This is a genomic window from Mesorhizobium sp. P2_D1 (assembly GCF_056404455.1).
Map to the genome: position 1 here is coordinate 1 of NZ_JBFUDZ010000042.1, position 47,844 is coordinate 47,844.

34 protein-coding genes are annotated in these 47,844 nt (G+C 62.5%); 22 read left to right on the forward strand and 12 right to left on the reverse strand.

What is annotated here, in order from left to right:
- On the reverse strand, window positions 1–356 hold a 356-nt coding region (locus AC1D0I_RS24550), incomplete at its 3' end, for a lipocalin-like domain-containing protein (protein WP_477398340.1).
- Between the two features lie 404 nt (window positions 357–760).
- On the opposite strand from AC1D0I_RS24550, the gene AC1D0I_RS24555 reads away from it, so the two are divergent.
- The gene (locus AC1D0I_RS24555) at window positions 761–1,471 is read left to right on the forward strand and encodes a YjbE family putative metal transport protein (protein WP_477398342.1); all 711 of its coding nucleotides are present in this window, start codon (window positions 761–763) and stop codon (window positions 1,469–1,471) included.
- 49 nt (window positions 1,472–1,520) lie between these two features.
- On the opposite strand, the gene AC1D0I_RS24560 is transcribed toward AC1D0I_RS24555, so the two are convergent.
- From AC1D0I_RS24560 to uxuA, 4 genes are all read right to left on the reverse strand, one after another.
- Window positions 1,521–2,546 carry an NADP-dependent oxidoreductase gene (locus tag AC1D0I_RS24560; protein WP_477398344.1) on the reverse strand — a complete coding sequence of 342 codons (1,026 nt, stop codon included), beginning with the start codon at window positions 2,544–2,546 and terminating at the stop codon, window positions 1,521–1,523.
- Between the two features lie 29 nt (window positions 2,547–2,575).
- Entirely contained in the window at window positions 2,576–3,898 is a 1,323-nt protein-coding gene (locus AC1D0I_RS24565; RefSeq protein ID WP_477398346.1) for an LLM class flavin-dependent oxidoreductase, read from the reverse strand.
- A 399-nt stretch (window positions 3,899–4,297) separates the two neighbouring features.
- Window positions 4,298–5,317 (reverse strand): isopenicillin N synthase family dioxygenase, encoded by a 1,020-nt coding sequence (locus AC1D0I_RS24570; protein ID WP_477398348.1) that lies wholly within the window; start codon window positions 5,315–5,317, stop codon window positions 4,298–4,300.
- Between the two features lie 321 nt (window positions 5,318–5,638).
- Window positions 5,639–6,823 carry a mannonate dehydratase gene (gene uxuA, locus AC1D0I_RS24575; protein ID WP_477398350.1) on the reverse strand — a complete coding sequence of 395 codons (1,185 nt, stop codon included), beginning with the start codon at window positions 6,821–6,823 and terminating at the stop codon, window positions 5,639–5,641.
- A 200-nt stretch (window positions 6,824–7,023) separates the two neighbouring features.
- Between uxuA and AC1D0I_RS24580 the strand changes: the two genes are divergently transcribed.
- Complete coding sequence (locus AC1D0I_RS24580) at window positions 7,024–7,809, forward strand: SDR family NAD(P)-dependent oxidoreductase (RefSeq protein WP_477303238.1); 786 nt, start codon at window positions 7,024–7,026, stop codon at window positions 7,807–7,809.
- Window positions 7,810–8,373: 564 nt separating this feature from the next.
- Here the strand turns inward: AC1D0I_RS24580 and AC1D0I_RS24585 are convergent.
- The gene (locus tag AC1D0I_RS24585) at window positions 8,374–9,636 is read right to left on the reverse strand and encodes a DUF763 domain-containing protein (protein ID WP_477303236.1); all 1,263 of its coding nucleotides are present in this window, start codon (window positions 9,634–9,636) and stop codon (window positions 8,374–8,376) included.
- A gap of 195 nt (window positions 9,637–9,831) precedes the next feature.
- On the opposite strand from AC1D0I_RS24585, the gene ku reads away from it, so the two are divergent.
- The 12 genes from ku to AC1D0I_RS24645 all read left to right on the forward strand — a co-directional run bounded on the left by ku (window position 9,832) and on the right by AC1D0I_RS24645 (window position 34,397).
- On the forward strand, window positions 9,832–10,668 hold the full coding sequence (gene ku, locus AC1D0I_RS24590; protein WP_477398352.1) for a non-homologous end joining protein Ku: 837 nt from the start codon (window positions 9,832–9,834) through the stop codon (window positions 10,666–10,668).
- 707 nt (window positions 10,669–11,375) lie between these two features.
- Entirely contained in the window at window positions 11,376–11,645 is a 270-nt protein-coding gene (locus AC1D0I_RS24595) for a hypothetical protein (protein ID WP_477398354.1), read from the forward strand.
- Between the two features lie 569 nt (window positions 11,646–12,214).
- Window positions 12,215–22,441: a hypothetical protein gene (locus AC1D0I_RS24600; protein ID WP_477398356.1), complete on the forward strand. Its 10,227-nt coding sequence runs from the start codon at window positions 12,215–12,217 to the stop codon at window positions 22,439–22,441.
- A gap of 223 nt (window positions 22,442–22,664) precedes the next feature.
- Window positions 22,665–23,375: a hypothetical protein gene (locus AC1D0I_RS24605; RefSeq protein ID WP_477398358.1), complete on the forward strand. Its 711-nt coding sequence runs from the start codon at window positions 22,665–22,667 to the stop codon at window positions 23,373–23,375.
- A gap of 72 nt (window positions 23,376–23,447) precedes the next feature.
- The gene (locus AC1D0I_RS24610) at window positions 23,448–24,143 is read left to right on the forward strand and encodes a hypothetical protein (protein WP_477225510.1); all 696 of its coding nucleotides are present in this window, start codon (window positions 23,448–23,450) and stop codon (window positions 24,141–24,143) included.
- A gap of 55 nt (window positions 24,144–24,198) precedes the next feature.
- Window positions 24,199–24,936, forward strand: coding sequence for a hypothetical protein (locus AC1D0I_RS24615; protein WP_477398360.1), 738 nt, complete (start codon window positions 24,199–24,201; stop codon window positions 24,934–24,936).
- Window positions 24,937–25,161: 225 nt separating this feature from the next.
- Window positions 25,162–27,267 carry a multicopper oxidase family protein gene (locus tag AC1D0I_RS24620; protein WP_477398362.1) on the forward strand — a complete coding sequence of 702 codons (2,106 nt, stop codon included), beginning with the start codon at window positions 25,162–25,164 and terminating at the stop codon, window positions 27,265–27,267.
- Window positions 27,254–29,251 (forward strand): tyrosinase family protein, encoded by a 1,998-nt coding sequence (locus AC1D0I_RS24625; protein WP_477398364.1) that lies wholly within the window; start codon window positions 27,254–27,256, stop codon window positions 29,249–29,251. Before AC1D0I_RS24620 ends, AC1D0I_RS24625 begins: the two co-directional genes overlap by 14 nt.
- 42 nt (window positions 29,252–29,293) lie before the next feature.
- The gene (locus AC1D0I_RS24630) at window positions 29,294–31,939 is read left to right on the forward strand and encodes a LodA/GoxA family CTQ-dependent oxidase (RefSeq protein ID WP_477398366.1); all 2,646 of its coding nucleotides are present in this window, start codon (window positions 29,294–29,296) and stop codon (window positions 31,937–31,939) included.
- Window positions 31,936–32,358 carry a hypothetical protein gene (locus AC1D0I_RS24635; protein WP_477398368.1) on the forward strand — a complete coding sequence of 141 codons (423 nt, stop codon included), beginning with the start codon at window positions 31,936–31,938 and terminating at the stop codon, window positions 32,356–32,358. Before AC1D0I_RS24630 ends, AC1D0I_RS24635 begins: the two co-directional genes overlap by 4 nt.
- Window positions 32,324–33,448 carry an NAD(P)/FAD-dependent oxidoreductase gene (locus AC1D0I_RS24640; RefSeq protein ID WP_477398370.1) on the forward strand — a complete coding sequence of 375 codons (1,125 nt, stop codon included), beginning with the start codon at window positions 32,324–32,326 and terminating at the stop codon, window positions 33,446–33,448. Before AC1D0I_RS24635 ends, AC1D0I_RS24640 begins: the two co-directional genes overlap by 35 nt.
- Window positions 33,449–33,650: 202 nt before the next feature.
- Window positions 33,651–34,397 (forward strand): SDR family NAD(P)-dependent oxidoreductase, encoded by a 747-nt coding sequence (locus tag AC1D0I_RS24645; RefSeq protein ID WP_477398372.1) that lies wholly within the window; start codon window positions 33,651–33,653, stop codon window positions 34,395–34,397.
- Window positions 34,398–34,436: 39 nt separating this feature from the next.
- Here the strand turns inward: AC1D0I_RS24645 and derI are convergent, their stop codons facing one another.
- Window positions 34,437–34,877 carry a D-erythrulose-4-phosphate isomerase gene (derI, locus tag AC1D0I_RS24650; protein ID WP_477398392.1) on the reverse strand — a complete coding sequence of 147 codons (441 nt, stop codon included), beginning with the start codon at window positions 34,875–34,877 and terminating at the stop codon, window positions 34,437–34,439.
- Window positions 34,878–35,121: 244 nt separating this feature from the next.
- On the opposite strand from derI, the gene AC1D0I_RS24655 reads away from it, so the two are divergent.
- From AC1D0I_RS24655 to dhaL (AC1D0I_RS24690), 8 genes are all read left to right on the forward strand, one after another.
- Entirely contained in the window at window positions 35,122–36,600 is a 1,479-nt protein-coding gene (locus AC1D0I_RS24655; protein ID WP_477398374.1) for a sugar ABC transporter ATP-binding protein, read from the forward strand.
- 40 nt (window positions 36,601–36,640) lie between these two features.
- Window positions 36,641–37,645: an ABC transporter permease gene (locus AC1D0I_RS24660; RefSeq protein ID WP_477303208.1), complete on the forward strand. Its 1,005-nt coding sequence runs from the start codon at window positions 36,641–36,643 to the stop codon at window positions 37,643–37,645.
- A gap of 98 nt (window positions 37,646–37,743) precedes the next feature.
- Window positions 37,744–38,730, forward strand: coding sequence for a substrate-binding domain-containing protein (locus AC1D0I_RS24665; protein ID WP_457154235.1), 987 nt, complete (start codon window positions 37,744–37,746; stop codon window positions 38,728–38,730).
- A 60-nt stretch (window positions 38,731–38,790) separates the two neighbouring features.
- The gene (locus AC1D0I_RS24670) at window positions 38,791–39,561 is read left to right on the forward strand and encodes an SDR family oxidoreductase (RefSeq protein WP_477398376.1); all 771 of its coding nucleotides are present in this window, start codon (window positions 38,791–38,793) and stop codon (window positions 39,559–39,561) included.
- Window positions 39,562–39,583: 22 nt separating this feature from the next.
- Complete coding sequence (locus tag AC1D0I_RS24675) at window positions 39,584–40,576, forward strand: dihydroxyacetone kinase subunit DhaK (RefSeq protein ID WP_477398378.1); 993 nt, start codon at window positions 39,584–39,586, stop codon at window positions 40,574–40,576.
- Between the two features lie 11 nt (window positions 40,577–40,587).
- A complete protein-coding gene (dhaL, locus tag AC1D0I_RS24680) occupies window positions 40,588–41,250 on the forward strand; it encodes a dihydroxyacetone kinase subunit DhaL (protein WP_477303203.1) in 663 nt (220 codons plus the stop codon).
- 130 nt (window positions 41,251–41,380) lie between these two features.
- Window positions 41,381–43,477, forward strand: a complete 2,097-nt coding sequence (locus AC1D0I_RS24685) for a bifunctional sugar-binding transcriptional regulator/dihydroxyacetone kinase subunit DhaK (RefSeq protein WP_477398380.1) — start codon at window positions 41,381–41,383, stop codon at window positions 43,475–43,477.
- Between the two features lie 59 nt (window positions 43,478–43,536).
- Window positions 43,537–44,190, forward strand: a complete 654-nt coding sequence (dhaL, locus tag AC1D0I_RS24690) for a dihydroxyacetone kinase subunit DhaL (protein ID WP_477398382.1) — start codon at window positions 43,537–43,539, stop codon at window positions 44,188–44,190.
- A gap of 119 nt (window positions 44,191–44,309) precedes the next feature.
- Here dhaL (AC1D0I_RS24690) and AC1D0I_RS24695 read toward each other — a convergent pair whose 3' ends face one another.
- The 5 genes from AC1D0I_RS24695 to AC1D0I_RS24715 form a co-directional block, all read right to left on the reverse strand.
- On the reverse strand, window positions 44,310–44,618 hold the full coding sequence (locus AC1D0I_RS24695; RefSeq protein ID WP_477398384.1) for an exopolysaccharide production repressor protein: 309 nt from the start codon (window positions 44,616–44,618) through the stop codon (window positions 44,310–44,312).
- Between the two features lie 335 nt (window positions 44,619–44,953).
- Window positions 44,954–45,493 carry a prepilin peptidase gene (locus tag AC1D0I_RS24700; RefSeq protein WP_477398386.1) on the reverse strand — a complete coding sequence of 180 codons (540 nt, stop codon included), beginning with the start codon at window positions 45,491–45,493 and terminating at the stop codon, window positions 44,954–44,956.
- A 1-nt stretch (window position 45,494) separates the two neighbouring features.
- Window positions 45,495–46,034, reverse strand: a complete 540-nt coding sequence (locus AC1D0I_RS24705) for a tetratricopeptide repeat protein (protein WP_477398388.1) — start codon at window positions 46,032–46,034, stop codon at window positions 45,495–45,497.
- Between the two features lie 54 nt (window positions 46,035–46,088).
- On the reverse strand, window positions 46,089–47,039 hold the full coding sequence (locus AC1D0I_RS24710; RefSeq protein WP_477398394.1) for a type II secretion system F family protein: 951 nt from the start codon (window positions 47,037–47,039) through the stop codon (window positions 46,089–46,091).
- Window positions 47,040–47,055: 16 nt separating this feature from the next.
- The coding region (locus tag AC1D0I_RS24715; protein ID WP_477398390.1) for a type II secretion system F family protein at window positions 47,056–47,844 on the reverse strand (789 nt) is incomplete at its 5' end.

The following is a 47,844-nucleotide window of genomic DNA, read 5'->3' on the forward strand; positions in this document are numbered from 1 at the left end:
ACTTTGCAGAACCGCACCTGTTCCGTGCCACTCCATGCTTCATTCCAGCTCATGTCGACATGATGGACAACGCGATCTGACTCAACCGTATAGCTGCCCGAATAGGCGAACATCGAGTCGAACAACGCAATYTTCTCTTCGTCGGATGGCGGCAAACGCTGCGGCCGATTGCGATTGTTCCTGAGGATAAAGAAAATGACGCGCTCAGGCGTATAGATGACGATGCCATCAGGTTCCTGACCCAGAGCTGGCTGCCGCTCCCCGGTCGAAACGTCTCTCGTCATCCAAGACGTCATTCGCCAGCTTCCAAGCAGGAGTTCGCGGCGAATTGGTTGAACGGGCATATCTTCAGCCATTGCCCACACCTCCGTTATTTCTTGGCAAGCGCTCTCTATACCATCCGCGTAGTCCCGGCCTCGGCGCATCCGGGCAGTCTGGACGGCATATGGAATGAGATCTCCCCATGCTTTGCGGTAAGCATACAGGAGTTCGGCCCGGATCGCGACCAGCGAGCCTTCAAACCGAGACACGACCGGATCATGCGCATTGAGAACGGCGCAGCGAATGCCGCCGCTGCCTCCAAGCCGATAATGTGCTGGAGTTCATGCCGCCATTGACGCTGCCGCAGGACGAGATGCGGTGGCAACGGGCCACCCCTATCTTGCCGGAAGCGAAGCCCCATATGCATGGTAGGATCCACTCGTCTTGCTGAGTCTTGCCTAGGGCACGGAAAACTGCGAACGACGGGGAAGCTTACCGGATGTCCCTTGGGATCGATCAGGCGACGATCACAGCCTATCTGGAAGTCATCACCATCAACCTCGTTCTGTCGGGCGACAATGTCGTGGTGATCGGCATGGCGGCCGCGGGCCTGGCAAAGGCGCTGCGGCAGAAGGCGATCATCGCCGGCATCGCCGCAGCGGCTGTCATCCGCATCGTCTTTGCCGTGGTGGCCGTGCAGTTGCTGGCGATCCCGGGTATCATGCTGGTCGGCGGTCTGCTGTTGTTCTGGGTCTGCTGGAACATGTTCGGGGAATTTCGATCCGCCGGCGATGCCGATGACGGGGACGGTGCAGACGCCGATCCGACCGTGGCTTTCCTTGCGGCGACACGACCGGCCAAGGCGCTGCGCACAGCGATCGTGCAGATCGTCGTTGCCGACGTTTCGATGTCGTTGGACAATGTGCTCGCCGTGGCCGGTGCTGCCAGCGACGACATGGATGCGCTGGTCTTCGGCCTCATCCTGTCGGTGGTTCTGATGGCGGTCGCCTCGACGCTGGTGGCGGCGCTGCTGGCCAGGCATCGCTGGATCGGCTGGCTCGGCCTTGCGGTCATCGTCTATGTCGCAGGCAGCATGGTGCTGGATGGTGTCGAGCAGTTGAAAGCACTCGACTATTGGACGGTTCTTTCAAGAACGTCGAGCCCGATGGGAGCGTCAACAGTTAGAGTATCCATGCGGGCCAAGGATTGAGCGACCATTTCTGGATTCGAAATCCCGGAAATCCTCTTGGGCAAAGCCCTCAGGGACTTTCGGCGACCCGCACGATGAGCTTGCCGAAATTCTTACCCTCGAGAAGGCCAAGGAAGGCTCGCGGAGCGTTCTCTATGCCATCCACGATATCTTCCCGGTAGCGAACGCGGCCGGATGCTATCCAGTCGGCCATGTCGCGGTAGAAAGCCGGGCGCTGGTCGACGAATTCACGCTGAATGAACCCCCTGATCGTCAGGCTTCGGTGGAGTATCTGCTGCATCAGCGTCGGCAGCCGATCGATGCCGGACTCCGCGATGACATTGTATTGCGCGACCAACCCGCAGACCGGCACGCGGGCAAAATCGTTCAACAGGGGGAACACCGCATCCCAGACAGGGCCGCCGACATTCTCGAAATAGATGTCGATGCCATCAGGGCAGGCCGCCTTCAGCTGCGCGGCAAAATCATCGGCACGGTGATCGACGACCGCATCGAAGCCGAGCTCCTGCCGCACGAAAGCGCATTTGTCAGCGCCGCCGGCAATGCCAACGGCACGCGCGCCCTTGATGCGGGCGATCTGTCCAACGGCTGACCCGACCGCGCCGCTGGCCGCCGCCACGACGACCGTCTCGCCAGGCTTTGGCTGTCCAATCGTGAGCAGGCCGGCATAGGCGGTGAAACCCGGCATGCCGAGAACGCCGAGTGCCGTGGTGACGGGCGCCGCCGCGGGTTCGAGCTTGCGCAGCCCGACGCCGTCGGACAGTGCAAAGCTCTGCCATCCCGAGTGCGACAGGACGACATCGCCTTCAGCGAAGCCGGCATGGCGGGATCTGACGACACGCGCAACGGTGCCGCCTTCCATCACGCCGTCGATCTCGACCGGCTTGGCATAGGATTTGGCGTCGTTCATCCGCCCGCGCATATAGGGATCAAGCGACAGGTAGAGTATCTCCAGGAGGAGTTCGTTCTCCGCCGGCTCGACAATTTCAACCGTCTCGATACGAAAATCGCCTGGCTTCGGCCGGCCTTGCGGTCGCGCTGCAAGCACGATGCGGGTGTTTGTCTGGGCTGGCATTTGGGGACGACCTCGCTGTCAAGAACACTCTACTCGAAAAACCGGTTGGGCGGCCGCTTCAGGCCAAGATTCTCGCGCAATGTCGTCCCCTCGTACTGCCGCCTGAAGATCCCCCGTCGCTGCAGTTCGGGCACGACCTTCTCGACAAAGTCATCGAGCCCGGCGGGCAGATAGGGGAACATGATGTTGAACCCGTCGGAGCCCTCGGTGACCAGCCATTCCTCCATTTCGTCGGCGATTGTTTGAGGCGTACCGACGAAAGCAAGGCCGGAATAACCACCCAGCCTCTGGGCAAGCTGCCTGACGGTCAGGTTCTCGTTGCGCGCCAGTTCGATGACACGCTCGCGGCCGCTCTTGCTGGCATTGGTTTCGGGGATTTTGGGCAAGGCCGCGTCCGGATCAAAACCGGATGCGTCATGCCCGATCGCGATCGACAGCGAGGCAATGCCGCTCTCATAGTAGACGAGGCTGTCGAGCTTCGCCCGCTTGGACTGCGCATCCTCGACACTGTCACCGACGACGACAAAGGCGCCGGGCAGGATCTTGATGTCGTCGCGCGAGCGGCCGAGTTTCTCCGCACGACTTTTGACGTCGGCGAAGAAACGTTGGCCGGCGGCGAGGTCGGCATGCGCGGCGAAAATGACTTCCGCCGTCTCTGCCGCCAGTTGCCGCCCAGCCTCCGACGCGCCGGCCTGGACAATAACCGGCCAGCCCTGGATTGGCCGGGCGATGTTGAGCGGCCCGCGCACCGAGAGATGCTCGCCCGTGTGATCGAGCACATGCAATCTGGAAGGATCGAAATAGAGACCGCTTTCAGCGTCGCGGATGAAGGCATCGTCAGCGAAGCTGTCCCACAGGCCGGTCACGACATCATAGAATTCCCGCGCCCGCCGGTAGCGCTCGTCATGCTCGACATGTTCGTCGAGACCGAAGTTGAGCGCTGCATCGGGATTGGATGTGGTGACGATGTTCCAGCCGGCGCGGCCGCCGCTGATATGGTCCAGCGAAGCGAAGCGGCGGGCGATGTGGTAGGGCGCGTCGAACGTCGTCGATGCGGTTGCGACCAGCCCGATATGATCGGTGACGGCCGCCAGCGCCGACAGCAGCGTGAACGGCTCGAACGACGTAACCGTGTGGCTGCGCCGCAGCGCCTCGATCGGCATGTTGAGAACGGCCAGATGGTCGGCCATGAAGAAGGCGTCGAACTTCGCCGCCTCCAGGGTCTGGGCGAAGCGCTTCAGATGCGCGAAATTGAAATTGGCGTCGGGATAGGCGCCCGGATAGCGCCAGGCGCCGGTGTGCAGGCTGACGGGGCGCATGAAAGCGCCAAGCCGCAATTGTTTCTGTGTCATGAAAATCGTTCCGACCGATCAATATGGTCGAGCGCCATCGCTCGAATCCTGATCTTTAGGATCGGCCGGTCCGCCCAACCCGGGAAGGTATTCCGTTGCGCGGAGCCCGGCTTTTGCAGCAATTCCGTTTTACGATCCGGGACCGCAGCACAAAAAATGGCCGGGCTCGAATGCGGCCCGGCCAAAAGAAGGTTCAAACCTTCAGAGGGGAACACCGCTCAGCGGAATGGGAGGAGACCGCCGAACGATTTTGCCTTTCTGAGCTTATTTCCGCGACTTGGCGACGAATAACGTTCCAAAGAACACGCAAAACGGCGAAAATCTGTTCGGCATCGAGGCTTTGTTATGCATGTCGTCCGCCTAAAACCGGGGCCACTTTTGGGCGACATGCTTTGGGCTTCACGGGCGCTCCGCTCCCGTCTGGAGAAGATCGGCATAGTGGCGGCGCGCCACGTCGGGGTGCGAACGCAGACGGCTTTTCAGGACATTAGTGCCGACATCGCGGAACAACGGGTTGTCCGGGTCGCTTGCCGGTCCGCGTGCTTCGGCCGCCAGTTCCTCGGGCAAATTCAGCAGCGGTATCGTCGCATCCAGCCGCGCGCTGAAGAAGAAGGGAACGGAAATCCGCTCGACGCCGGCAGGCGGGGTCACAACGCGGTGAACGGTGGCGCGCAGATACCCATTCGACGCCAATTCGAGCAGTTCGCCAATGTTGACGACAAGCGTTCCGGGGAGCGGGTCCACATTCACCCAGCTGCCGTCATATTCAACCTGCAGCCCCTTGTTGTCGTCCTGCAGCAACAGCGTCAGGAAGCCGCCATCCTTGTGCGCGCCGACACCCTGGTCGCCATCCGTCGCGCTGCGTCCAGGGTAGCGCACGATCTTCATGCGATGATTGGGCGAGTCCCTGTAGATCGCGTCGAAGGCGTCCTCGGGCTGATCGAGCGACAGCGCGAAGGCTTTCAGCAGCCGGATCGCCACCGCCGTAGCCCTGGCCTGCCATGCCAGCAGCGCCGGCTTGAGATCGGGCAATGCCGAGGGCCATTGGTTCGGTCCTTGCAGCCGTGTCCAAGGCGCAATTCCCGGCCCTTGCGGGATGGGCTGGCGCTCGACGCCGATGTCGAGTTGTTCACGCCAGTCGGCAGCGCCCTTGGTCAGTTCACCGCCGGCGTGCGTGTAGCCGCGAAACTGCGAGGACTTGACCATTTCGATCGCCAGCTTGTCGGTCTCCGGCAAGGCGAAGAACCGGCGCGAGGCATCGAGCACTTCATCAGTCTCTGACGCCGAAATTCCGTGGCCGCTGAGATAGAAGAAGCCGACGTCGCGGGCCGCCGTGCGCAGATCCAGGAGAAAGGTGCGGTGCTCGGACGCTCCTTGTTCGAGACGGCTCAGATCGAGTACCGGCACAATTCTGGGCATGGGCAGGTTCCTTCTTTTCTCCGCCCTTGCCGAGGAGAAGTAGAAGCGACCATCGGCAAGCACTCGAGGCGTGGACGTGCATCCAAGGTGCCACGCAGGGGCAGCCGATCAAAGCAATGGGCACCCCAATCTCGACGCCAACGGAAGAAAGTCAGCGCTGCATAATGTTTCCCGAGGGCAAAATAATATCCCAACGGATGTTTCATGCATGTTGCGACGAGACATAGATCGGAGACGTTTATGCGGACTTCCGCATGAACTGAAGGCCCGGCAGGTTGGCCGTTGCGCCTGGATCCTCCTCACGCCGCCTGCCTGATGACTTCAAGCCAGCCCGAACGTCTCCACGGCGCGCATGATGCCGCGCAGTTCGGCGAGGCCTTTCAGCCGGCCGATCAGCGAGTAGCCGGGATTGATCCTGGTCTTGCCGATATCGTCGGCAAGCAGGTGGCCGTGATCGGGGCGCATCGGGATGCGCCAGTCGGCGCGGCCTTCCCTGCTGCGGCGCGCCTCTTCCTGCATCAGTGCGAGGATGACATGCGCCATGTCGGTGCCACCCTCTAGATGCTCGGCCTCATAGAACGAGCCATCCTCCTCGATGGTGATGTTGCGCAGATGGGCGAAATGGATGCGGTCGGCGAATTCCTTGACCATGGCGACGATGTCGTTGTCGGCGCGCGTCCCATAGGAGCCGGTGCAGAATGTCAGGCCATTGGCGGGGCTGTCGACGGCGTTGAGAATAAAACGCGCATCCGCGGCGGTCGAAACGATGCGCGGCAGGCCATAGAGCGAGAAGGGCGGATCGTCAGGATGGATGCACATGCGCACCCCCTCCTGCTCGGCCACCGGAATGATCTCGCGCAGGAACCAGGCAAGGTTGTCGCGCAATTCCTTCGGACCGATCGCATCGTAGTCCGCCAGGGCCTCGCGAAAACTGTCACGGTCGTAGCTGCGCTCTGTTGCCGGCAGGCCGGCGATCAAATTGCGCTCGATCCTGTCGATCTGCTCGTCGCTCAATTCCCTTAGTCGCGTTTCCGCCTCGGCAATGCGGGCGGCGCCGTAGCTGGCCTCGGCATTCCTGCGTTTCAGCACGAACAGGTCGTAGGCCGCGAAATCGATCGCATCGAAACGCAGGGCGTAGCCCGTCGTCGGAAGCCGATAGGCCAGATCGGTGCGGGTCCAATCGACCACGGGCATGAAATTGTAACAGACCGTTGTGATGCCGGCCTTGGCAAGGGCGCGGATCGTGTCGCGATAGTAGCCTGCGTAGCGCTCGCGCTCCGGCGCACCGATCTTGAAGGAATTGTGGACGGGAATGCTCTCGACGACCGACCAGGTCAGCCCTGCCGCCTCGATGATCTGCTTGCGCTCCAGAATGTTCTCGAGCGGCCAGGCGCGCCCGTCATAGATGTCGTGCAGGGCCGAAACGATGCCCGTCGCGCCCGCCTGCCTGACATGATCGAGCGTCACCGGGTCGTTCGGTCCATACCAGCGCCAGCATTGTTCCATTACGGCTTTCCTTCTGCGAGGACGGCAACCTATTGTTGGACCGCAATGAGTGTCAAACCAAAGCGCGTCGCGTTTGAGCGGATTCAGGCGACGCGCTTTAGGTCCCTGTTTTTATGGATGTCGTTGCCCCAAAACCGGGGCCACTTTTGGGCGACATGCATTAAGAGCCACCTTGGACAGCAAATAACGGAGTACCCGCAATGAAGGATTTCGACGGCAAGGTCGCTCTGGTGACGGGTACGACCGGGATTGGCCTCGCAAGCGCTATACGCCTGGCGGCAGGTGGTGCCGCGATCATCGCCTGTGGCATCGACCGCGCGGCCAACGCGGCGATGCAAGCGCAACTGGAAAGCTCCGGGCCAGGCGTGCTGGTCATAGACACCGACGTCTCTGTGCCGGATCAGGTTCGCGATGCGGTCGCGGCCGGCGTCGAGCGGTTCGGCGGCCTCGACATCATCGTCAATTCGGCGGCGGTCCATCCATACGGAACAGCTACCAGCACCGATTTCGAGACCTGGAACAAGGCAATGTCGGTCAATGTCGGCTCGATCTACCTGACCGCGCATTTCGGCATTCCGGAAATGATCCGGCGGGGCGGCGGCGCCATCATCAACGTGGCCTCGGTGCAGGGTCACGCTTGCCAGCAGAATGTCGCCGCCTATGCGACGACCAAGGGAGCGATCCATACGCTGACGCGCTCGCTGGCGCTCGACTACGCACGCCAGGGCATCCGCGTCAACTCCGTGAGCCCCGGCTCGATCCGCACCCCGATCTTGGAAAAAGCGGCACGCGGCGAAAACGGCACCGATGCCGATGTCGAGGCCGCCTACAAGCGCTTCGGCGAAGCGCATCCCATCGGGCGCATCGGCGAGCCGGAGGAAGTGGCGGAACTCATCGCCTTTCTGTGTTCGGCCAAAGCCGGGTTCTGCACCGGAGCGGACTACAAAATCGATGGCGGCCTGACTGCCGGCATCGGCGTGAAGTAGAGCCATGTAGATCGGTTTTGGCCTTTACCGGGAGTCGCCGACATCTGACGACCCCCGGCGCGACCGCTTTTGGCGGGCGCGGCGCTGAAGTCTTCATCGCCAAACTGGCAAGTTTCTTGCCACCGCGAACCTCGACCAACACCGACTTCGGGTTTTTAAACAGATTTAGCTCGGCATCTAGGCGCCTCGCGAGCGCTGCGGCCGTGGTCGCGGTAGCTCGCCCGGTTAGGGCGGTGGCTGGCACCCCGAGCACGGGGGAACGGCATTCTCGATGAGCTGGACAAGCCGGTAGACGACCTTGTGGAGCCGGGTCCTGATAGCCAGAATGACGTCGAACCCGTGCAGTACTATCGATGGAGGCGGCAGCGTGTATGGAGGCCGCGGCGTGGATGGCGCGTGGTTTGCCGTCGCTACTGGCGTCGAGGCCGCTGGCGCGCCGGAGATGTTTCCGCCAATCCTACTGGATCCGCTTCTATTGAAATCTCGTAAAACGCGAAGGCTCCGGCATTTGTTGGAGCCTTCGCAAAGAATTTCAGGGCCGAGGGATAGGGCCTTCGGCTGACGTCATTCCTCAGTGCCGGATCGAGCCGGCTGCGCTTGCGGCGGTGGCTCCCATCCAAAAACACTGCGTCCGCCCAGCATGTGCGACTGGTCGAACTCGCCTGCCACGATTTCCTTCAGGCTGGGACCGGTGACATAGCGCTCGACCTGGCGTGACTGGTCGTCCAGCCGTCTCAATGCATCGATCTCCTCGGTGCGGCCGAGCTTGGCCTTGTGAATGGCCGATTTCAGCACGCCGATCGTCTCGTCATAGACTTTCAGCGGCACGGGGAACGGGTGCCTGTCCTTACCGCCATGCGCCAGCGAGAACCGGCCGGGGTCCGAGAACCGGCATGGCGCTCCATGCACGACCTCGGCCACCATCGCCAGCGCACGCACGGTGCGGGCACCGACGCCTGGCACCAAGAGCAGCTCCGGGAAATCGGCAGGCCCGCGCTCGACGGCGGCAGCGATATTGCCGTGCAGGCGGCGCATGACGACGTCGCTTTCGCGGACGTCATGATGGGCCGGCATGATCAGATGCGGCAGCAGGGGCTGCGCGGGAGCGGGTGGCGAGCCGTGCTCCAGCAGGGCAAACTCTTTCACGATGCGATCGGGACCCAGATCCCGCAGCAGCTCCAGTTGGCCGTGACGCGAAGCATCGGCGCGCCGGTCGGTCAGATTGACGATCTCGCCCTGATTGGCGCCTTCGATCGCGGCATGCGGCTGCTCGACGAAGCTCGTCAGCCCCTCGGACAGCCAGTGGTAGCGACGCGCCACCTTGCTGTCGCCGTTCATGCCTTGTTGCACCACGACCCAGTCGCCATCGTCGGTAACGATGAAGCCATGAAGGTAGAGGTCGAAGCCGTCCTGAACGGCGGCGCTATCGACCTTGGCGACCAGCCGACTGGCCTTGGCCAGGCCCGCCCCGTCGAAACCGACGCGCTCGCCGATCAATGTCAGTTCGTGCGGAGTCTTGCGCGAATGGGCGCCACGTCCGCCACAGACATGGATACCGAGTTCGCCGGAGAGTGGAGACAGGCCGCGTTTCAGGGCGCCGACAACACTTGTCGTGATGCCGGAAGAATGCCAGTCCATCCCCATCACCGCGCCGAAAGACTGGAACCAAAAGGGGTGAGCCAGGCGGCGCAGCAATTCAGTGCGACCACAGTGATGGATGATCGCCTCGCACATCACCGCGCCAAGGCGCGTCATGCGATCACCGAGCCATTTGGGCACGCGACCGCCATGCAGTGGGAGATCAGCACTTCCAGATCGTTGCGCCAATTTCTGCCGCCCGCTTTGCTCGTTGATTAGAGATAGGTGTTGCGCACCTGTCAGGGAAGCCTGCCGTCGCCCTTGCCAACGGATCGCACTCCGCGGGTTCGTCGGATTTGCCGATCCCGAGCGTAGCGGAAACGGATGGCGGCAAACCGTAGGAACGATTTGCACGGAAACCCGTTTGCCCTGACTGGAAACAGGATGAGCAAAATGGTCGCCCCGCGTGCTGCCTGGAAGGGTTTTTTGAAGGTTGGTTCGGTGTCCTGCGGCGTGAAGATCGTCGGCGCCACCAGCGAGGCGTCGAAGGTTCATTTCAGAATATTGAACCGCAAGGACGGTCTTCCGGTCAAAAGCGTCTACGCCGACGAGGAGACTGGAAAGCCGGTCGACGCGGCAGACCAGGTGAAGGGCTTCGAGGTCGAAAAGGATGAGTTCCTCCAGATCGAGCCCGACGACATTAAGGCGCTCAAGCTGACGTCGAAGCATACGCTCGAGGTCGGCGAGTTCGTGTCGATTGACGAGATCGATACGCGCTATCTGGAGAAACCCTACTATCTGATTCCGGCCGATGGCGCCGCTGTGGAGGCCTATGGCGTGATCCGCGATGCCATGAAGAACAAGGGCGTCGCTGCACGATCCTGCGTCGTGCTGTATCAGCGCGGCCGCGAGGTTCTGATCCAGCCCTATGGCAAGGGCATGGTGATGACCGAACTGCGCAACCACAATGAAATGGTCTCGCAGGACAGCGTGTTCGATGGCTTGAAGAAGCAGAAATATGATCCCGGACTGCTCGAAATCGCCGGCATGCTCATCGACAAGAAGGTGACGACTTTCGATCCTTCGAAGTTCGAGGACACCTACGAAGATGCGCTGATCGCCATGATCGATGCCAAACGCAGGGGCAAGCAGCCGCCGAAGCCCGCGCCGAAGCCGAAAGAGAACGTCATCAACCTGGCCGAGGTGCTGAAAAAGAGCCTCAAACAGGAAGGGTTGGAGCCGCCTAAAGAGAGCGCCTCGCCGAAACGCAAGATTGCTTAGCACCTGTCGTCACTGGCACGCGCCAACACGCTAGAATTGATCGAAGTGGAGAACGGCAGCCACATGGTAGGCCGGCACGGTTGCAGCCTTCGGGGTGGCGCTGGGCCGTGCCGGCCAGTGCTGGGGCTTCGAGGGACCAGCAACGATCAAGCTATAGGCATATTAGCAATCTCGCAACTAAGCCAAATGGCCTATCCTGCGCGGATATCGCGAAGGATGCGCATGCGGTCAGCTCGCCATCGCGTTCGCAAACGATCTCATTCATAGCGGCACTACAGCAATTTTCCCCAAGCCCTGGACACCGCAACGCCGCAAGTTGTGGCGGCAATGTTCCGGCGCCGACATGGGCTTCCATCGCAAAATTCCACAAGTCGGCGTTCTTGCGGCAGGCGGGCGCGACAATGGCCGGCAGGGCTGCTCTGGCAGTTTGGTTCGTTTAGCTGGAAAGGCGTAGGACGATGACGATTTCTCCGTTTCTCACCGCTCTCGGATCCGAAGGTCCCCCAGCCGACCGGGCGAAGGACATGGCCTTGTATGGATGGCTGGTTGGAAGTTGGGAAATGGATACGGTGCACCACCTCGACGACGGCACAATGCAGAAATGGAATGGAGAATGYCATTTTGGCTGGGTGCTTGGAGGCCGCGCGCTCCAGGACGTCTGGATCAGGCCCAAGCGGCCTGCGCCGTCAACGATGTATGGCACGACATTGCGCATCTTCGATCCTGGGATCGATGGCTGGCACATCATATGGAACGACCCGCTCAACCAGGATCACTCGCGCCAGGTCGGGCGGGCCGAGGGTAAGGACATCGTCCAGCTCGGCAATGACTCGCGCGGCTTGAAAACCCGATGGCGTTTCACCGAGATCACCGCCGACAGCTTCCATTGGATCGGCGAGGAAAGAGATTCCGAGAGCGACCCCTGGCAAATCACCTATGAACATTTTGCGCGCCGACAAAACCCTGAAGCCAGGTAGCCGTCGAAAGGAAAAGGCCGTCGTTTTTCCGCGAACGACGGCCCCATGCTTGCCTGCCCGCCACCCCCAGGACAGCATGGAGCTCTATTAGAGCAGGCTAAAATTTGCCGTCTATAAACTTTGACATAGAGGGCGGAAAGATTTTGCCGCCCTGATTGCGGCGATGTTCCCCAGGGAGTTTTTCGGACTAGGACAAATTACTAGCCGCCCCCTGAAGCGCGTCGCGCCGGTCCCGGCATAGCTTTGGCGGCTACGCACGCGACCGCCATCGACATAAGATGATTCCACCCGTCATACTAAGTGATTGATTCTGTTGAGGTGCGTATTACTTCGATGCTCGATACCAAAACAGAACCCATTCAGGCCGATGAGTTAGCCGGGTCACCATATAGATAAAATTTATTTCATTTTGAAATCCACCCAAATATAGTCTTTTACAAATCACTTTCTTCGTCTTACAATTATACTTTATGTCTTGGTAATATAAGCGCTTCACCAAGTCCTTCCGCCCAGCTCAAAGCGGCGGCAGGAGATGGCCGGATAGCGCCGTAGAGTACATGGAGGTGGGGATGATCGCTTTCAAACGCGATGCGAGCGGTCTTTATCTGGCGGACCCATTAGCCGGCGCACGTGTCGCCTTTCTGTTCCAGGATAAGTCACGCGCCGACCCGACATTCGATCTGACCGCCCAGAGCTGGGTCGACCCCGGTCAGCTTGGTTACATCGCGTTCTTCGTCCCTTCGGCGACACGCGACTGGAACGCTTTCGAGATAGGCATCCGCAAAGCCTTCGCCGACAGTCCCGGAACCCAGATCGGCTGGTTTCCCGAGCCGCTCAGCATCGCGCCGATCCTGGTCTCGGTCACCGGGCAAGGCACCTCGTCGCCGACGGTGGGGGAGTCCTTCTCGCTGGCATTCCGGCAGAGCGTGACGTTCCAGGTTCAGCCCGACCTGTTCACGCTGTCCACGACGGTGCTGTTTGACGACGCCTCCAACAGCCTGCAGATCGCCAACAGCCAGCCGCCGGCGGCGCTGCTGTTGACGGCGACGCCGCCAGCCGGCGCCACGGTGACATTCCAGTCGGCCGCGCCATTCGCGAGCTTGGCGCTCAGCGGACCGCTCGCTGGTACGGCAAGCGCCGCGTTTGAACTGGCGACCACCGACCTCGTCCAGTTCGAGGCCGGCATGATGTATTTCGACCCGCCAACCGGCGGCGGGCTGGTCGGTGCCTTGAACTATCCGGTTTTCCGCGGCGTCGGTGGCTCGGCCACGCCGTTCGGCTTCAACGTCACGCTGGACGTGCTCGGCCCACTCGACGCGACGCGCAGCTTCTTCCAGTTCACCGACCCGCTGCTCGGCTCGACTTTCGTCACCACCAACGGCAAGCCCTTTGCCCTCAGCACCATCAACACCGGCGATATCAGCACGGTGAGCCGTCTCGTCTTCGCCGGCCGTCCGCAACAATCGCCGAGCGAGCAGCGCTATTACTACCTGACGCCGGCGGGACAGTTCGGCCTGGCGCTCGATGCCGGCGCCAACCTGGCCGCAGGCGCAAGCTCCGAAACGGTGCAGATGCTGTGCGGCGTCACCGGCACCGAATTCGTGACCGTCACCATCGGCTCGGCACCAGACAAGCTCGAATTCGTACCGGCGCAGCCGGCCTATCGCATTGCGCCAGCGCAGGATTCGCCGACCAGCCCGGCGTTTCTCGATGCCACCGCGACGACTTCGTGGGCACAGCTCATCGTCCAGGACGGCAGCTATGTCTCGCAACCCGAGCGCGCTCCGCTCTACAATCAGCGCACCAACACGGCCACAATGCTTGCCGGCGCTGAGCCCGCCTCCGGCCTCACCGTCTATGTCCTCGACGCTTTCAAGGTCGCCTCATGGAGCGCGAAAGCCGCAAGCACGCCCGCCATACCGCTGGTGCCCTATGCGGGGCTCGATTTCTCGACCGACCCGAACCTCAATGCCGCCGCCTATCTCGACATGGAATCGCGGGCGCTCAACCCGAGGCGCGCCAGCGGCTTCATTCCGGCACCGAAGCAAGGCGCGGCGGCAAACGCTGTCGCCGCCGGACCGACGACGCTGGCGATGACGCCGCAAGGCATGCTGGCCGAACTTGCCGGCACGCCATTGGCATGGACCGGGTTGCAGATGGCGACGAGCGCGGCCGGCATCCTCGAATTCGAAGCCATGGGTCCGTCGATCTGCAAGGCCGTGCAGCAGAACCAGATCTTCACGGTGGTCAGCGAAAACCCCGCCAACCCCGACCCGCTTGGCTCCGGGCAGGCCCTGTTCGACTTTTCAGGCGACAAACTGGAGATCGGCGACTGGACGTTCGACCTGTCGCCGGGCAAGCTCGCCGCGCCCGACGGCACGCCGCCGATCTTCATGATGAAATTCTATCCGGGCGAGACGATCGAAGCTCTGGTTGCCGACACAAGGCTGTGGTCGCAAGCCGACATCTTCAACAAGACGTTCACCGCCGCCGCCACCCAGGCCTATCTGCAAAAGCTGATCACCGAGGCGAAGGCCGCGGTGTTCCCGAATGGCGGCACGCAGCCCGACACCACCTCGCTGTACTGGAATTTCTACCAGACGGTCACCGACCCGACCTTCAACGGCATCCTCGCCGTCAACTGCAACATGCAACTCGATGAATTGCCGACCGCGGTGCGCGCAGTGCTCGGGGGCATGAAGGATCCAGGCATAGCCGGCTTTCGTGTCCACCATGTCGGCATCGCCATCAACAACACCGACCCGTCGCAGGCCGTGCCGACGCTGGCGCAGAGCGCGACCTTCGCGCTGGTTGACTATGAAAAGGCGGCGAGCAAGTCGGCAGCGGCCGCCGATAGCAATATTGGTATCGACATCGACTATGGCTTCGAGGTCGAATATCTGCGCGCTTTATTCACCAATTCCGAGCTGCGCAGCTTCGCCTGCGAGGTCAATCTCACCATCAACAATCTATTCAAGACCGGCGTCAATCTCGATGCCGCGCTGAGCCCGGCCGCCAAGGCCGGCGATAACGCCAATGTCATCGCCATCATGGGTTCCTACCAGGCGCACGGCACCAGCGGCGACGACAAGAGTTCCGGACAGGGCGTCTATTCGTTCGTCGCCCAGGGCGATTTCGTCTTCAACTTCACCGACGAGAACGGCAAGTCCAACAACAAATATCTCAAGCAGATCACGCTGACGAAACTGCAATTCTCGTTCGATGACGAGACCGCGGCGACGCCGCCAAAAGCCGACACCACCCACATCAGCGCCCATTTCGCCATCTGGGGCGACATCGAGTTCAACGAATTCCAGGTGCTCGACCTGTTTGCGTTCGAGAAGCTGGCCTTTTCCAATCTCGGCATCGACGTCGGCTTCGACCTGACCATCCCGGCCCAGGGACAGCCGTCGACAAGCACGCCGTCGCTCAGCTTTTCGCCGGGTGACCTGCGGCTCGACCTCGGCGCCACCGAGAAGCGCAGCGGCTCCGACAGCCTGCTCGACCTGATCCCGTTCAAGCTCAAGTCGTTCCTCTATTCGGGCACGGCCGATCAGACGATCGAGAGCCTGAACTATTATTCGCTCGGTTCGCTGCCTGGCCTGGCGGAAAACGGCGTCACGCTGCAGGACAATTTCAACTATGCGCTGATCTTCGATCTCGATCTCGGCTCGATGGGCGGGCTGGTCGGTTCGCTTTCGGCCTTCAAATTCAGCGTCCTCATCGGCTGGCTGAGCCCCGAGGACGGCGGTGGGCTGGCCTTCGGCATCCAGCTTCCACAAGTCGACGGCAAGCTGGAAATCAAGATCGAGGGCGTGCTGACCATCTCGATCGAACAGTTCAATCTCGAATACGCCACCGATGCCGATCCCAAGATGCTGGTGCTCGGCATGCACAATTGCTTCATCGAGATACTGGGCCAGCGCCTGCCGCCGGACGGGACGATCAGCATCGGCCTGTTCGCGCCGACCGAAGGCGCCGACCAGATTGGCTGGATCGGTGCTTACAATTTGGGCAAGGATGGCGGCGGCGGGGGTGGCGACGATGCGCAGAAGCTGCTGGCGGCGCCGGTGCCGGCCAAGGTGGGCGCTGTCAGCGATGTCTTCGAGCTCGTCTATCTCGGTGTCGGCCAGCGGGTCGGGCCCGACCCGACCAAGCCGCCCGCCAATTTCGATGCTTTCCTGAAGTTCATGCAGGGCGACTTCTGGGACGCCCTCAAGAACAAGAAATTTGCCGATATATACCATCCCGAAGGCAAGTGGATCATCGTCACCGACTTCACGCTGCTGAAAGTGCTCGAGGTCGGCTTCGTCTTCTACGACGTGACGCCGTTCTACGCACTGCTGCTCAAGCTGACCGGCGGTGCCGGCAAGGGTGCGGAATTCGAGGTCGTCTACACCAAGATCTCCGACACGATCGGCAAATTCGCCGCCGTCTTCAGCCTGCCCGACAGCCTGCGCACCTTCCAGGTTGGCGCGGCCTCGCTGACCCTGCCGACACTGAGCGTCGACGTCTACACGAATGGCGACTGGAAGGTCGACCTCGGTTTCCCCGACGGCGACAACTGGAGCGTCTGCTTCCAGGTGCAGGCGCAGGCCGGACCTATTCCGGTGACCGGATCGGGCGGCTTCTACATAGCCAGCCTGAGCTCGGCCACCGACCCCGACGTGTTCAAGGGCACCTACCAGAGCATCCTGGCCTTCGGTTTTGCCGCGCGGCTGGGTGTCGGCAAGGATTTCACCGCCGGACCGCTGAAGGCGGGGGTGAGCGTCACCTTCTTCGGCATCATCCAGGGTGCGGCCGGTTATCTCACCAGCGGTGGCGGAGACCTCGCCAAAAAGCCGGACGCGCTGTCGCTGCAAGGCCAGTTCGGCATCATCGGCGAGCTCTACGGCTCGCTCGATTTCGTCATCATCAAGGCCAGCGTCAACGTCCGCCTCGAGGCCAGCATCGGCATCATCCTGGCGCTGGAACCACCCAGTGTGCCGGGCGGCGGTGGCGGCTCGATCCTGCTCTACATCGAGGCGAGTGTCAGCGTCAGCGTCACGGTGGAGATCAACCTCTTCCTGTTCTCGATTTCCATCAGCTTCAGCTTCAACGCCTCGTTCCGCTTCGAATGGCAGCTTGCCGGTTCGTCGCAACAGGCCCAGATCGAAACTTTCGCGCGGCTGAAGCAGCGGCTTCTTGCGGGTGCAGCGGCAAATGTCGGGCTTTGCCCCAACCTGCCGAAGGACCTGCCTATCCTGTTCCTGCCGGAACTGACCGTGGTGTTCCCCGATGCGACCAGCAAGGGCGCGCCGTGGGTCGTGACCTCGCTCGGCATACAGTACGACGACAACCCGTCGCAGAACCCGACCTATGCCGATTTCAAGCCGTTCGAGGCGGTGACGACGCAGCTCGCCACCTTCGCGCTCATGCACGCGCTGAACCTGCCGGCCTACAACTCCGTGGTGCTGCTCGAATTCGATTCCAGCAGCGGCGCGCCCGGTTTGAAGGACATCGACAGCGAGCCGGACGCGCTCACCGGCTGGATCGACTATCCGACCTTGCTTAGCCAGCTCGCCAATTTCTCCGCCACGCTTGCCGCACCGACCGGCAAAGCCACGGCTTGCGTGTTCCCGATGCCGCCGTTCCTCAACATGGCGACCACCGGACGCACCGACGGCAATGGCAACGCACAGGATCTGTCCTACCAGTTCCTGGCGCAGAACCTCGTCTCGCAGACCTACCTGCAAGCGGTCGACACCTATTTCAACCAGCTGTTCGTCAACCAGACCTCGAACCCGACCTCGGTCAACGACGCCGGCGGCACCACGCCGTTGTCGCAGGAGATATTCCTCGATTATTTCAAGGGACTGATCCGTGGCGCGGTGCACGAGCTGCTGGTGACGATGCAGGATGCGGGGCTGACCTCGTCACCGCTCGACAAGCTGTTCATAGCGGCGGTGGCCGCACCGACACCCGGCGCGCAAACGCGCTTCCAGGGCCTCGCGGGGCAGATGTCGAGCGCGTTGCGTGGCGGCGTGCGTCTGCCTTACACCGCCGGTCTCACCGTGCCGGGCGGGGCGGTGTCGACCAGCACGAACCCGCTGTTCGCGCTTCTGTGGCAGGAATTTCCGGCCGGCGGCTTCGCCAAGAACAACAGCTACAGCATCACGCTGAGCAATCCCGACAAGACGCAGGACTGGCTTGCCGTCAACGCCTCGTTCTCGCTCACCCAAGACGTCCTCAGCCCCTATCTCGCCTTCACCGAAGCGTCGATAACGGCGCCAAGCAGCCCGACACCAATCGCGCTCAGCTCGACCGGGCCGCAGTCTTTCGCGCTGGAGAACGCCATCGCCTGGACGCCGCCAAGCGCGACGGCACTCAGCCTGCGGCCATTCGCGCCAAGTCTGGAGAAATTGCAGGTAAATGAAGGAACGGCAGCGATCCCCGTCCTGGTGAAATCCCGCCAGGCGCAAGGGGCCTATCTGCCGGACGGCACACCGCTGCCCGCCGGCGACATCACTTTCGCCACCAGCATCACGCTGACGGTCAAGCAGATTCCGGGCGCCACGCAAGGCAGCGTGCTTGTCGATGTCTACGCACTGTCCGGCGCCAGCCAGTCGGACGAGGCGCTGCTCGGCCGGATCCTCGACGATCTCAGGGGCGGTGACCGGCCGGTCGACGCGATCCAGATCCTGTTCCAGACGGCCGCCGGTGCGCCCGGCCTCGTCTCGGCAGTGGTCGATCCAAATGCCGTCTTCGCGCTGCGCACCAACACCACGACGGTGTCGCAGCCGCCGCAAGGGCTGATGGCCTTCGCGCTCGGTCTGCCCGCGGGTGTGTCCGTCGGCGCCAGCACCGACATCACAGCGGATGGCGGCTACGGTTTCCTGCAGATCATCCAGCAGGCGACGGTCACCAATGCGCAGGGTTACTATCTGCGCTTTGTCGACAAGACCGGCAACGCGCTGCCAACGCCGCTGTTCATCAAGGGCGTCGCGCAGGTGACGATGCTGGTGACCTACAAGGCCGGCAGCGGAACCAACCAGAGCGGCTCGCCGCTCGCCATCCAGCCCTATTACAACGCGATCGTGCTTGCCGGCACGCAGAGCGGCCTCGTCTACTATGCCGAGACCGCCGACCCTGCCCTGGAGGCCCGCTACGTCAAGGTCGCGGCCGGTACCTTCGGTGTCGAGCTGACGCGCTCCGAAAGCGTCATGCAACTGAAGACGCCTGCCGCCCTGGTCAAGACCGGGCAGCTTGGCGCGGCGAACTCCCATTCGCGCGGCAATGTCATCGAGGCGCTGCGCGCATCCGGTATCGCCGACGATACCGAACTGCACGCAGCACTGGTCGCGGCGGGTGACGCAAAAGCGTCGCTCAACTCGCTCTACAGTCTCGTCACCTACCAGGTACAGGCGACGACAGGCTTCACGCTCAGCAATCTGTCGGCGCCGATCCAGCCGCAAAAGCCCGACCAGTCCGGCACCACCGGCACGTACCGGGTGTTCGCGCCGCTGTACAACGTCGCCACCGCCAATGCCGGTTCCACCACGCCCGACCGCTACGCTTCGATCAACGACAAGTTCACGCTGGACTTCTTCGTCAACGACGCCTTCGGCAACCAGCTGCCAACGCCGGCCAGCTACAGCGATACCAACCTCTATTTCGATCCGATCGTGCCGGTCGACCTATGGCCGGGGATCCTGCCGACCTATGGTTTCAACGGCTCGACGCCGAACACGATCGAGATCGTCCTGACGCCGAGCCAGGCGGCCTTCAGCGGCATGTCGGCAGACCAGAAGGCGGCGGCCCTGGCCAATTTCCGCACCATCGAGGACCAGATCAGCGGCCCAGGCGTCTCGTTCTATGTCGAGACCAGCCTTGCCCTGCAGGCGGATGGCAGCAGCCTTGTCAATTTCCCGGTGGGTGCTGCAGACAACAGCAAGGTGACCGGCATGGTTGCCGACCTCGTCAACTGGCTGGCGGGGCTCAGCACCAACTTCCCCGGCGCGGTGACCATTTCGATGCCGGTCAGCGGCCCCGGAGCCTTGCCGCCGCTGTTCGAGATCGTCGTGCTGTTCGGCATCACCCGCGATGCGAACTTGATCTCGCCCTATCTGAAGGACCAGTTCGGCACGATCATGGTGCCGTCGGCGCAGAACGTCGCGACCGGATTTGTTCCGGCGACCGGCGGCGCCAGCAACATGTCGCAATTCGCCGCCGCTTTCGTCGGCGCCTTCCCGGCGCAGAAGCTCGCCATCGGCATGAATGGGGCCGACGCATCGCCACAGCAGAAACTGTCGAGCACGGCCCAGTCCAGCACGGCACTGGCGCGCAAGCGGCTCAAGTCACTGAAGCTCGCCCATGACGGCTCCGGTGGAGCACGCGCCGGCTCGCAATCGTTGTGGGCGGCAGCGGCATCGCTGCTCGACATCTCGATCGGTGCCGCCGGTGCCGGACCGCGCTTCCTGTCGCCCAAGCCGCTCGACAATGTGCTGAACAGCGCCAGTGTTTCGATGCCGCAGCTGTCGTCCAAGCTGCCGGCGCTGCCGGCGCAACAGCTGTTCATCGACACCGACCTCGACCAGCTCAACCGCATCTTCTTCCAGGCGGTCGACGAGGTGCTGTCACCGGCCTCGGCGGCCAAGGCCTTCGAGGTCGCCCCCGACGCCTACGACGCGATGGCGCTCGGCCGCGAGGCGCTGGCGCAGAAATACGCGCAATACGAAGTGGACTGGCTGTTTGGCCCGCAATCGCCGTTCACCGGCACGACCGCAGCACTTGCCATCGCGAAGGATGTGTTCGAGCAGCAGATGCGCGCGGCGCTGATGACGGCCTATTCCGTCGACACCATCGTCCAATACGACGTGATCTGGAACCAGTCGGTCTCGGCTGCCGCCGATGGCAACATCGAGCTCTTCGGCCAGATCGAAGCCGTACTCGCCGGAAACTACAGCTGGAGCGGTCTCAGCCTTTCTGCGACGACAAACAATCCGCACGGCCTGACCGACGGCAGCCGGGTGCTGATGATATTCCAGGCCAGTTCGGGGCAGTTGCCGGCGAATGGCGTCTACGGGGTCACCGTCACCGGTGACACCACCTTCACGATCGCCACCGCCGCCAGCGGTTCAGGCGCCGGCACCTTCTCCGCCACGCGCCAGAATGCCGGGCTCTCGACCGCCCATGTCGGCATCAGCAGCACGGGGGCGAGCCCCCTCACCTTCCTCTACGGCGATCCCGACGCGGCCGCTGCCGCGATGGTGCCATTCGATCTGCGTTTCGCCATCACAAACCTGCAGTTCTTCCTGGCGCCGGCGGGCGCACCCGGCGAAGCGCGTCCATCGATCTGGCTGCAGCTCGTCGATCCCTATCCAAAGGGCGTGCCGCATGTCGGACCTGCCGGCGCCTTGACCAAAATCCCGGTGGTGTATCGCCAATACCCAACACCGCCGACGCTGGTCAGCCAGACCTGGTCGGGCTACACGCCAACGTCGGGTTCGGGCAATCCAATCGCCGACGGCGCCGACTGGAGCTACCTCTATACCTATCAGGCGTTCCTCGTCGCGCAGGACCAGATCAACACCGCCGTCACCTACAACACCAACCTCAGCGCGGCGCCGGACAACCCGCCTAACTCCGCCAACCCTGCCCCCAGCGCAGGCCCGCCCTACGACCTGTTCACGGCATTGGCGCGCACCTCGGCCGTCTACGGTGCCATCAGCCCGGTGCTGCGCAACCCGGCCGATCCAGCCTGGGCCGATGCGGTGGCCGCCTTCGCCACCGCCATTGGCGAGGTGACGGCGAACAAGGACTGGAATCCGAGCCTGAACATGGCCCTCGGTCAGGGTCTGGTCAGCGTCACCGACAGCTACGTCGTCACCGACACGCTGCAGCCGGACGGGACGACGCGGCAGATCGAGTTGCAGTGGCCGGCCGCGCAAGGCGAATCGAGCTTCTCCAATGTCGCGCTGACCGTCACCGCGCTCGACCCGTCGACCCTGACGCCGTACCCCAACCAGCATCCGGTCCAGCCGTCGCCGCCAGACGGCCTTCTGTTCGAGGTCGACAACGCCGCGCCCGGCAATTTCGGTGTGGCGCACACGATCGAGGTCGATGCACTCAACGTGCTGGCGGCCGAGAATGCGCTCGCCTCGGTGCAGATCGAGCGCAACCTGATCACGCTTGAAGCCTCGAACAACACCGCGTGGCAGGTGGTGCCCGAATTCGTCTACATGACGCCGCAGGTCAGGCCGAGCCAGCCGGTCACGCCGTTCATCGACAATGCGACGCCGATCGATGTGGCGACGCTGCCCGGCCAGGGTTCAGGTGCTGCCTGTCCGACATCGCCGTCAAGCCTTTGCCAGCGCATCTACACAATCATGGCCGACCTTTTGGCCGACCCGGTGCACGAACAATCGCTGCTTGCGGCGCATGCGGCCGCCAACGTGACCAGCGGAACCACAAGGCGGGTCAAGGTCGCCTGCTCCTACCAGTTCCCGTTCCCCGCCGTTGCCGGCGGCGCGTTCGACAGCGCCTCGATCAGTCCGCTTGTTCCGATCGTGCTGGCGCGGTCCTTCGAGATCGACGGGCAACAGCCGGCGGAGCTCGGCGATTTCGCCGCGCTTTTCGCAGCGGCGATCGCCGGCTGGGCCTCCAAAAACAGCATCGTCTTCGGCGCCAACGCAATGCCGGCAGGCGCGAGGCTGGTCTTCGACATCACGCTTTATGCAGCACTCAGCGGCGTCAATACGCCGGTGCTGCGCTTCAGCAACCTGCAACTGAAACTGACGGACATCGACGCGAGCTGACCGCCTCAAGGCGGGCATCCGCGGCGGTGTCGCGCAGACACGATTGGAAGGAGGAGCCGTTTCGAAACCAGACCATCGGGCCCCAAGCCGGCAACAGGTTTTGGAAACATCCGATGTTGAAACAAAACGATCGAGCGACGGCACGCTTCGATTTCAAGTCCGCCGCTCCTGGAATTCGCCTGCAAGAACGACAGTCCGAAACCCGCAAACCGCGAGGGAAATTATGGCAACGACCGCAAAATTCGACATTCTCGGTGCAAACGCATCTAACCCAAACTGGGATGGCTCGCCGCTGACGCTGGCCTACCGTGAAAGCGCGGCGATGCCGCAGACGACCAACGGATCGATGATCTTCGCCTATCAGAACACCGCCTCCCTCAACAATGCCGGCAAGCTGGCGCTGACCTCGGGCAGTTCGACACCGTCGTTCCTGACAGCTCCGGCGTTGCTTTCCCAGCCGAACATCCTCGTCAACAACTGGCAGGCCAACAATCTCTCCGTCACCAATGTCAGCGTCGCGACCGCGACGCCGATCTGGATCGAGGCCTTCGGTCCTGGACTGCCCGGCCAGAAGCCGGTCGCCCTTGCCATCAACACCGCACTGACGCTCAAGCCGGGCGGCATCGCCCAGGGAACGTCGACGCCGAACTGGATGCAGCTGACCCTCGGGACGAATACAGGCCAGTTGATTATCGTCGCCGTTGTCGGCGGTCCGCAGGATGCGTCAGGCAACAACGCCTACGCCGTCGCGCTGAACTCGCCGTCCGGCAACACCGGCCCGGGCACCGGCACGGCGGCGCCACAAGGCTATTACGCGACGACGGGCGGCAACAACTACTCCTTCGAATTCAACTGGGGTTCCTCGGTTGTCTACGTGGCGAACATGTCGCCTTCGACGGCTTCCTCGCTGACGGCGGAACTGCTGTCTCTGTGATCGAAGCGCGGGAGCCGGAAGCGCCAGCCGCCGGCTCCCGCGACAACGCCGGTGCAAAGAGGACATCCTGACATGCACGACTTTATCGCAGCGGGCACCGTCAACGCGACCTGGAACGGCATGCCGCAGACACTGGCGGTCCGTGGCAGCGTGACCATGCCGCAGACGCCCAACGGCTCCCTCATCGTCGGCTACTTCAACCAGTCACAGCAGAACAACGAGGGCAGGCTTACCTTCACCTCTGGCAGCAGCGCACCAACGAACGTTCGGGTCCCGGCCCTGGCGCGGATGATCAGCGTGCTGACGGCGAACTGGCAGGCCAACAACCTGACACTCACCAACACCAGCCTCAATGCCGCGACCCCCATCTTCGTACAGGCCTTCGGCCCCGGCATTCCCGGCATGCAGCCAGGCCAGCTCGTGAGCGGCACACCTGTCCAGCTGGCGATGCGCCAGGCGGTGCAAGGGATAACGACACCGAACTGGATGCAGCTTGAATTCAGCTCAAGCACCAGCAATCAGCAGGTGGTCGCGGTGGTCGGTGGACCGCCTGACCAGTCGGGCAACAATGCCTATGTGATTGCGCTCAACGCCCCGAGCGGCGACACCGGACCGCCGACCGGGAACACTCCGCCGGACGGATTTTACGCCACGGCGGCCGGCAACAGATACACGATGTCCTTCAGTTGGGGGGCGGCGATAGTCTACGTGGTCAATCTCTCGCCGCAGACCGCAACGCCGGTGACGACCCTGCTGCAATCCCTGTAGACCTCCGCACCGGTCCGCCTTTCCGCCATCTTGGCTGCTCTCAGAAACGGAAGCCATGCCACCTTCGGACTTCAACATTTTGGGTCAATCCCTGGCGACGGACAATTGGGATGGCTCCCCGGTGGAGCTTGCCGTGCGCGACAGCGTGGCGATGCCGCAGACCCCCAACGGGTCGATGATCCTGGCTTTCCAGAATGCTTCCGAGATGAACAATGCCGGCAAGCTGGCGCTGACCAGCGGCAGCACCCAGCCGCAATTCCTGCTGGCGCCGGGGCTGGCCTTGCAGCCCACCATCCTGATCAACAATTGGCAGGCCAACAATCTGAACATCACCAATGTCAGCGTGAACACCAACACGCCAATCTGGATCGCGGCCTATGGGCCGGGCATGGGCGGCGCGGCGCCAACGCCTTTGCCGACCACCGGCGACGCCGTCCCGGTCGCTGTCGACACCACGCTGAAAGCGGTCACGCTGCCGCAGTACATGCAGCTGGGCTTCCAGGCGAATTCGGCCGGTCTTTGCCTGTTCGCTTTCATCGGCGGCCCGCAGGACACCAAAGGCAACAATGCCTATGCGATCGCGCTAAATTCGCAGTACGGCGATACCGGGCCCGGCCACCCGACACCGGCCCCGGCCGGTTACTACGCGACGGCCGGCGGCAACAGCTACAGTTTCGAGTTCAACTGGGGAACCTCGGTGCTGTTCGTGGCCTATTTTGGCAGCGGCTCCGTCCTGAGCGGCGTCCCCAAGGTGGTGACTGCCGCCCCCACGGTGACATTGCAGACGCTGTGATCCTCGCGGTCATGGTCCGCCGCCGATCGGCACCTAAACTGATTAAAAATAGAGCAATTTTGAAATGAACTGATTGTTGGTCGTATAAGCAAGTTCTTAAGTGCGCCATCACAGTTTTGTTGGAAGTAAATTTTAGATTTTATGGCTTTGCAAGCTAGACAGATTTCCGGATCGGGCGCACTATGCTTTCGGATCGAAGTCTACAGCCAGTATGAGGGAGGCCCCATGTCGCTTGGTGGATCGATGGCGCGTGCGCGATTTCTCTTGGGCTTTTTCGGCAGCAGCCTGGTACCAATCGCGGTGCTGCCCGCGGCGGCCGAGATCCTCAATCCACCTGTGCTGCAAGATGACCGCGCGCCGATCGCCAAGCCTGCCCTGACGGAGCTCGCACCTGCTGCGCCACTGCCCGGGAACACGCTGCCGGTGCGTGGCGACCGCCTGCTCAATCTCAAGATCGAGTATATCGACAACCAGATCTACAACCCGTCCACGGGCGGCTACGACAAGGTCCATTTGCGCGGCTACACCGGCAAGGGCGTCGATCCCAAGGCTCCTTATGTCTCGCCGACGATCGAGGCCGTTCCGGGCGACACGGTGCGCGTCACCCTCGACAATCAGTTGCCGGCAGGGCCGCAGCCCGGCGACCCCGGCTGCATGCCCGGCGGCCAGATGCCCGACATCCCCCACTGCTTCAACGGCACCAATCTGCATACTCACGGGCTGTGGGTAAGCCCGTCGGGCAACAGCGACAACGTGCTGCTGTCGATCAACCCGCAGACGCAGTTCACCTACGAATACAACATCCCATCGGACCATCCTTCCGGCACGTTCTGGTATCACACCCATCGCCACGGCTCGACGGCGCTGCAGGTGTCGAGCGGCATGGCCGGTGCGCTGATCATCCGCGGCAACCGCTTCCCGACCCCGACAACCCATGGCGACATCGATACGCTGATCCCGACCTCGGCGATCCCCGAGCGGGTGCTGGTGATGCAGCAGATCCAGTATGCCTGCCGCGCGCCGGCGGCGAAACCTGGAGAGCTCGGCCCGATCAAGCAGGACATCAACGGCCACTATTTCTGTGATCCCGGCGATGTCGGCGGCATCGAGGGCTATGACCAGTTCGGGCCGGGCACCTGGCCGGCATCGGGGCGCTATACCTCGCTCAATGGCAAGGTGTTCAATCCCAACGACGCCCTGAAGGCAACGCAGGGCCAGATCGAGCGCTGGCGCATGGTCCATGCCGGCGTGCGCGATACGATCAGCCTGCAATTCTTCAAGGTGCTTGACGGTAGGCTCAAGCCCGGGGTGAAAACGCTGCTCAATGCCGACACGAACGCAGCGTTCATCAAGGATACGTGCAGCACCACGCCGGTGCCCTATACGCTGGTCGCGGCCGACGGGCTGACGATGGCGGCGGCGCAGCCGACCAAGCTTGCAACCTTCCAGCCCGGCTATCGCTTTGACGCGCTGGTCGTCTTTCCAGAAGCCGGACGCTATTGCGTGATCGACTCCTCGGCGCCCAAATCGGGCGTGGTCAACGGGTTCGATGTCGGACCGCAACTGCTCGCACTGGTCGACGTCGCGCCGGGAACGCCGGTCGACAATGTGGAAACCTATGTCAACCGCAAGCTGGTTGCCCTGGCCGAGGCCAACATGCCGGCGAACGTCAAAGCGACGGTGGTGGCCGATCTCAAGGCCGGAATGAAATTCACCAGCTTCACGCCGCATCCCGACGTCACCGACGACGAGGTGAAGGGCAACGGCACGCAGGAGCTGACCTTCTTCATCGACACGACGGGGCCGAACACCAAGTTCGAGGTCGGCAACACGCTCAACACGGCCGACGTCAAGCCCTACGACCCGACCCGCATCGACCGCTCGCTGCCGCTGGGCAAGGCGCAGGAATGGACGCTGCAGTCACACTTCGTCAGCCATCCGTTCCACATCCACGTCAATCCGTTCCAGATCGTCTCGATCATCGATCCCAACGGCAAGGACGTCAGCGCGCCGGGCGCGATAGACGATGCCGGCGGTGAGCCCTACGATCCGCAGTATGCCGGGCTAAAGGGTGTGTGGAAGGATACGCTGTGGATCAAGAGCCTGATCCCGCAATCCCTGCCGGCCGGCTTCTCGGGCATCTACACGATCAAGGTCCGCACCCGTTACGAGCGCTACATCGGCGAGTACGTGCTGCACTGCCACATCCTCGATCATGAGGACCAGGGCATGATGCAGAACGTTGCCGTGGTGCTGCCTGATCAGGTGGGCGACATCACCCAGAGCGGCGCGATGCAGATGCAGATGGATGGCCACGATGGCCACAAATAAGGCGCAGCCAATGCCCGCCGCGCCGTTCACCTGGAGCGATGTGGAGGCGATCCTCGCCACGGCCGGCGGCACCGGGGGACCCGGCAGCCTGACGGGACTGACGCTGCCGGATTTCATGGCACTGCAGCTGCACGGGATGCCGCTGATCGCGCCGCTCTCGACCTCCTGTTGCGGCACCAGCGACGCCGAGGGGCGCGGCGCGCGCTCGGCGCTGATCCGAGGCTTGCGCGGACTGCCGCCGTTCGACGGCAAGCAGTTCCCCCGCCTGCCCTGGGGCGGCAAGCCGGTCTCCAATGACGACATAGACCGGATCGAGACGTGGATCGAAGAGGGCTGCCCCGGCGCGTTGATCGGTTCGATCGCACTCGCCAGCGAGGTGAGCGTGGCGACCGAGGCGCGCGTCGAGGTCAAGGGGATTGCCGGCCCCGTCTTCAGCGCGGCGTCCGATCCGGCGGCATGGCGCTACGCCAAGGGCGAGTTGCGGCAGCGCATGGACGTCGATGTGCTGGACGACGCGCAAAAGGAGCGGCTGCGCTATGCCTTTCGTGAACTCTACAAGCTCAACAAATGGGTCGGCGACAAGCGCAGCTACAACAATCTGGCCTTGATCCACCAGAACCATTGTCAGCATGGCTGGGAACGTTTCCTGCCGTGGCATCGCGTGTATCTCTATGAATTCGAACAGGCTTTGCAGGATTTCTGCCCCGACGTGACCATGCCGTGGTGGGATTTCCCGGCTGAGCGCTACAAGCCTGAGGATCCGGCCAACGGCGCAATCCTCCCCGATGCGTTCAAGGGTTTCCTCACGGAGGCCTCGGTGCGCTTCCTGCGCGATCACGGTTTCCCGGCCAAGATCGGCACCCTGGTGGGCAAGCTGTGGGCCAATCCGACGCAGGCCTATGACGCGGTCAGCGGCGCCTGCGGCAAGGACTATGTGGAAGGGGAAAACCGCAAACGGCTGATCGACGCGCTGCTCGAGGCCAATTCGCTATGGTATCCGCTGCGCTATTCCAGCCAGTTCGGCAAAGGCACGATCAACACCGTCATCCACTACCATTATCCGGCACAGGAGGACATCGACGAGATCCTCAGCCTGCGCACCTTCCGCGACTTCGGCGGTGGCAGCCTCTATGTCGACAGCTTCGGCTTCCTGGACCAGAATCCGCACAACACCATGCACATCTGGACCGGGGGCATGAACCCGGCGTTCAAGACCAGCGCGCCCGCCGATCGCAACAGCGCGGTGCGCGTTGCCGGGCGCAAGTTCCACCAGCGCGACGACCTCTACTCCGAGCCGCAGTTCGGCGACATGTTCTCGAACCTGACCGCGTCCTACGACCCGATCTTCTGGCCGGTGCACGCCAATATCGACCGGCTCTGGTGGCGCTGGCAGCAGGACCATCCCGACGGCCTGCCCGCCGATCTCGATTCCGCGCTGACGCCGTGGAGCTACGCGGTGCGCGATACGCTCGATATGAACCGCTTCGGCTATGAATATGTTCGTGGCGGATGCCTCGTGCCGGTCGGGCTGACCAGTCCGGTCGGACGCTTCGTCTCGGCGCCGATCGCGGTGCCCGAAGCGACCAAGACCTTCCGTTCGGCGGAAGTGCGGCTGCACCGCGTGCCGCAATTGCCGCGCTCCTGCTTCATCCGCGTGTTCCTCAACACACCGGATGCCGACGCCAGCACGCCGCTCAACCTGCCGGGTTATGCCGGTTACGCGGCGATCTTCGGCCACGGCGAATGTTTTGGCGGGCCCGGGCATTGCGAAATTCCACCAGCGGAGAACCGCAAGTTCGATCTGCGCGAGCGCAGCATGAACACGCCGCGCAACCACCGCATCGATGTGACGCGCGCCGCACGCCGGCTGATCGCGGCCGGCGCCACCAGCCTGACAGTAAGCCTGGTCGTGATCGGCGCCTCCTATGAGGAGGACCGCGAGTTGTTGCGACTCGACGGGGTCTCGCTCAACTTTCTCGATTGAAAACATAAGACACGGCCGGCGCAGGCACCGAGGGGAAATCAAATGGCCGACCCAACAGTCTATCGCATCCACCCGGCCGTCGGCATCGCGCGGCTCGGCGACAGCCCCGAGGGTTTCTGCATCTCGCCGGAAAAGCCGGCGCAGTTGCCGATCGAATGCGACGCCAACGGCAATGCCGCGAAAGGCGATGCGCCGATCAAACACTTCAAGGACAGCAAGGGCCGCATCAAGCGCCAGGCCGCGCGTTTCCAGATCTTCGCCTATGACGCGGCCAACCCGCAGGGCAGTCCGCTGAAGATCGGCGACCATGTCGAGGGTGGCGGCAACCGCGGCAAGCTGGTCGATATCCAATGGCGCGTTCAGCTCGCCAACAAGAAGGCGGCATGGTTCACCTTCGACGGGCTGCGCGGCGAGGCCGGCTATGCCGCCGACGCGCCGCTGCGCAACGCCGGCATCACCGATCCAGTCGAACGGCAGAATCTGATCATCGACGCCGGCCCGCAAGCCGTCGACTGCACCGCGCGGCGCAAGGCGAGCTTCGGGCGGGACACCAACCCCGCCTATGCCGTCACCTTCCCGCCGACCGGGATGGTGCCAAACGACATCGACACGCTTGGCGAAATGATGACCGACGACAGCGGGCGGCTGCTGCTGCTTGGCGGACACGGCAACAGCGGCTCGTTCCTCAGCGGGTTTGGCCATCCGCGCATCGAGACCTACGCCAACAGCGACGGCTGGTTCGACGACATCTCGGACGGGCCGGTGATGGCGCGGCTGGTGATGATGGAGGAGCGCGTCCAGGCGCTGCGCTACATCGATGTCGAGTATCCCGCCTGGGTGCTGGTCGGGTATCCGCGCTATGCGCCGGAAGTGCTCGACATGATCACGCTGGAGGACGTGGTCGAGGACATGTCTATCCGGGAATTTGCCTATCGCACCGACATGTACGGCACCGCGGGAACGTTTGACGCGCCGCAGAAGATCGATCCGACCGACACGGCGGCCTTGCTGCACTGGCAGGCAGGACCGGTTGAGTGGAACCCGGCCTATCGCCCCTGGTTCTGGCGCGACATCTGGCCGATCATTTTCCGCGCCGACGAATTCTCCTATTTCACCAACATCCTCCAGCAATCGAACTTCCCGCACAACCAGTCGAGCCGGGGCACGTTCGATCCCTATCGCCTGTGCATCCCGCCACGCATCGCACCGCGTGCGCTGGCGCAAAAGGAAGGCCGCGCGAAGGACGACCATGTCGGCGGACGGCTGCTCGAGGCAGCGGTGGAACCGAGCCTGATGCTACTCGATGCAACGCAGGCGCCGGGCGCGGCTAGAGATGCCGTGGTTGGCGATGCCGCCGCCACGCTGAGGGCGGCAGYGGCGACTTTCACAGCGGCGGTCTGCCCGCCCGACGATGGTGAGACGCCGCGCAGCTATGCCGCGCGCTGGCAAAAAACCTTCGCCGACAACGACACCGTGGCCGAGCCGGCCTATGCAGAGGCGCGCAGCGCCTTCGATGCTGAGATCACCGGCGTGATCGAGCGCATCGCCGCGGCCGCCGCGCCGCCGCGCAAACGGATGCTGACGCTCGCCCGGGCCTCGTCGCGGCAGGAGCCCGGCGAACCAGACCGAACCACCGATCCGGACGAGCCGATCGAGGCTGCGCTCCGCCGGTTGGCGTTCGAATACCGTTCCGGCCAGTTGCTCGAGCGCGCGCTCGCTGCCGCGGCCAAGGATGCCACGACCGATCCCGGCCGTTCCGCGCGGCAGTATCTGTTCGACCTGCTGCGCAAGCCAGGCGAGGAGAACCTGTTCCGGCTCGACGCCAATCCGGCGACGCGGACCTATCATCTGCCGCTGATGCCGCTGCTTGCCGGCGACAATCCGATCACCAACAAGACGGTGAGCAAGTTCCTGCGGCTGACCGACACGCAACTGTTCCTGCTGCGGCAATGGGCGGCGGGCATCTTCATTGACGAGGTGGATGCAGGCTTCGCCCCCGCGATCGATCCCTGGCAGCCCTACAAGGACTGGAACGTGCCGGGCGGACGCGGTCTCGACCAGGGTGTGCTGTCGAACGGACTAGGCGGCGCCTTCTGCCCAGGCGGTGAGGTCACGTGGATCATCCGCAACCCGGCGATCTGGCGCGAGCCCTACCGGATCAAAGCAGACCCGGAATGGTACAGCTTTGCGCTGACCGCGGCGCAGGAGAACGCCAACCGATGGGGAGCGGGCGTCAGCGAGGAAGGCTATATCGCCTATGCCTCCGACCCGCTGTCGCAAGGCAGCGACCTCGATGTGGGATTGCAGCCCGGCGACCTGACCAAGCTCAGCGGGCTGCCATGGCAGGCCGATTTCAACGAATGCTCCACCCAGACGATCGACGTCACCTACGAGGAATGGAACGTCCTTTATCCCGACAGTGTCGGCAACACGCTGATGGAGCGCGAGCGGCGCGTGTGGGAGACCTTATGGTGGCCGGCGCATCGGCCGATGCAGGCCTATTATCCCGTCGGCAAGGACTTCCAGTTCCGCAACTGGGCGCGCGGCATTCCGCAGACGCTTGCCGGCGACCTCAAGATGGTGACCGAATGGTCCAAGCTCGGCTTCATCGTCCGCAATCCTGCGGGTGGGCTCGATCAGCCCTCGCCCGGAATCAAATACATCTGCGTCGAAGATTCGGGAGAATGACCGTGACCAATCCGTTTGTCGGCAACTGGGCCTATCGCAGCTTCAACAACGACCCCGATCTCAGCAAGGCGGCGAACGACCTTTTGTTCGGCGAAGGCACGCTGGCCATTGCGGAGGTTTCCGTGACCGAACTTTCGGGAACGATCGGCGGGCCGGGATGGTCGCTCGATCTGCGCGGCAGCTTCGGTTACGGTTCGCCGATGCAGGTCCGCTTCCAGGGCAAGGGCGTGGTCGGCGGCGAGCAGTGGATCTACGACTATATCGGCTGGCTTGTACCGGTTTGGCCCGACAGCACCGACCGGCTGGAAGTGCCCGCGATCGTCGGCTCGGTGGTGCGCACGATCCCACATTCGGGCGATGGCGGCAGCACGAACCCGGCAGGGGTTGTGGCGTCCTTCTATGCCGTGCGAGCAGGCTGACTTCGTCGTCATCGGCGGCGGGCCGGCGGGTGCCGCGGCAGCGCTGATGCTGCGCCGCCACGCGCCCGGACGGCGCGTGGTGCTGTTCGAAGCGGGGCGGCACGAGCTGATAAAACCGGGTGAGATGTTGGCGGCGGTAGCACAGGGGCTGCTGCGCCAGCTCGGCGTTTGGACGCCGTTCCTTGCCGCGGCTTTCGTGGAGAACCGCGCGGTCGTTTCGGCATGGGCCGGCGAGGCGCTCGACGAGCGTCACAGCATATTCTCCGCCCACGGCGCCGGCTGGCAACTCGACCGGGCACGGTTCGATCGGCTTCTGGTGCAGGCGGCAGCGGCGGCAGGCGCGCAAGTGCGACTTGGGTGCGACGTGCGTTCGGCGGCGCGTGAGGGCCAGGGCTGGCGGCTCAAGCTCGCCGATGGGGACATTATCGCCGGCGCCGTGATCTGGGCGACCGGCCGCAGCTGGAGGCTGGCGCGATCCTTCGGCGCGAAGCTTCGGGTGCATGGTCACCTCGCCGCATACGCCCGCTTCTTCGATCACGCGCCGGGCGATTGCCGCATGGTCATCGAGGCGCGCCCGGAGGGCTGGTGGTATAGCGCCGACTTGCCCGGCGGACGCCGGGTGGTGGCGTGCCTGACCGATCCTGACCTGGGCAGCGGCCTGCGCGACCCGGAATCCTGGTACCGCGCACTGGCGGCAACACGGCTGATCGCACCGCTGCTGCCTCCTGGCGCGCGTGAAACCGCAATGCTGGTGAAATCGGCGGGAACGGCCACCGTCGATCCGGCCGCGGGTGAGCGCTGGGTGGCGGCGGGCGACTGCCTGTTCGCCGCCGATCCGCTGTCGTCGCGCGGGATCGTGCATGCGCTGCGCTCGGGGATCCTTGCCGCCTATGCCGCGTCGGATATGGTCGACGGACGCGACGACCTCGCACGCACGCGCTACGCGATGATCGCCTCGCAGGGCTTTGCCGACTACGCCTCGGCGCTCGGCGTGCATTATGCCGCCGCCGCGCGGTGGGACACTGCCTTCTGGCAGCGGCGTCGGCCTCAACCCGAAGAGCGCGCGGCAGATTTGTATCACAATACGTAGCACATTTACGGAACTGCCCTCGCCTACACCATTGACGTCGGGCTCGGCTGCCTGAAGATGTCGATACTGCCCGCCCGAACAAAACAAGCGTCAGGCCGCCACGTTAGACGAGGGATTTCAGCAGTGCCCGATCGGCGATTTCCATGCCGAAACCGGGCATGCCGTCGTGTGGCTGCATATCGATCGCCAGGGATTGAACGGAATGAACAAAATCGATCTTGAAGGACAGGTCGCCGTCGTTACCGGCGGAGCGCAAGGGCTGGGCCTGGCCTTTGCCAGGCGGATGGTCGCATCCGGCGCAAGGGTGAGCCTGTGGGACATGAACAAGGCAGGGCTGGAGGTGGCCGTTGCCGGCCTCGGGGACGCAGCCAAGGGCGTCCTGGTCGACATCACCGATGCCGAGGCGGTGCTTGCGGCGCACGCCCGCACCGAAAACGAGAGCGGGGCCGTCTCGATCCTGGTCAATTCGGCGGGGATAGCCGGGCCAAATCACACGCTCGAAGAGTACCCGCTCGATGCCTGGCGGCGCGTCATCGATATCAATCTCAACGGAACCTTTCATGTCAACCGCGCTGTCGTGCCTGCCATGAAGGCGCGCAACTACGGCCGCATTGTCAACATCGCCTCGATCGCAGGCAAGGAAGGCAACCCCAACGCTTCGGCCTACTCGGCGTCCAAGGCAGGCGTCATCGGGCTGACCAAGTCACTGGGCAAGGAGCTTGCTGGCTATGACATAGCGGTCAACTGCATCACGCCGGCTGCGGCGCGCACGCCGATCTTCGACCAGTTGAAACAGGAACATATCGACTACATGCTGGCCAAGATCCCGCGCGCGCGGTTCCTCGAAGTCGACGAGGCGGCAAACATGGTCGCCTGGCTGGTCTCGAAGGAGAACAGCTTCACCACCGCGTCGGTATTCGATCTCTCCGGCGGCCGCGCCACCTACTGATCCCAAACCACGAGAATTCGCGCGCGGCCCTTCGTTTCTCTAGCGCTTGATCTCATCAAGACGATCGACCGCCCTGACGTTTTCGGCCGAAGGCCCGGTGGGATCGAAGTCGGACGCCAGATACTTGTCGACAATCGCCTTCGCCAGTTCCGGGCCAATCACACGCGCGCCCATCGTGATGATCTGAGCATTGTTGGACTTGGCGGCCCGTTCGGCCGAGTAGGTATCGTGGGTCAGTGCGGCGCGTATGCCCGGCACCTTGTTGGCGGAAATCGAAACACCGATGCCGGTTCCACAAAACAGCAAACCGCGGTCGAATTCACCTTCAAGCACCTTTCGAGCAACCGTCTGCGCTATGTCGGCGTAAAAGCCCGGCTGACTGAAATCCGTTAGCGTTATGCCGGTCTTTCCGGCCAGATGCGCCGCAATCACATCCAGAAGCGGCTTTCCCGCACTGTCGGCGCCGATAGCGATCTTCATGGGCTCACTTCCTTTCAGATTCTGAGTTGTGCCGCGGATGCGCCGTCTGGCGCCTGGGTCCTGGGCGTCAGCGGGTGCATTCCATCCGCGGCCAACGGTTGGCATTCATAGTTTCGCCCGCAGCTTGACATTTGTCGAGCGCTAATCGACTATTGTAAAAATCGACGCCAAGAACAGAGATCATTCGTGTCGATCAGCTCGCGCCAAGGAGGGGGTGTCGAGTGCCCTTGGGAGGAGAGCCGACGTGGAATTTTTGCTCGAGGTGGAAGGGCTGAAGAAGTCCTTTGGTGGCGTCGCAGCCTTGCGCGAGGGCCGCTTTCAACTTCGCGCCGGCACGGTTCACGCGCTCTGCGGCGGCAATGGCGCCGGCAAGTCGACCTTCCTCAAGATACTGATGGGTATCTTCAAGCGCGATGCCGGCTCAATCCGCCGTCGCGGCAAGGATGTGGAGTTCGCAAGCCCGGCCGACGCATTGGCCTCGGGCATCGCTATTATCGAACAGGAACTCAGCCCTGTCCCTCACATGACGGTTGCCGAGAACATCTACCTCGGTCGCGAGCCTTCCGCGCGGTTCGGAGGCATCGATTTCCGCGCGATGAACAGGTCGGCGCAAAAGCTGCTGGACGATCTCGAATTCGATATTCGAGCCACACAATACATGATGAACCTCTCGGTCGCGCAGATGCAACTCGTCGAGATCGCCAAGGCGCTCAGCCACGACGCCGAGGTCATCTTCATGGATGAGCCGACATCGGCGATCGGCGAGCGGGAGGCGCAGCACCTCTTTGCCGCGATCCGCCGCCTGCAGGCCCAGGGCCGCGGTATCGTCTACGTTTCTCACCGGCTGTCGGAGATCTTCCAGATCGCCGATTCCTACACGGTCTTCCGTGACGGCGCCTATGTCGGCAGCGGGGCGCTTGCAGACATCGATCGGCACAACCTGATCCGCATGATCGTCGGCCGCGAACTGTCCGAGGAATACATCAAGACCAACACGCCCACCTTGGAAACCGTTCTCGAGGTTACCGCGCTCACGTGCCCGAAAAAGATCGAGGATATCTCTTTCACCGCACGAAAGGGTGAGATCTTCGGCATTTACGGCCTGATGGGGGCCGGACGGACCGAGATCTTCAACTGCCTCTTCGGGCTCGACAAGCCTTCGGCAGGAAGCATCAAGCTCGACGGTGCCGAGGTCACTATTTCCAAGTCGTCCGATGCCATGGCGCACGGGCTGGCGCTGGTCACCGAAGACCGCAAGCTGACCGGCCTCAATCTCTCCGATTCCGTGCGCGCCAACATCTGCATGGCGAGCCTGCCGGAAATGAGCCCCGCCTTCAGCATGGATCGGCCGCGGGAGGCGCAAGCAAGCCGCGACATGCGGGAAAAATTCCAGATCAAGGCGGCGCGCGACACGATGCCGGTTTCCGGCCTTTCAGGCGGCAACCAGCAGAAGGTGGTGCTGGCAAAATGGTTCCTTCGCAACCCGAAGGTCCTGCTTTTGGACGAACCGACCCGCGGCGTCGATGTCGGGGCCAAGCGTGAGATCTATCGGATCATCAGTGACTTCGCCGCCGCCGGCGGCACGGTCGTGATGATCTCGTCGGAAATCGACGAAGTTCTCGGCATGTCGGACCGCATCATGGTGATGCGCGCCGGCAAGAGCGCCGGGATCTACAGACGGGAGGAAACGGATGCCCAATCACTCGTCCACCTATCAACCTGAGCAGGGACAGGGTGTTCGTCCGGTGGCAGAGGAGTCAATGATGTCGGTTGGAAACAACGAGAACGCAAAAAGCTGGCTCGGTTCGGAGCAGCGCCGGCTGCTGATTCAGGAATACGGCATCTTCTTTGCCTTCCTGATCCTGGTTGCGGTTCTGTCGATCTCCAACGAGTTCTTTTTGACAGCCGGCAACATCTCGAACGTGCTGCTGCAGACGTCGATCAATGGTGTCCTCGCCATCGGCATGACCTTCGTCATCCTGACCCGCGGCATCGACCTCTCGGTCGGCTCCGTGGTCGCGCTTGCCGGTCTCATTAGCGCCAGTTTCGTGACCACGTCCGCGACCGCCGGGATTTCCGGTTCACCCTATCCAGTCGTCTTCGGCCTCGGCATCGGTCTTTTGGTCGGCGTTGCCTGCGGCGCCGTATCTGGTGCGATCGTGTCGCGCTTTTCGGTGCCGGCCTTCGTGGCAACGCTGGGCATGCTGTCGGCCGCACGCGGACTGACCCTCATCTATGGCGGAGGCCGGCCTGTTCCCGCGCTGACGCCGGCGTTTCGCTGGATTGGCACAGGCGACATCCTTGGCATACCGGCCCCGGTCGTCATTCTGGCTGTCGTGTTTGCCGTCTCCTGGTGGATCCTCAACCGGACCCGTTTCGGCCGCTACATCTATGCAGTCGGCGGCAATCCCCACGCTGCCAGGACCTCTGGCATCAACATTACCCGCATACAGTTCGTCGTCTATGTCGTCTCCGGCGGTCTTGCCGGCCTCGCCGGAATGCTGCTCAGCGCCCGCACCGGCTCCGCACTGCCCCAGGCCGGTATTGCCTATGAGCTGGACGCGATCGCCGCGGTGGTGATCGGGGGAACCAGTCTTTCAGGAGGGGTGGGCCGGGTGACAGGCACGCTGATTGGCGCGCTGATCATCGGCGTCATGAACAACGGCCTCGATCTGATGGGTATCCAATCCTACTACCAGCAAGTTCTCAAGGGCGCCCTGATCGTTGGCGCCGTGATGCTTGATCAGAAGAGAAACTACGGGGCTTAGAGCATCGGACCCAAAGCCCCTCCGGGATCGGACCTGCACACCGCGTGTCCGTTGATAGGCGAACCATGTCGGTCGCTCACTTAAAGTGGAGGTACGAAATGAAAACATTGATGATAGCGCTCGCGTCCGCGACCGCGCTGCTGGCCTCGTCGGCCATGGCGCAGGAGAAGATCAAGATCGGCGCAGCACCTTACGGGTTGAATGCGGAGTTCATGCAAATTTGGGCAGCAGCGCTTCAGGAGCACCCTGCCGTCAAGAGCGGTGAAGTCGAACTGACGGTTTTCGACGGCCGCTATGATGCCCTGGTGCAGCAGGACCAGTTCAAGACAATGGTCACGCAGAAGTACAATGCGATCATCTTCGCACCGATTGACGTCGATGCAGGCGCGGCCGCCGTGCAGTCGGCCGCCGATGCCGGCATCCCGGTTGTCGGCTCCAACACCCGCGTCAATTCCGATCTCCTGGCCTCCTATGTCGGGTCCGACGACACGATCTCGGGCTACATGGAAGCCAAGACCGTGCTCGACAAGATTGGCTGCAAGGGCAACGTCGTCATTCTCGAGGGGCCGGTCGGTCAGTCGGCGCAGATTTCTCGCCTCGAAGGCAACAAGAAGGCGCTTGCCGAGTGCCCGGATGTCAAGATCCTCGAAGATCAGACGGCGAACTGGTCGCGCGCTGAAGCCCAGACGCTGATGGAAAACTGGCTCACCGCCCACCCCAAGCAGATCAATGGCGTGATTGGCCAAAACGACGAAATGGCCCTCGGCGCCATCGAGGCGATCAAGGCCGCCGGCCTTGATACGAAGAGCTTTGCCATTGCCGGCATCGACGGCATCACCGACGCGCTCCACGCCGTCAAGAACGGCGAGATGACGTCGATCCTTCAGGACGCACGTGCCCAGGCACAAGGGGCGCTCGATCTCGCCATCTTCAATGCCAAGAAGGGTGACTACAAACCCCAGTCCGACATTTGGGCAACCTACAAGGACATGCCGTGGAAGGACGGCAAGGAGAAGATCTACAATGTGCCGTGGACGCCGGTGACGGCGGAAAACGTCGACAAGCTTCTTGCGACACGCAAGTAATTCAGCCGTGGGGTGTGCCCTCTTGCACACCCCACTTTCCAACAGGCCGGGAAGAGAACCATGACTGATTCAATACAGGTCGATCTCAATTTTTCACTTGGCGGCAAAGTCGCCCTGATCACCGGCGGCGCCTCCGGCATCGGCAGCGCCATTGCATCGGCATTTGCCTCGAAGGGTGCCGCAGTCGGAGTGATCGACATCAATGAATCGGTTGCGAGATCGAAGGCCGATGAACTCGGCAACGGTGCCAAGTTCTTCGTCTGCGATGTGTCCGATCCGAAATCCGTGGAGGCCGTGTTTGCTGCGGCGGAAGCGGCTTTCGGCCATATCGACATCGTCGTCAACAGCGCCGGCGTCGCCATCCTTGCTCCGGCCGAGGAGCTCAGCCTCGATGCCTGGGACAAGACCATCGCCATCAATCTCAAGGGAACGTTCCTCGTCTCCCAGGCCGCCGGACGCGTCCTGATCAAAGCCGGCAACGGCGGCAAGATCATCAACATGGCTTCGCAGGCCGGCACCGTCGCGATCGACCAGCACGTCGCCTACTGTGCCTCGAAATTCGGTGTCATCGGCCTGTCCAAGACGCTTGCCGCCGAATGGGGCAAGCATGGCATTACGGTCAATACGATTTCGCCGACAGTGGTGCTGACCGACCTTGGCCGAAAGGCGTGGGACGGGCCCCGCGGCGAGGCGCTGAAGCAGCGCATCCCGACCGGCCGCTTTGCCTTCCCGGAGGAAATAGCCGCCGCAGCGGTGTTCCTGGCATCGAACGCCGCCGACATGATCAACGGCGCCGACCTTCTGGTCGACGGCGGCTACACCATAATCTGAGCGGCGCAGGATTGGAGCAACAATGCAGCGGTTTATCAACAATCCCGACGAGGTCGTCGAGGATACGGTCAAGGGCTTCGTCAAGGCGCATGCCGATATCATCAGGCTTGGCGGCAATCCCCGTGTCATCGTCGCCCGTCATGCGCCGGTCTGCGGCAAGGTCGGCGTGATCACCGGGGGTGGCTCCGGCCACGAGCCTGCCTTCATCGGCTATACGGGACGCAACATGCTGGATGCGGTTGCGGTCGGCGAGCTGTTTTCGTCACCGACGGCAAAGAGCTTCCTCGACGCCGCGCGGGAGGCAGATGGCGGCAAGGGTGTCGTCTGCCTCTATGGCAACTACGCCGGCGACAACATGAATGTGAAGATGGCCATCAAACTCGCGGCCAAGGAAGGCATCGACATCGCAACCGTCGTTGCCAACGACGATGTGTGCTCGGCAGGGCCGGATGAGCGCGACAAGCGCCGAGGCGTTGCCGGCGAGATCTTCATGTGGAAATGCGCCGGCGCCAGGGCCGCGGAAGGCGCTGGTCTCGCGGAGGTGCGGGCGACGGCGCAAACGGCGATCGACAACTGCCGCTCGATTGGCGTTGGTCTTGGCCCTTGCACGCTGCCCGCCGTGGGTCACCCCAACTTCTCGATCGAACCGGGCACGATGGAAGTTGGCATCGGTCATCACGGTGAACCGGGTGTCCGGGTCGAACCGCTGAAGCCCGCCGCCGAGATAGCGCGGGAGATGGTCAAGATCGTCCTCGATGATCATGACCTTGCAGCCGGAACGGAAGTTGCGGTGCTGGTGTCCGGCCTCGGCGCAACCCCGGTCAACGAACTCTACATCCTCAACGACACGATCGAACAGGAGATCACCGGACGCGGGCTGAGCATCCACAAGACCTATATCGGCAACTATTTCACGTCGCTGGAAATGGTCGGCGCCACACTCACGGTCATGGCGCTCGACGCCGAACTGAAAAGGCTGCTGGATGTCGATGTCGATTGTCCCGCAAGGTTCTAGGAGACAGGCGAATGCAACATTTTGAAAACGCTTCCGCTGGCGACATCGTTCTTTCGGTGGCGGACCGTATCATCGAAAACCGGGCCTATCTGAGCGAGATCGACGGCAAGATCGGTGACGGCGACCACGGCGTCAACATGGCCAAGGGCTTCGGCATGGCCGCGGAGAGGATCAGGGGCAACGACATGTCGCTGGCCACCGCCTTCGATACGCTGGGCACCGTGCTGATGACCGAGATCGGTGGTTCCATGGGTCCGCTCTATGGCGTCATGTTCACGCAATTCGCCGAGACGATCGAACACTCATCGTCAATCGATGCGAAGACTTTCAGCACCATGCTCACCAATGGTCTCGACGGCATCCAGGCCATCGGGTCGGCCAAGGTTGGCGACAAGACGCTTCTCGACACGCTCGTCCCGGCCATCGACGCCTTCGACAGCGCCAACGCCGACGGGAAGCCATTTCCGGACGCGCTGGATGCCCTGGTTGCCGCAGCCGAAAAAGGCCGCGACGGCACGAAGGACCTTGTGGCCAAGATCGGCCGCGCCAGCCGCCTGGGTGAGCGCTCGCTCGGCGTCCTCGACGCCGGCGCCACATCCTGCGCGTTGATCCTGAAAGCCCTGGCGCTAGGCGCCAAGCAGAAACTGCAGCTGTCCGCGACAGCGGTGCGTTGAATTTTGAAGAATGCTCCTCCCGAGCAATGGCTCCCGGCTGATCTTCCAGCCGGGAGCGGAGCAAGATTGAGAGTTCGCCCGTTTGCGCCCATCTTGGCGACCGATTATGGATTCGGGGAAACCAGGCAGCATGACCGTCAAGGCATCATCGGCGCGGAAGAACGGGACGGTGCGGACGGGGGCCGAGGCCGGCACCGAACCCATCCCGCTGCGCTACGGTGACGACCCCTACGTCTGGGCCTGCTGGCTCTACTACGAAGATCGCATGACGCAAGGCGATATCGCCGACATCATGGGCATTTCGCGGGCGACGGTGAACAGCTATTTGGCCGATGCCCGCGCCCGCGGGATCGTCAACATTTCGCTCGAGCCGTCACGGCTGAGTTCGCTCTCGATCGCGCAGGAACTCAAGCGTCACTTCGGGTTGCATGACTGCCTGGTCGTGCCAAGCGACGACAATGCGCGTCCACTGATCGATCGTCTTGGCGGGGCTGCGGCGCAGGCGCTTGCCAAGCTTTTGAAATCCGGTGACACGCTTGCCGTTGCCTGGGGACGAACTGTGTTGGCAATCGGGGAGCAGGCCTCCGTGCCTGGCCTCCAGGACGTCACCGTCGTTCAGGCGACCGGAGGCACTCGTGCGAGTTTTGCCTATACGCCGGAACTGTGCGCGGCCGCCATTGCCGGCGCTGTGGATGGGAAGCTGATCAACATCACCGCGCCAGCGGTCGTTTCGACGGCCGAGGTTCGCGACATGCTGTTGCGCGAGACGCTGATCGAAAGCCAGTTCGAGGCGCTTGCCAAAGCCAACAAGGCGCTTTTCGGCATCTCTTCCCTGCGCCCGAATTCAACGATCCACACCAGCGGCTTCTTCGAATCGGTCCCCCTTCAACAATACCTCGCCAAGGATGCCGTGGGTGTCGTCGCCGGCCGCTTCATCGACGGACAGGGCAATCCGGTGGCCGGCCCGCTCGACGACCGTACGATCGGAATATCGCTCGACAGGCTGAAGGCCATCGGCCTGCGCATTGCGGTCGCCGGCGGTTTCGACAAGGTGCCGGCAATCCTTGCCGCGCTGCGGGGCGGCTACGTCAACGTGCTCATCACCGACGCCGCCACCGGCCGTGGCATCCTCAATGCCGACGGCGTGACGGAGCTCGACCAGAAGCTCTCGCAGCGCCCAAGGCTCGACAACGCCGTGGCTTTGCCCAGCAACTTCCGCACCCATATCAAGAAGTTCCTCAACGACCCCAACGATGTCGTGGAGGAGATGCTTGACGGCGTGGTGAGGGCCCACGCCGCCTATATTGAGCCGATCAAGGGTTCGCATCGTGCTCTCGTTGCCCGCACGGGGCCGAGGCCCGGGAAAGTCGGGCTGGTGATCGGCGGCGGCACGGGGCACGAGCCCTGCTTTCTCGGCTATGTCGGCAAGGGGCTCGCCGATGCCGTGGCCGTCGGCAACATCTTTTCGTCGCCGCCTCCCGGCACGATCTTCCAGTGCGCCAATGCCGCATCGGGCGGGCAAGGCGTGCTGTTCGTCTACGGCAACTATGCCGGCGACGTGATGAACTTCGAAATGGCGGCCGAGATCGCGGCGGAAAACAACATCGAGGTCCGCACGGTGGTGACGACCGACGACATCGCCTCGTCGCCGATCGAGGACAGGGAGGGCCGCCGCGGCGTTGCCGGGAACTTCTTCATGTTCAAGATCGCTGGCGCTGCCTGCGACCGCGGCTTGTCGCTCGACGCCTGCGAGGCCGTGACGCGCAAGGCCAACGCACAGACTTTCACCATGGGCGTTGCGCTGGAGCCCTGCTCCATGCCGCAGACCCGTCGCCACAATTTCGAAATCGGCCCCGACGACATCGAGATCGGCATGGGCATCCATGGCGAGCCCGGCGTCATCCGCGAAAGGATGATGAGCGCCGACGCGATCACGGACCGGATCATGGACCGCATCTTTTCGGAGATGAGGCCGGCCGCGGGCGACCGTGTCGCGGTGCTGATCAATTCATTCGGCGCCACGCCGCTGATGGAGCTTTACATCCTGTTCAGGCGCGTCGCGCAGCGATTGAGCGCCAAGGACATCACCATAGAGGCGAACTGGGTGGGGCATTATTGCACATCGCTCGACATGGTCGGTGCGTCGATAACGGTCTTGCACCTCGACAACGAGTTGACGGACCTGTTGCATCATCCTTGCGATACGGCCGTCCTGCGGGTCGGCTGAGATACGAGTATGCGCCGATCGACGATGGGTCGCATCCTGCTTGAACTGGGAGGAACACGATGTCGGACAATGCGGCGCGACGCCTGAGCAGGATGTTTTATCGCATCTCCATTGCGATCGAGGCGGGGAAGGACCACCTCTCGGATCTGGATGGCGCCATCGGCGATGCCGACCATGGCATCACCATGTCGCTCGGCTTCATGGCGGTGAACGCCGAGTTGGCCAAGCTCGACCTCGACCACATGCCCGCGTCGGACGTTTTCACCTCTGCCGCATCGGCCTTTCTCGATGCGGTCGGCGCCTCCACGGGGCCGCTCTATGCGACGGCGTTCCGAAGAGCAGCACAGGCCCTCAAGCAAGATGAACGCCTCTCGACTGCCGACCAGGCGGCGATCGTCGAGGCCATGACGACCGGCATCAAGGAGCGCGGCAAAGGGCAGCGCGGCGACAAGACGATGCTGGATGCCTGGATCCCAGCAACGGAAGCAGCCGTCGGTGCACGTGCCCGCGCTGCCGGAAGCCGGGAAATGTGGAGCAGCATCCTGGAGGCCGCGGAAGCCGGCGCAAATTCGACACGATCCATGGTCGCTGCCCGCGGAAGGGCGGCGCGGCTGGGAGAGCGATCCCTTGGGCACATGGACCCGGGAGCGGCCTCGGCCGTCATTATCCTGCGCGCGATGAAAGACAGCTTTGGTGAAGACAGCGCGAAGTAATCGCGATTGTGCCGCCCGGCTTTGCCACGACAACCCATGACTGGGTTGGAGTTATTCCAGGAAGGTGTGAAACGGTTTTCCCGGGAAAAGCGCGCGGCGCTTTCCCTGAGGGAATTGCTCTAGAACGAGATACCGTCGTGTTTGGCGGGAGACGCTCCGTCGGGCTTCTTCTGAACCGCTCGATCGGCATCGGTCGCTTCATCGACGCGGCGGAAAATCATGACGAGCAGGCAGGCGAAATACCCCACCTGCAGCACGACGGCGCTGATGACTGTCCACGCCAACGAGACCCAAAACGAGCCCGTGACGCTGTAGATCCAGCCAAAGATGACGGCCAACGCCGCCGTTGCTCCCACCAGAAACTGTGGAAAATACATTCGCCCTCGAAAGATTCCGGGAAGAATCAACCCGGTTGTCTTTCGCCCCATCGCATGATTTCTACCCCGCACGAACAGTTCCAGTTTTTGGACATCAATGCAAGCATGAACTAATATGCCTTGGCGGCTCGCTATGTTGGATTTTTGTCTGTCCAAATTGCAAACGAAACCCACGCGGCGCAAAGCGTTGCTGCAACGCCCGCGTCGTCACCCCGAGGGGACCGAGCGCCGGCAAACTGGAGAGTCTGGTGAGCGCATATTTGCCGGCGCTCGGTAATCGCAGCACCGGGGGGTCGTTTGGGGTGTTTTGGGCTGCGACCTCTATACGTTAGCACAAGCTAATATAGAGGTATACGGCCATTTTTCTGGCTATCTAAACTCGAGGTTCAGTTAAGCTGATTCAGAATTCCAGTGCTGGTCGCCAGCACCAAACTTTTGTAGATCAGGAACGCTATCGTACAGATCGCGGCTATCGAGATCGGCACTCCGAATGGCACCACGCCCTTGCGGTCCAAATGCTGGATAATGAGCCGAAAAGCGCCCTCAGGCAGCATGAAGGGTCTTTTCACAATCGCCGCGGTGGCGAGGGAGAGAACCAGGAGCAGCACTGAAAACACAATGAAATCGCGTCCACCGATCAGGAAAGGCACGACAGCCATTAACTTGACGTCACCGGCGCCGATCTTGCGTAGCACCCAGAACGGGAGCAGCGCGACGAACAACACAAGCCCGGCCATGGCGCTCAGCCCCATCTCAAACCACGATCCGGATTGGAGCGACAGCAGCAGCAGGCTCCCCGCCCCCAGGCAGAGCAGCAGCAGCACGTCGCGGTTGGCGATCTTCTGGGTGGTGAAGTCGATCCAGGCAATCCTTGCCAGCAGCGGGATCGCGAGTGCTTTCAGCAGCAGCGATTCGACCAGCAGCATGCTAGCGCTCGATATTCTGCACGCTGGATGACAGCAGCTTCAGATTGTTGGCGACAGTCGGATCTTTGGGCGCCAGTTCGTAGGCCTTGAGGAAATTGCTGCGTGCATTCTGCAGCTTGCCGCGCAGCAGGTAGGAATAGCCGACATTGTTGTAATATTCCGCCGTCGGGCCAACCAGCTTGAGGGCTCGGGCATAGGCCCGGTCGGCGAGATCGAAGCGGTGGATCCGGTCGCTGCAGGCAGCCAACCCCATCCACGCGTTGCCGTCATTGGGGGACAGTTGCGTCGCCTTGAAGAACAAGGCGCCAGCATTGCCATAGTTTTCCGCGCGGAACTGGTTCTTGGCTTCGGCCACGGCCTGGTCCGAGGCGTGATATTCGACATCGGCGACCGTCTTCAGCCCGTCGAAAGCATCGCCGAAAGACGTCACATCACCCTTCGACGGCTCGTTGGTGCGGACCACACCGTCGGTGGGGTCCGTCTGGCAACCGGCAAGGACGACCGTCAACAGGCAGGCTGCGACAGCGATAACCCGTTTCATACAGTTCCCCTCGAGCGTCCCCCGACTCACATTAGGACCAAAGCATACACGTAACTAGAAGAAAAGGCCCTTCATCCGGATGATGACCGGCAGCATGATGACCATCAGCACGACCGGAAAGATGCACAGCCCCAACGGAATCATCATTTTCACGGGCAGTGAGTTGGCTTTTTCCTCCGCGGTCAGAATCCTCTGGCCTCGCATCTCTTCGCTGTAGACGCGCAGCGCGTCCGTCAGGCTGGTGCCCAGTTCTTCCGATTGCCGGAACAGTACGGCTAGAGACCTTGCTTCTTCAAGCCCAATGCGGTCCGCGAGTTCACGCAGCGCCTCGCGCAAGGGCTTTCCCGCCCGCAGTTGGAGATTCATGATCGCAAGCTGGATGCCCAACCATTTATGGGTGCCAGCCAACTCCGAGCCAACTCGCTCGACTGCTGCCTCCAGGCTCATGCCGGCGTCGGCGCAGGTGATCATCATGTCCATGAAATCCGGGAACCCACGGCGGTAGGTTTCCTTCTGGGCATTCTCGAAGCGATCGAGCAGAATGGCCGGAATCACTATGCACGCCAATCCTAGCAGGGCTGAGCCGGCAAGGCCTACGAACCCGGGCAGATGCGGTGGCAACACGCGTGGCAGAAGTGCGTAGGCAACCAAGAATCCGAAACAGACCACGCCGAGTCGCGACAGCGTATAGATCAATGGGGCACTCGCTTGGTAGAAGCCGGCGCGGAAGAGCTTTGCTTCAAGCGCACTCGGCTCCTGGCGCTCCTTCTCCATCGTTCGAAAGTATGCGTCGACCGGCCGTTGCGCCGCGATCTTGACCAACTGTTCCTGACCCGCGAGCGAGCGAGGATCAACCGCACCTTCGCCCATGAGGCTTTTCGCAATGAGCTTTCGCGTCTGCAGGGCCGGCAAGAAGACAAGCGCGCCAAACAGGAAAAGCGCCACCGCGGCCACGAAAACAGCGACGGAGACCAGAAAGCTCAGGTCGTTGGTGTTGGAAAACAGGTTGATCGCACGCTCCTCAAAAATCGAAGTTGACCATTCTATACATGATGTAGTCGCCCAACAGAGCCCATGCGCCGAAGCCCACAAACACGGGCAAAATCATCGGGTCGTGCCATATCTTGCCATAATAGGACGGGGCAAGGACCTGAAGGATCAAGAACATCACGATTGGAAACAGCGAGATGATCCAGGCCGAGACCCGCCCCTCGGACGAAAGCGCTCTGATCTTCATTCGCAACTTCTGGCGCTCACGCAGAACCGAGGACAGATTGGCCAGGATTTCGGTAAGATTGCCGCCGGTCTTGGACTGAATGGATAGCGATATCGAAAGCAGGTGAAGGCCCTCGAACCCGACCCGCTGAGACAGTTTTCGCACGGCCTGCTCAATGCTCAGACCAAAGGTGATCTCGTCGGAAACGATGCCGAATTCCGTTCCCAGGGGATCAGGCATCTCGCGCGCCACAAGGCCAATGGCCACCGAGGCCGGATGTCCGGCGCGCAGCGAGCGCACGATCATGTCGAGAGCATTCGGCAGTTGCGTCGCGAACTTCAAGATTCGTTTTCTGCGCGCGCGGCGAAGCATGAATAGGGGCAACGCAAACCCGACAATCATGAATACAATGAATGCCACTATTGCCGACATGTGGAAGACGAACGACAGCAGCAGCGCCAATGCAAACCCGGCACAGATGAATATACCGGCGAATGTCAGTGGGTTTCCCGTGATGCCGGATTGCGTATAGAGCCTGTTCAGTGCGACCAGCCCAAAAAGAAAGTCCCCCGATTCCGACAGCCCCCGCTCGCG

Excerpts from the sequence above, each read along its gene's own strand:
- AC1D0I_RS24555 (WP_477398342.1), top strand. The coding sequence starts at position 761 with ATGTCCCTTGGGATCGATCAGGCGACGATCACAGCCTATCTGGAAGTC.
- AC1D0I_RS24560 (WP_477398344.1), bottom strand. The coding sequence starts at position 2,546 with ATGCCAGCCCAGACAAACACCCGCATCGTGCTTGCAGCGCGACCGCAA.
- AC1D0I_RS24565 (WP_477398346.1), bottom strand. The coding sequence starts at position 3,898 with ATGACACAGAAACAATTGCGGCTTGGCGCTTTCATGCGCCCCGTCAGC.
- AC1D0I_RS24570 (WP_477398348.1), bottom strand. The coding sequence starts at position 5,317 with ATGCCCAGAATTGTGCCGGTACTCGATCTGAGCCGTCTCGAACAAGGA.
- uxuA (WP_477398350.1), bottom strand. The coding sequence starts at position 6,823 with ATGGAACAATGCTGGCGCTGGTATGGACCGAACGACCCGGTGACGCTC.
- AC1D0I_RS24580 (WP_477303238.1), top strand. The coding sequence starts at position 7,024 with ATGAAGGATTTCGACGGCAAGGTCGCTCTGGTGACGGGTACGACCGGG.
- ku (WP_477398352.1), top strand. The coding sequence starts at position 9,832 with ATGAGCAAAATGGTCGCCCCGCGTGCTGCCTGGAAGGGTTTTTTGAAG.
- AC1D0I_RS24600 (WP_477398356.1), top strand. The coding sequence starts at position 12,215 with ATGATCGCTTTCAAACGCGATGCGAGCGGTCTTTATCTGGCGGACCCA.
- AC1D0I_RS24605 (WP_477398358.1), top strand. The coding sequence starts at position 22,665 with ATGGCAACGACCGCAAAATTCGACATTCTCGGTGCAAACGCATCTAAC.
- AC1D0I_RS24610 (WP_477225510.1), top strand. The coding sequence starts at position 23,448 with ATGCACGACTTTATCGCAGCGGGCACCGTCAACGCGACCTGGAACGGC.
- AC1D0I_RS24615 (WP_477398360.1), top strand. The coding sequence starts at position 24,199 with ATGCCACCTTCGGACTTCAACATTTTGGGTCAATCCCTGGCGACGGAC.
- AC1D0I_RS24620 (WP_477398362.1), top strand. The coding sequence starts at position 25,162 with ATGTCGCTTGGTGGATCGATGGCGCGTGCGCGATTTCTCTTGGGCTTT.
- AC1D0I_RS24625 (WP_477398364.1), top strand. The coding sequence starts at position 27,254 with ATGGCCACAAATAAGGCGCAGCCAATGCCCGCCGCGCCGTTCACCTGG.
- AC1D0I_RS24635 (WP_477398368.1), top strand. The coding sequence starts at position 31,936 with ATGACCGTGACCAATCCGTTTGTCGGCAACTGGGCCTATCGCAGCTTC.
- AC1D0I_RS24645 (WP_477398372.1), top strand. The coding sequence starts at position 33,651 with ATGAACAAAATCGATCTTGAAGGACAGGTCGCCGTCGTTACCGGCGGA.
- derI (WP_477398392.1), bottom strand. The coding sequence starts at position 34,877 with ATGAAGATCGCTATCGGCGCCGACAGTGCGGGAAAGCCGCTTCTGGAT.
- AC1D0I_RS24660 (WP_477303208.1), top strand. The coding sequence starts at position 36,641 with ATGTCGGTTGGAAACAACGAGAACGCAAAAAGCTGGCTCGGTTCGGAG.
- AC1D0I_RS24665 (WP_457154235.1), top strand. The coding sequence starts at position 37,744 with ATGAAAACATTGATGATAGCGCTCGCGTCCGCGACCGCGCTGCTGGCC.
- AC1D0I_RS24670 (WP_477398376.1), top strand. The coding sequence starts at position 38,791 with ATGACTGATTCAATACAGGTCGATCTCAATTTTTCACTTGGCGGCAAA.
- AC1D0I_RS24675 (WP_477398378.1), top strand. The coding sequence starts at position 39,584 with ATGCAGCGGTTTATCAACAATCCCGACGAGGTCGTCGAGGATACGGTC.
- dhaL (WP_477303203.1), top strand. The coding sequence starts at position 40,588 with ATGCAACATTTTGAAAACGCTTCCGCTGGCGACATCGTTCTTTCGGTG.
- AC1D0I_RS24685 (WP_477398380.1), top strand. The coding sequence starts at position 41,381 with ATGACCGTCAAGGCATCATCGGCGCGGAAGAACGGGACGGTGCGGACG.
- dhaL (WP_477398382.1), top strand. The coding sequence starts at position 43,537 with ATGTCGGACAATGCGGCGCGACGCCTGAGCAGGATGTTTTATCGCATC.
- AC1D0I_RS24695 (WP_477398384.1), bottom strand. The coding sequence starts at position 44,618 with ATGGGGCGAAAGACAACCGGGTTGATTCTTCCCGGAATCTTTCGAGGG.
- AC1D0I_RS24700 (WP_477398386.1), bottom strand. The coding sequence starts at position 45,493 with ATGCTGCTGGTCGAATCGCTGCTGCTGAAAGCACTCGCGATCCCGCTG.
- AC1D0I_RS24705 (WP_477398388.1), bottom strand. The coding sequence starts at position 46,034 with ATGAAACGGGTTATCGCTGTCGCAGCCTGCCTGTTGACGGTCGTCCTT.